Genomic DNA, 57,671 nt, shown 5'->3' with positions numbered 1-57,671 from the left:
TGGGCGGTCGCCGCCGCGATCGCGTGCCGGTTGCCTGGACGCTTGCATCGGGCGACACGGCAAAGGACATCGCCGAAGCCGAACATATGCTCGAAGTGCGCCGCCACAACGTCTTCAAGCTGAAGATTGGCGCGAAGCCGCTTGAAACCGATATCAAACACGTGGCCGAAATCAAGAAGGCCGTGGGCGATCGCGCTGCCGTGCGCGTCGACGTGAATATGGCGTGGAGCGAAACGCAGGCCGCGTGGGCGATTCCCGCACTGGCCGATGCGGGCTGCGAACTGGTCGAGCAACCGGTGGCCTCCGCCGCGGCGCTGGCGCGTTTGATGCGCCGCTTCCCGGTCGCGCTGATGGCCGACGAAATCCTGCAGGGCCCGGAAAGCGCATTCGACATTGCAAAGAACAATGGCGCCGATGTCTTTGCCATCAAGATCGAGCAGAGCGGCGGCCTGTTTGCCGCGCAACGCGTGGCCGCAATTGCTGACGCCGCGGGCATCGAACTCTATGGCGGCACGATGCTGGAAGGCGCATTCAGCACGGTGGCTTCGGCGCATCTGTTTGCGAGTTTCGCCAATCTGCAATGGGGCACCGAATTGTTCGGTCCGCTGCTGATCACCGAAGAGATTCTGACGAAGCCGCTCGATTACAGCGATTTTGCGCTGACCGTGCCTTCCGGCCCGGGTCTGGGGATCGAGCTCGATGAAGCGAAAGTCGAGCGCTTTACCCGCAACGGACTCATCAAAACTACCCGCTAATTTCAGGTTATTAGAAGGACGGAGACGATGCTTTTCCAGGTACGTATGGATGTGAACATCCCGGCCGATCTGCCCGCCGAGGTCGCCAATGAAATCAAGGCACGTGAAAAGGCCTATTCGCAGGAACTGCAACGCAGCGGCAAGTGGCGCCATATCTGGCGCGTGGTCGGCGAGTACGCGAATTACAGCATTTTCGATGTGGAAAGCAACGCGGAACTGCACGACATTCTCACGGCTTTGCCGCTGTTCCCGTATATGAAGATTTCGGTGACGCCGCTGTGTCGCCACCCGTCGTCGATCCGCGACGACGACGCCTGATTCCAGCAGAGTCATTCAGGCCGCTGTTCCCCAAAATACAAGTGTGGAGACACTAATCATGAGCGTCAAAGTATTCGATACGCAGGAAGTGCAGGATCTGCTGAAAGCCGCTGCGAATCTCAACGGCAATACCGGCAACGCGCGTTTCCAGCAAATCATTCATCGTCTGCTGGGCGACCTATTCAAGGCCATCGACGATCTCGACATTACGCCCGATGAAGTCTGGGCCGGTGTGAACTATCTGAACAAGCTGGGTCAGGACGGCGAAGCGGCGCTGCTTGCAGCAGGTCTCGGTCTGGAAAAATACCTCGACGTGCGCATGGATGCGGAAGACAAGGCAACCGGTCTGGACGGCGGCACGCCGCGCACGATCGAAGGTCCGCTCTATGTGGCCGGCGCGCCGGTGCGTGACGGCGTGGCGAAGATCGACTTCGACGAAGACGCGAACGCCGGCCCGCTGATCATTCGCGGCACGGTCAAAGGCACGGACGGCAAGCCTATCGCCAACGCCGTAGTCGAATGCTGGCACGCCAATTCCAATGGCTTCTATTCGCACTTCGACCCGACCGGCGCGCAAACCGATTTCAATCTGCGCGGCGCAGTGAAAACGGGCGCAGACGGCGTGTATGAATTCCGCACGCTCATGCCGGTGGGTTATGGCTGCCCGCCGCACGGCGCCACGCAGCAGTTGCTCGACGGCCTGGGCCGCCACGGCAACCGCCCGGCACACGTGCACTTCTTTATCTCGAGCGGCGATCACCGCAAGCTCACCACGCAATTCAATATCGAAGGCGATCCGCTGATCTGGGATGACTTCGCCTATGCCACGCGCGAAGAACTCATTCCGCACGTCGTCGAGAAAACCGGCGGCGCCGCATTGGGCCTGAAAGCCGACGCGTACAAACACATCGAATTCGATGTCGTTCTGACGCCGCTGCTGCAAGGCCGCGACAACCAGATCGTCCAGCGCCCGCGCGCTGCGGCAAGCGCCACCGTAGAAGCCTAAGCGTCCAGTAAGGCGGCAGCCGCACCGCGCTGCCGCCCACCGATTCCCCCGCGAGAACCCATTCGCCACCGATGCATGCTTCCCGTGCAGGGATCGGTGTACGCATAGGGAGAGGAAATATGTCCGCCATCATCGACCAATCCAACGACCTCGATAACCTGCTGGCTACCGCCGTGCAGGACGACAGGCAAGCCGGTATTTTCCGTTGCCGTCGCGATATCTTCACCAATACCGAATTGTTCGATCTCGAGATGAAACACATCTTCGAGAGCAATTGGGTTTATCTGGCTCACGAAAGCCAGATTCCGAATAACAACGATTACTACACCACGTGGATTGGTCGTCAGCCCATCGTCATTACGCGTGACAAGACTGGCGAACTGAATGCCGTCATCAATGCCTGCGCGCACAAAGGTGCAATGCTCTGTCGCCGCAAGCACGGCAATAAAGGCAGTTTTACGTGCCCGTTCCACGGTTGGACTTTCTCGAACACCGGCAAGCTGCTCAAGGTGAAGGACGAGAAGACCACTGAATATCCGGTGCAGTTCAATACGCACGGCTCGCACGATCTGAAGAAAGTCGCGCGTTTCCAGAACTATCGCGGCTTTCTGTTCGGCAGCCTGAATGCGGATGTCATGCCGCTCGAAGAATATCTGGGCGAAGCGCGCGTGATTATCGACCAGATCGTCGATCAGGCGCCCGGCGGCCTCGAAGTGTTGCGCGGCAATTCCTCGTATGTGTACGAGGGCAACTGGAAAATGCAGATGGAAAACGGTTGCGACGGCTATCACGTCAGCACCGTGCACTGGAATTACGCCGCCACGATGGGCCGCCGCAAGGAAGAGGGCACCAAGGCCGTTGACGCGAATAGCTGGAGCAAGTCGGTGGCGGGCGTTTATGGCTTCGAACACGGCCATATTCTGCTCTGGACCCAGACCATGAACCCGGAAGTGCGCCCCGTCTATCAGCAGCGCGACGAAATCAAGGCGCGCGTGGGCGAGGTGGCCGCCGACTTCATCGTGAACCAGACGCGCAACCTGTGCGTGTACCCGAACGTCTTCCTGATGGACCAGTTCAGCACGCAGATTCGCGTGGTGCGTCCGATCAGCGTCGATAAAACCGAAGTGTCGATTTTCTGCTTCGCGCCGAAGGGCGAGAGCGCAACCGATCGCGCCACGCGCATTCGCCAGTACGAAGACTTCTTCAACGTCTCGGGCATGGGCACGGCCGACGATCTGGAAGAATTCCGCGCTTGCCAGAACGGTTACGCCGGTATTACGGCGATGTGGAACGACCTCTCGCGCGGCGCGCCGCTGTGGGTCGAAGGCGCCGATGACAACGCGAAGAAGATGGGCCTGAAGCCGCTGATTTCGGGCGAGCGCAGCGAAGACGAAGGCCTGTTCGTGTGCCAGCACGAATACTGGGTGGAAGTCATGCGCGACGCACTGAAGAAAGAACGTAAGGAGTCCGTGGCATGAGCTTCGATTACCAAACCCTTTGCGCGGTGCTTTATCGCGAGGCGCGTCTGCTCGACGATCGGCAGTGGGACGAATGGCTCACCTGCTATGCGGAAGACGTCACCTACTGGATGCCGGCCTGGGACGACGACGATCAGATCACCGACGACCACGAAAGCCAGATCTCGCTGATGTATTACCCCGATCGCGGCGGCCTGGAAGACCGGGTGTTCCGCATCAAGACCGAACGCAGCGGCGCTTCCACGCCGGAGCCGCGCACGAGCCACAACGTCAACAACGTCGAAGTGCTGGCCGAGCGTGATAACGAAGTCGATCTGCGCTACAACTTCCAGACGCTCAACCATCGTTACCGTACGACCGACTTCTTCTACGGCACGATGTTCGTCACGCTGCGTCTGGTCGAAGGTCAGTGGTTGATTGCCTATAAGAAGATCGTGCTGAAGAACGACTATATCCGGCAGGTACTCGACGTTTATCACGTGTAAGGCGTGCTGAAAGTCGAACGCATCAATATCAGGTAGTTGGAGGAGGTCCCCATGTCCAGTTTCAATATTGCGCTGAATTTCGAAGACGGCGTGACGCGCTTCATCGACTGCAAGGCCGGCGAGAAAGTTCTCGACGCGGCATTTCGCGCCCGCATCAATCTGCCGATGGATTGCTCCGACGGCGTGTGCGGAACCTGCAAATGCAAGGCCGAAAGCGGCAGCTATGACCTTGGCGACGACTATATCGAAGATGCGCTGAGCGACGACGAAAAAGAAGGCGGCCTCGTGCTCACGTGCCAGATGGTGCCGCAAAGCGATTGCGTGATTGCAGTGCCGGCATCGTCGGCGGTGTGCAAGACGGGGCAGAGCCAATGCGCCGCAACCGTGACGAAGATCGAATTGCATAACGATGCAGCCGTCGTGCTCGAACTGGATGTCGATGCGAATGCGCCGGTGTTTCTGCCTGGCCAGTATGTGAATATCAACGTGCCGGGCAGCGGTCAGCATCGCTCGTATTCGTTTTCTTCGGCACCGGGCGATTCGAAGCTCAGCTTCCTGATCAAGAAGATTCCCGGCGGCGTGATGAGCACGTGGCTCGAAGCCGCCAAAGCCGGCGACAAGCTCGAACTGATCGGGCCGCTCGGCAGCTTCTATCTGCGCGATGTGCAGCGTCCGCTGTTGTTCCTCGCGGGCGGCACGGGCCTCGCACCGTTCCTTTCGATGCTCGAAGTACTCGCGCGTGCGAATTCGCAGCAGAAGATTCATCTGATTTACGGCGTGACGCGCGATCTCGATCTCGTGCAGGTCGAAGCGATCGAAGTCTATACGTCGAAACTGGCGAATTTCAGTTTCAGTACCGTCGTAGCGGACGAAGCATCGAATCATCCGCGTAAAGGCTGGGTCACGCAGCATATTCCCGCCGATGCACTCAATGACGGCAACGTGGATGTCTATCTGTGCGGCCCGCCGCCGATGGTCGACGCAGTGCGCAAGCACTTCGACGATAACGGCGTGAAGCCCAATAGCTTCCACTACGAGAAGTTCACTCCCAACGTCCTTCCGAAGGCGGCATGAACATGCAACGTTTCTCAGGCAAGGTCGTGGTCGTGACGGGCGCGGCCCAGGGCATCGGGCGCGGCGTGGCGCTGCGCGCCGCCGCGGAGGGCGGCAAGGTGGTGTTCGTCGATCGCGCGGATTTCGTTGCTGAAGTCGCGGCGGAAGCCGGCGGTGATCACACGGCGGGTTTTGTCGCGGATCTCGAAACCTACGAAGGCGCGCGCGATACGATGGCTTTCGCGGCGGAAAAGTTCGGCGGCATCGATATTCTGATCAACGGCGTGGGCGGCGCGATCCGCATGCGTCCGTTCGCGGAATTCGAGCCCGCGCAGATCGATGCAGAAATTCGCCGCTCGCTCATGCCGACTCTCTATACCTGCCATGCCGTGTTGCCGTATTTGCTCAAGCGCGGCGGCGGTACGATCGTCAATATCTCGTCGAATGCCACGCGCGGCATTCGACGCGTGCCGTATTCGGCGGCAAAAGGCGGCGTGAACGCCATTACGCAGGCGCTGGCGATGGAATACGCGGACCAGAATATCCGCGTGGTGGCGACCGCGCCGGGCGGCACCAGCGCACCGCCGCGCCGCGTGCCGCGCAATGCCGCGGGCGATACCGATCAGGAAAAGGCGTGGATGAACGAGGCAGTTAATCAGGTTACCGAATCAACCTTTTTCAAGCGCTATGGCAGTATCGACGAACAGGTTGCGCCGATCCTGTTCCTCGCCTCCGATGAAGCGAGCTATATCACCGGATCGGTCTTGCCGGTCGCAGGCGGCGATACGGGTTGAATCGTCGGTTGAATCGCCCAATCAACCTTTATTTGCACGCGGTTCCCGATCGGTCGGCGTGAGATATTCCATGCCTTGCTCGTCGTAGAGGTCGTAAATCAGTTGCAGCATGCGCTGAAGATCCTCGGATTCGTCGAGCATGCGCATGCTCATGATGATCGGCGAAACCAGGTTGGCGTCGTCCAGATCCTTGTAGACCACATCGTCGCGTTTAAGGCCGTAGACGCTTTTCGGCACGATCGAAATGCCTTCGCCCGCGGCGACGAGCCCCAGCGCAACCTGCAATTCACGCGTTTCCAGCACGCGGGCGGGTTTGAGCGCGCGGTCGTGAAAGGCGGCCAGCACCTGGTCCGCGTAACTCGGGCGCGGCGACTTCGGGAAAATAATCAGCGTTTCATTGAGCAGATCGTGCAGCGACAGCACGGTTTTGCTATCGCCCAGCACGTGGCCTTGCGGCAGCGCCACGATCATGCGTTCCTCGCGCAGCACGACGCGGCGCACACTCGGATCGTCCAGCCGGATACGTCCGAAACCCACATCGATACGGCCTTCCTTGAGCGCCTTGATCTGGTCCATCGTGGACATTTCATTGAGGCTCAATTCGACTTCGGCATGCTGCTGGCGATAGCGGCGGATGATCTTGGGCAGCATGCCGTAAAGCGTCGAGCCCACAAAACCCACCGAAAGATTGCGCTCGATCTTGCCGACGCGGCGCGTCATCGATTCAAGCTCGGCGGTTTGCGCAAGCAGTTGCGAAGCGTGCTGATAGAAAAAACGCCCGGTATCGGTGAGCTTGAGCGGGCGCGAATTGCGCTCGAAAAGCTGCACGCCCAGAATCTCTTCGAGTTGCTGGATCTGCCGGCTCAAAGGCGGCTGCGCAATATGCAGGCGCTGCGCGGCGCGCGTGAAGCTGCGTTCTTCGGCGACCGCTACAAAATAGCGAAGATGGCGCAACTCCATGTTCCAACCTCTGGGATATCGATCTGTGGAGAAAGGGTGCCAAAACGGCATCTCATTATACTTGGCAGGCATGTTGCGCGCCGTGCCGACAACACCGCCATCCATCCCAATAATAGTTGAAATTTTCAACTAGTTGTCTATACTCCGATGCGTCGCCGGGTTCAGCACGCGTTGTGCATGACTGCCGCCCGGCATCACCGTCAGGAGTTTGCGCTTGGCTTCAGGTTCTCATCCAGGACGTCCCGGTTTTCTCACCTTCAGGCTCGATCTCGCGAGCGCGCTGCTCAGCGAGCGCGCCAACGCGATTTACCGCGAGCGCTGGAGCCTGGACGTGCGCGCGCTGCGCGTGTTGCGGCTCGTCTGCGCGGAAGCGGGCATTACGCCCAAAGCCGTTTCTCAGCGCGCGCTGATCGAAAAAACGTTACTGTCGAAAACGCTCGCCGAACTGGAATCGCGCGGCCTGATCGCCCGCGATACCCATGCCGATGACCGTCGCAGTATCGCCTTGAGCGGCACGCCGGAAGGCGTCGAGATCGCCCGGGCATCGGCGCGAGTTGGCGAAGCGCTGGAAGTCGAACTGGCCGCCGCGTTGAGCGCGAACGAACGCAAGACGCTCGACCGCCTGCTCGAAAAGCTTTCGGACAGCTTGCTCGATGGCGCTGCCTGACCTGAACGCACGACCTGAATCGCGCCTTCGCGCGTTCCCCCATTTTCCAGGAGTTATCGATGGCTAATCTGATCGAAACACTTGCGCCTTTTGTCGGCGCGCTGCTGCCCGAACTCGAAACGATCTATAAGGATCTGCACGAGCATCCCGAACTTTCGATGCAGGAATTCCGCACCGCGAAAATCGTCGCCGACTATATGGAAAAGCTCGGCTACGAAGTCACGCGAGAAGTGGGCGTGACCGGCGTGGTGGCGATCCTGCGCAATGGCGAAGGTCCGGTCGTGATGCTGCGCGCCGACATGGACGCGCTGCCGATGGCCGAAGCCACCGGCCTGCCGTATGCGAGCAAGGTTGTCGCGAAGGACGAGGACGGCGTGCAGGTGGGCGTCGCGCATAGCTGCGGCCACGATATGCACGTGACCTGGCTGCTGGGCGCCGCGCGTCTGATGGCCGAACATCGCGGCGCGTGGGGCGGCACGCTGATGGCCGTATTCCAGCCCGGCGAGGAAGTGGGGCGCGGCGCGCGCAGCATGGTCGACGACGGCATGATCACGCGCTTTCCGAAGCCGGACGTGATTCTCGGCCAGCACGTGATGGTGGGCGCGGCGGGCACGGTGGGCTATCGCAGCGGCACGATTCTTTCGGCCGGCGACAGCCTCAAGGTCAAGCTGTTCGGGCGCGGTTCGCACGGCTCGCAACCGCAGACCTCGATCGATCCGGTCATCATGGCGGCTTCCACGACGCTGCGTCTGCAGACCATCGTCTCGCGCGAGATTTCGCCGCGCGACAGCGCCGTGCTGACGATCGGCAGCCTGCAGGCGGGCACCAAGGAAAACATCATTCCCGACGATGCCACGCTCAAGCTCAACGTGCGAACCTACGACGAAGACGTGCGCGAATACATGCTCGGTGCGATCCGCCGCATCTGCTGCGCGGAATGCACGGCCTCCAACGCGCCGCGCGAACCGGAATTCACCACGCTTTCCAGCTATCCGCTGACCGTCAACGACGACGCCACCACGGAACGTCTGCGTGCCGCATTCGAAGCGCGCTTCGGCGACCAGGCCTATGAAACGCAGCCGGCCGCAGCCAGCGAAGATTTCAGCGTGTTCGGCCGCGAATGGGGCGTGCCGTACGCGTTCTGGTTTATTGGCGGGACGGAACGTGCCGTGTTTGAAAAAGCGCGCGCGGAAAAGAAAATCAATCAATTGCCGAGCAATCATTCGCCGCTGTTCGCGCCGGTTATCGACCCGACGTTGCGCACCGGTCTCGAAGCGATGCTCTGCGCCGCGGGCGCATGGCTGAGCCTCGGCGCGGCGCTCGACGAACCCATCAGCGAGGCAGCGTGAGCATGGCTTTGGGCGCGCACGTCAGCGCGCATATGAACGCCCATACGGCGTACACGGCGCTCGATCTGATCGGCACGTTTGCGTTTGCGATTTCGGGCGCAGTGGCGGCGCGGCAGCGTCGGCTGGACCTGTTCGGCATCCTCGTCGTCACGTTTATGGTGGCGTGCGGCGGCGGCATTCTGCGCGATGTTTCTATCGGCGCGATTCCGCCGGCGGGGCTGTCGAACTGGGCGTATATGGCCGTGACCGTGGTGGCGGCGGTGATGACGATCTTCGCTTATCCGCAGGTACGGCGGCTGCGTCATCCGGTGCTTTTCTTCGATGCGATCGGCCTCGGGCTATTCGCCGTGGCGGGCGCGCAGAAGGCGTGGATCTGGACCGATAGCGCGGAAACCGCCATCGTGCTCGGCATGGTGAGCGCGGTGGGCGGTGGCGTGCTGCGCGATATTCTGCTGTCGCGCGTGCCGGCTATTCTGGAGCGCGAGATTTATGCGTCGGCGGCGCTGCTGGGCGCGGCGCTGCAGGTTGGGCTGACCTACATGGACTGGTCGACGTTCTGGACGCCGTGGGTGGCGACGGTGGGGTGCGTGACGCTGCGGCTGGCTTCGCTGTATTTCGGCTGGCGTTTGCCAGTATTTCATACGCGCGAGAGTAAAAAGAACGCACGCGCGATGGAAGAGGCTGCGCGGGCCAGCCAGCAGGATGCGCGTCACGACGCGCGGTGAAGGGCGGTTGAGCGTGACTCGCGCAGCGGCAGCAGCGCGCCTGATCAGGCGCGCCAGTTGCATGCGAAAGTCAGTGCTTGTGCACCTTTTCCAATGCCTCGCCGCGATGGACGGCGTGGTCACCGCTTTTTTCACTTTCTACCTCGTAATGCGGGTCTTCCTTCGATGCGGCGACAGCATGACCGTCCAGTTCCGTATCGCGGATAATCCGGCGAACTACGGTGCCTGTCGTCATCCCTTGCGGGGTGTTCCATGTAACGCGGTCGCCTGTTTTGAGTCGATGAGACATGGTCATGCGCTCCGGTGGTTGAAACCCGCTTATTCGCGCATTTCGTGTTCCTGAGGCTTTGATTGGCGCCCCTTTTTTTGTCTGTGTTGCTCTCAGGCTGATCGGTTGCTGACGCAACATTCTTCTATTCCAGACCGCGTAAAAACCAGGCGCTTAAGCGCGACATAAGTTTCATGCCCTACATTGCCCGCCCATGCACAAATGCATTCGAGGGCACGGTAATTATGTCAATGCTTGAAGTAGGTCGGGAAATCCGCGCCCTGCGGAACCGGTTGGGTCGCACTCTGGGTGAAACGGCGCGCGCGGCCGGTATTTCCAGTGGATTTCTATCGAAGGTCGAGCGCGGATGCGCTTATCCATCGCTCGTGACCTTGGGGGATATTGCCTCAGTACTGGGCGTGTCGGTCGCGCACCTGCTGGAACTGTTCCGCAATCAGGAAGCCGGGACTGTGAGGCAACTCAGTCCCGTTTCGGCATCGAGCCGCGCGCGAACGGTGCGTTGAGCGGCGCGGTAACGCGTCATCACTCGCGGGCGTCGTTCGCCTTTTCCTGAAACAGCGCAAGTCCAATCAAACTCACCACCCCGCACCCCAGCACATACCAGGCAGGCGCATAGAAACTCCCGGTCGCGCGCCACAACGCGCCGACCGCAAGCTGCGCAAAGCCGCCAAACAACGTCACGCCAACGGCATAGATAATGCCGAGCGACGTCGCGCGCACTTCGGGGCGCAGCGCTTCGAGAATCATCAGGAAACCCGCGGGGCTTGTCAGCGTCATCAAGCCGATCAACACGATCGCCACGATCAGCACCGTGCCCACTGTCGGCCACGCGGCAATCGCTGCGAACGCAGGAAAGAGCAGGGCAAGCGACACCACGGAAGCCATCGCCAGCAACGGCTTGCGACGCGGCAAACGGTCCGCCAGCTTGCCCGCGAACGGCGAACCAATCAGCAGGACGAGCCCTGCAGCACAACCGCTTGCCGATGCAGCCGCAGTGGGCATATGCAGCGTAAGCGCGAGAAACGCCGGCAGAAAGAACACAATCGTGTACATCGTGCCCGTGCCGCCGATCACCAGCATCGTGCCCGCCACGATCAGGCGCAACGGCAACCTGCGTTGCACAGGCCCGGCGTGATGCGCGGCCTGAGCCGGTAAATGCGCAGGCAAGGTATCGTCCAGCCGCGCACGCAGGAAGAATCCCACCGGGCCGATGGCCAGGCCGATCAGAAACGGCACGCGCCAGCCCCACGAAACCAGTTGCTCGTGCGAAAGCGATTTCGACAGCAGCAACGCGATCAGCGCGCCCGCCAGCGCCGCGCCGCCCTGGCTCGCCATCTGCCAGCTCACCAGCGCGCCACGCTTGCCTTCGCGGCCCGCTTCCATCAGCAGCGTAGTGGCCGCGCCCACTTCGCCGCCCGCCGAAAACCCTTGCAGCAGACGCCCGAGCACGATCAACGCGGGCGCAATCATGCCGATCTGCGCATACGTAGGCGCAAGCCCGATCAAGCCGGTGCCCAGCGCCATCAGCAACACCGTGAGAATCAACGCGGGCTTGCGTCCCGCACGATCCGCATAAGCGCCGATCAGCACGCCGCCCAGCGGACGCACCACGAAGCCCACGCCGAAGGTCGCCAGCGACATCATCAGCGACGCAAGCGCATCGTGCGCCGGAAAGAACAACTGGCCGATCAGCGCCGAAAAGAAGCTATAAACGGTGAAGTCGAAGAACTCCAGACCGTTGCCGAGCGCGGCGGCCAGCACCATCGTGCGGCTCGTGCGTGCGAGCGGTGCGCCCTGTGCTGCTGCGCGTTCGTGTACGACGTTCATGCGGATACCCCGGTTTCCATAGAGCTTTTGATGCGCCCACGCGTGTGCAAGGCGGCGTGTACCGCCTTGCGTGCGCGACACAACACGGCGCAATGCAGACTTACTGACTGCCCTTGATGCCTTCATCGTCGCGAATCACGAGTTTGGCCGCGTTGACCGAGCGCACGCCGTTCACGCCTTGCGCGACCGACGTGGCCAGCTCGATCTGCTGCGCGCTGGCGACTACGCCCGCAAGCGTGACCACGCCGTCATGCGCGCGCACGCGAATAAAGCTCGATTTCAGGCCTTGTTTGCGCGCCGCCTTGAGCGCGTGGCGCACGTTGGCGGCCAGCGCGCGATCCGCGCCGGACGATGGCGCCACGGCGGGCGTGGCGTGTTGCGCGCCCGGCACGGCGCTGGCGTCGCTGCCGCCTTGCGCATGAGCGGCCGCGCCGCCAGCCACGCAAAACGCGGCAACCAGAAAGCGCAACGTTTTGGGCGAATTCACGGTGATCCTCATCCTGTTTCTCCTCGGTCTGTTGTTCAGAACTGGTCAGAACTTGTGGTACATGCCCACGAGCACGAGATGCGGCGACTGGTACATCTCGGTGCCGTTCGCGCCCGTATAGCTGTTGCTGATGCTGTCGACGGTCGGTTGCTGGGTCGGATAACGGCCATACGTGGGCGTCGTGCCCGTGTTGTGAATCAGCGCGCCGCGCACATAAAGAGCCGTGCGTTTCGAGAGGTTGTAGTCATAGCCGAGCGTCACGCCATACGAATGGCTGCCCGCGCCCGCCACGTCGCGATACGCGAGTTCCACGCGAAAATCGTTGCGCTGCTGATAGCGATAGAGCCCGCCCAGCGTGTAGAGCGAGGCCACGCGGTCGCCATCCAGGCGCGGCGCGAGAAAGCTGTAGCCCGCCGAAAGCACGTAATGTCCGGCGTCATAAAGCAGACCGGCGGCGAAGTTATCGGTGCGCACATACTGCGAGGTTGTCAGCGCATTGAGCCCGTAATTGCCGATATAACTGAGCGTGCCGAACAGATGGCCGTCGAAGTAATTCAGCGCGGCGGCGCGTGTGACGATGGTCGGCGCACTGGAACTGTTGTCGTGCAGCGCCAGCGCCACCTGCGCATTGAGCGGCCCGAACCACGGCGACGAATAGCTGATCGCATTCGACAGACGGCTCGCTTCGAAGCTCGCGCCCGGGCCGAGGTCGTAGGTCCACGCGGTCAGATACGCGACCGTCGATACCGTGCCCACCTGGCCGAACACGTCGATAAAGAGCGGCACGCCCACATCGTCCTGCAAGCCGAACTTCAGTTCGCCGGTTTTCTGCGAACCGATGCTCACCCACGCCTCGCGATTAAACATCGTATTCGACGTGCCCAATTGACCATTGGCCGCATTGAAGCCGTTTTCCAGGTCGAAGCGCACGCGATAGCCGCCGCCCAGATCTTCCACGCCGTACAGACCGATCTTCGACGTCCATTCCCCGCCGCTTTGCTGCACAAACGCCGTCTGCGCGCCCTTCGTGAAGCCGATCGACTGGTCGATCGCGCCATACAGACGCACGCCCGGCGAATACGCGCCGGTCGTCGCGTAAGGCACGCCCTGAAAATAGTCTTCGAGGAACAGATTCGACGTCTGCGCCTGCGCGCCGATCGAAGCGCCGCCCATGACGGTTGCGCACGCAACCAGACGCGCGGCTCGCGCAATAGTGTGAGGCGTGATGCTGCTTGCTGACATTTATAGACTCTTTAGGTTGGTCAGAAACTGCGGGGAGCGCGGCGCGCGAGGCGAGAAGTGGGCGCGCAGCGTGTGGATCAGCCCTGGCGGAGATAGCGCTCCACGAGTGCGACGAACCACGCCGCGCCATAAGGCAGCGCATCGTCGTTGAAGTCGTAGCCGGGGTTGTGGACGGAGCAGCCGCCCACGCTGCCCACGCCGTTGCCGAGCAGCACGTAGCAGCCGGGCAGCTTCTCGGTCATCCACGAGAAGTCTTCGCTGCCCATCACGGCGTCGGGCATCATCGTCAGTCCGCTTTTGCCGACCAGCGAGTGCATGACGTCGATGGCCAGATCGGTCGCCTTCTGTTCGTTGACGAGCGGGCGCGAAATCGCCTTGTAATCGACCGTGGCGCTCGCGCCGTACGACTGCGCCTGAAGTTCGGCGATGCTGCGAATACGCGCCTCCAGCAGATTGCGCGTTTCGCTGTCGAGCGCACGCACGGAAAGCTGCAGCGTGGAGCTTTCGGGAATCACGTTGCCGGCTTTGCCCGCGTTGATCGCACCGACCGTCACCACGGCGGCGCGCGTCGGCTCCACGTTGCGCGCGACGATGCTTTGCAGCGCCATCACGATGCTTGCGGACGCAACGACCGGGTCGCAGCCCAGTTGCGGCATCGCGCCGTGCGCGCCGCGTCCGGTCACGGTGATCGTCACCGTATCCGACGACGCCAGCATGCAGCCGTGGCGCACCGCGAAATGACCGACCGGCAGGCCCGGGGCGTTGTGCAGCGCGAACACCTGATCGCAGGGAAAGCGCTCGAACAGGCCTTCGGCGATCATGCGCGAGGCGCCGCCCAGACCTTCTTCGGCGGGCTGGAAGATCACGTTGAGCGTGCCGTCGAAATCGGCTTCGGTGGCGAGGTGATGCGCGGCGGCCAGCAGCGTCGCCGTGTGGCCGTCGTGGCCGCAGGCGTGCATGGTCTGCGCGACCGTGCTGGCGTAGGGCAGGCCGGTGCTTTCCTGGATCGGCAGCGCGTCCATGTCGGCACGCAGGCCGATGGCGAGCGCCGACGTCCCGCGCTTGATACGCCCGACCACGCCCGTGCCGCCCACGCCCGTCGTCACTTCATAGCCCCATTCGGCGAGCTTTTCGGCGACCAGCGTGGCAGTGCGCGTCTCGGCGAAACCCAGTTCGGGGTGGGCGTGGATGTCGTGGCGAATCTGCACAAAAGGCGCGCGCTGCTCGCGCAGGCGTTCGATGAGATCGGCGCGCGGGGCGTCCGTTGCGGGGGAAGGGCTGTGCGGAATGGCGTTGGCTTGCGTCATGTCTGGTTTCTCTTGACTGGCCGTGCGGGCGACGGCTTCTGGAGAAACAGACTAAGGACGATCGGTCAAAATAAAAAAGCAAAAATCCGTATGTCGATAACCGCTGGTAATATCTCCCGCATCATGAAAATCCATCAACTGCGCGCGCTGGTCGAAATCGCCGCGACCGGCAGCATCAACGGCGCGGCGCGGCGGCTGCACGTGACCCAGCCGGCCATCACCAAGGCGGTGCGCGATCTCGAGGACGAATGCGGCGTGCGCCTGCTTGAGCGTAATCCCTGGGGCGTCGTGCCGACCGCCGAGGGCGCCGCGCTGCTGCAGCGCGCCCGCACGGTGGTGCGCGAACTCGAACGCGCGGAAGAAGACCTCGCGCATCTCAAAGGCCAGCGCACCGGCAAACTGGTGATTGGCGTGACGCCGATCGCGGGCACGGCGGGGCTGGCTGAAGCCTTCAGCAATTTCCGCCGGCACTGGCCGCAGGTGACCGTCGAGTTTCGCGAACTGGGCTTTAACCAGTTGCGCGAAAACCTCAGTAACCGCACGCTCGATCTGGCGTTCGCGGCCTTTCCCACCAGTCCCGGCGACGACGCGGTCACGATCCGGCCGCTGTTCGCCTTCGATTCGGTGTTCGTCACGCGCGCCAATGGCGCGTTCGCCAGCGCGACATCGCTCGCGCAACTGCAGGACGCCGAGTGGATTCACACCGACGTCACCGACAGTTATCCCGCCAATATCCGCGCGATGTTTACGCAGGCAGGGCTGGAGCCGCCGCAGCGCATCACGCGCTGCACCTCGTATGGTCTGCTTTACGGGCTGGCGCTCAACAACGACGCCGTGTTCGCCTGGACGCGCCACACCCTGGAGGCGGCGGAACTGGGTCGCGCGTTCGTCGAATTGAAACTGCCGGTGCGGCCGCCTTCCTTGCAGCTCTATCTGTTCTCGCCGCCCGAAGCGCAGATCACCCGGCCGGCCGAATATTTCGTCGATTGCATCCTGGCGGTAGCCGCCGAGCGCGCCCGCAACGGTTTGGGCGGTACGGTCTTGATGGGCATTTGATCGCCGCGAAGGAAGTTGCCTGTCCGACTCGTGTCCCGCCTTATCGTTGCCGGTACAACTTGATCGATGCACCGGATTGATGCCGGAACGCGCGCCACGTCCCTCAGCACAGTGAAATATAAATAAGGTACGGAACGTGCTCGCCGCCGGTTCCGGCCGCTGAGGGAGGGCTGGAAATCGCGCCTAATAGCACGATCGAGTCACCTTATCTAGTGCCACTAATGTAATTCGGCTTTACCCCGTGCGGGTTTTGCCGGATTGCGCAAAGTTGGATGCAGATTTCGCTCCGGACTGCTATAGTCCGCCCCCGCTGCGACCAGTCAAAAAGCACCATTCCAGATGACGCGCTATATTTTTCAGGCGTCATGTGCTCGGCCGGTCCGCATCGAAGTATCGAAAAATGCGTTGCCGCCGGGCATAGCGCGGAGCATCCCCAGCGGAGCGGGATCATCGCCCCGTGAATTTGCTTTCGGCTCGGCTATTTTCGGGATGGCCCGACAGGACACCCGCAACTGGCCATCGACGGACTGCGCAGCGCTCTTGCGCGCGACGGGACCCGGCAAGGGGTCCCAGGCGGCCCGGCTGGCACGGACAACGAAAGAAAGAAATCCACCTGGGAGCTGACGTGAAAAATCAACTGGGCGCCATCGTCCTGCTCGCAGCCAGCACGGCTGCCTCGGCGCAATCGAGCGTGACACTGTACGGCCGCGTCGACGGCGGTATCGAATATCTGAATCACATTGCCAATGGCAACGGCGGCACGTCGAGCCGCTGGAGCGCGGAAGGCGGCGACTGGGGCACCAGCATGCTCGGCATGAAGGGCACCGAGGATCTGGGCGGCGGCACCACCGCGCTGTTCGACCTCGAAACCGCGCTGCAGATCATGAACGGCACGTCGGGCGGCGGCAAGCTGTTCTCGCGTCGCGCGTATGTCGGTTTGAAGAATGATACGTGGGGGCAAATCCAGGCCGGCCGCAATCTCTTCATCGACAGCGACGGCGTCTGGGAATTCGACCCGTTCGTGCAGCAGGCGGTGTCGTCGGCTTCGCTCGTGCGCGGCCGCAACTGGCAGCAGACCAGCAATAACGTCGAATACCACAGCCCCGTGTGGCACGGTTTCGACGTGCAAGGCCAGTACGCTTTCGGCAACCAGACGAGCGGCTTCAACAATGGCGCCGATGGCGACTTTGGCCGCTCGGACGGCGTCATGCTGACGTACCACTCGCAACTGTTCGACGTGCGCGGCATCTACGACGAACTGCGCGACTCCAACGGCCGTTTCTCGAACATCTTCAGCTCGTCGCGCGAATACTTCGTGGGTGGCAACCTGCGCATGGACAAGTGGAAGTTCCAGGCGGCCTACACGCACTACGCGGCACCGGATTCGCCGGTTGGCGTGGCCGACAGCGCCGATCACTACTGGATGGGCGCGACCTACCAGGCGACGCCGAAGTGGGCCGTCACCGCGGCGGGCTTCTACATCCACGTGGGCGAAGGCAGCGGCGACGCATCGCATGATCCGGGCAGCCACGCCATGCTCTACGCGCTCGGCACGACCTATAACATCAGCAAGCGCACCTTCCTGTACGGCACGGTCGCTTACGTAGACAACAGCAAGAACGGCAACTTCTCGGTGTTCGCGACGTCGCGTGACTCGAGCTCGCCGACCAGCCCGAATGTGGGCGAGTCGCAGACCGGCGCTTACGTCGGGATGATGCACGTCTTCTAAAAGCATCAGGCTTTTCGCGGAGCGTTTTCCGCACAGCCGGCCATTCCGGGCGTAGCGGAGTGGCTGGACGACTCGCCGGCGTTCGCGCTGGCGCGCCTCGCCGCAGGCATCGTGTGACAGGCGATGTTGGCGGCGTCCTCAAAAGAAGGTTGAGATCATCATGTCAAGATCCAGAGAATCAACATCGCCGGGGTTCATCGGCGTCATCACCTTACTATTTATCGCGCTCACCTCGCTCTATCTGCTGATAGGCGGTGCGTACCTGCTGTCGCTCGGCGGTTCGGCGTATTACGTCGTGACCGGCGTGCTGCTGCTGGCCGTGACGTGGCTGCTGTATCGCCGTCGTCCCACCGCGCTCGTGCTCTACGCGCTCGTGCTCGTGGGAACCGCGATCTGGTCGCTGTGGGAGTCGGGTCCCGACTTCTGGGCGCTCGCACCGCGCTCGGGCGTGCTGGTCGTGTTCGGCGTGTGGCTGCTGCTGCTCGTGAGCTGGCGCCTCGAAGCGCCGCGCAAGCTGGGCGTGCAGACGCTGGTTGGCGCGCTCGTGATCTGGGCCGGCGTGCTCGTGTACGCCTGCTTCAACGATCCGCAATCGGTCAACGGCACGCTCAATGCGTCGACGGGTTCGCTCGCGGCTAACCCGAATGGCGTCGATGCCTCGGACTGGCCCGCATACGGCCGTACCCAGGAAGGCACGCGCTACGCGCCGCTGCAGCAGATCACGCCGGACAACGTGAAGAACCTGCAGGTGGCCTGGACGTTCCGCACGGGCGACCTGAAAGGCCCGAACGATCCGGTCGAAATCACCAACGAAGTCACGCCGATCAAGATCGGCAATCTGCTCTACCTGTGCTCGCCGCACCAGAAACTCTTCGCGCTCGACGCGCAGAGCGGCACGCTCAAGTGGACCTTCGATCCGAAACTCAAGGCCGATCCGTCGTTCCAGCACGTGACCTGCCGCGGTGTGTCGTACGTCGATCTGTCGACGGCGGCTCCCGCTGCTGCGGCTGCGGCTAGCGATGCGGCAACGGCTGCTACGGCGGCGGCTTCGGACGCTGCCGCTTCGGCACCGCAAGCGGCTGCCAGCGATGCGGCCGCAAGCGCCGCAACGGCTGCTGCACCGGCCAGCGACGCGGCGACCGCCGCTGCCGCTCCGGTGACGGGCGCCTGCTCGCGCCGTATCTATCTGCCGGTCAACGACGGCCACCTGTACGCGCTCGACGCGCTGACGGGCGAGCGCTGCGCGGGCTTCGCCAACAACGGCGATCTCGATCTGCAGCACGCCATGCCGGTCACGACGGCGGGCATGTACGAGCCGACGTCGCCGCCGATCATCACCGACAAGGTGATCGTCGTCGCGGGCGCGGTGGAAGACAACTTCTCGAACCGCGAACCGTCGGGCGTGATCCGCGGTTTCGACGTGCGCACGGGCCAGCTCCTGTGGGCATTCGATCCGGGTGCGAAGGACCCGAACCACATCCCGGGCCCGGGCGAGCACTACACGTGGAACTCGCCGAACTCGTGGGCGCCTGCTGCCTACGACTCGAAGCTCGACATCGTCTATCTGCCGATGGGCGTGCGCACCCCGGACATCTGGGGCGGCGACCGTACGCCGGAGATGGAGCGCTTTGCTAGCGGCCTGCTCGCACTGCACGCCTCGACGGGCAAGCTGGCCTGGTTCTACCAGACCGCTCACCATGACCTCTGGGACATGGATATGCCGTCGCAGCCGACGCTCGCCGACATCACGACCAAGGACGGCAAGACCGTGCCGGTCGTGTACGCACCGGCGAAGACCGGCAACCTGTTCGTGCTCGACCGCCGCACCGGCGAAACCGTCGTGCCCGCACCGGAACTGCCGGTTCCGCAAGGCGCGGCGCCGGGCGACCGCACCTCGCCGACGCAGCCGTTCTCGGAACTGACGTTCCGTCCGAAGAACCTGCTGACCGACAAGGACATGTGGGGCGCGACGATGTACGACCAGCTGGTCTGCCGCGTGATGTTCCACAAGCTGCGTTATGAAGGCACTTTCACGCCGCCGTCGCTGCAAGGCACGCTGGTGTTCCCGGGCAACCTGGGCATGTTCGAGTGGGGCGGTATTGCGCTCGACACCGATCGTCAGATCGCCATCGCCAACCCGATCGCACTGCCGTTCGTTTCGCGTCTGATCCCGCGTGGTCCTGGCAATCCGCAGGAACCGGAAGCCGGCGCCAAGGGCAGCGGTACGGAATCGGGCATCCAGCCGCAGTACGGCGTGCCGTTCGGTGTGACGCTGAACCCGTTCCTCTCGCCGTTCGGCCTGCCGTGCAAGCAGCCGGCGTGGGGCTACATCTCGGCGGTCGACCTGAAGACCAACGAAATCGTCTGGAAGAAGCGTATCGGTACGGTGCGTGACAGCTCGCCGATCCCGCTGCCGTTCAAGATGGGTATGCCGATGCTCGGCGGCCCGATGGTGACGGCTGGCGGCGTGGCGTTCATCGGCGCAACGGCGGACAACTATATCCGCGCGTTCGACGTGAACAACGGCAAGCAGCTCTGGGAAGCCCGCCTGCCGGCAGGCGGCCAGGCCACGCCGATGAGCTACTCGGTCAACGGCAAGCAGTACGTCGTGATCGCAGCGGGTGGCCACGGTTCGTTCGGCACCAAGCTGGGCGACTACGTGATCGCTTACGCGCTGCCGAACTAAGGCGCGCAAAGATCTGCGCGGCGAGGGCGGTTCGACCTCCCGCGCGGATCGGGACACCGGAAGCGGCATGCGTGACATGCCGCTTTTTTTTGCCCGGCTATCTTGTAGCCGGACGGTTTTTTTCGCGGCCTGCAGCGTTCGATGCTGGACGGCCGCTTTCCTGTTTTCGACATGAGCCAACTTTCCACCGCACGCGGCGTCTCGCGCCGGCTCGGCGCCCGCATCCGTCAGGCCCGCGCCGCTTCGCGCGCACCTGGCCGCGCGGCCTCGCGCGTGGCGCTGACCGCGCTGGCGGCCCATGCCATCGGCGCCCATGCGCAAAGCTCGGTCACGCTCTATGGCGCGCTCGACACGAGTATCGAAATCACCAATCCCGGTTCGGGCTATGTCGCGCGGATGGACTCGGGCGCGTATCGCGGTTCGCGCATGGGTCTGCGCGGCGCCGAGGATATCGGCAATGGCCTCAAGATTCTCTTCGACCTGGAGAATGGCTTCAGTTCGGGCAACGGCACGATGGCCGTGAGCAACACGATTTTCAATCGGCAGGCGTGGATCGGTCTGGGTACGCCTTATGGCACGCTGCGCATGGGCCGCCAGTATTCGCCCATCTATATTCCGTTCAAGGGCGGGCTGGATGCATTCGGCGCGGGCACGATCGCTTCGGGCCTCGACAATCTGTCGAAAATCACGCCCTATGAAAGCAATGCGATTACGTATCTTTCGCCCGAATTCCACGGCTTTTCGACCACGCTGATGACCTCGCTGCGCGACGCGAGCGATGGCGACGGCAACGGTCTCGCCGGCAATATCGAAACCTTCGCGTATCACAACGGGCCGTTCCGTATTTCGTACGCGCATCAGCAGACGCATGGCGATGGCGCCTTGCGCGCGAATCTCGGCGGCGTGTCGTATGTGTATGGTCCGGTCACCGGCTTTCTGTCGTTTTTCAACGGCGATGGCGGCACGCCGCGTTATCACAACGATGGCGTATCGGTGTCGGCGCGTTATGCGGTGAATGCGCGTTTTCGTGCATCGCTGGGCTATACGTATCTGCGCGACCGCTCGGGCGGCGATAACAACGCGGATCAATTCAGCGCCGCCTGCGAATACGACCTCAGCAAACGCGTGCTGCTGTATGCGAGCGCGGGTTGGCTGCGCAATCGCGGCGAAGGCGAATTCACGCTCAAGGGCGTCAACGTGACGGGCCTCACGCCGTCGTGGCCGGGCGCGAGCGTGCGCGGCGTGCAGTTCGGCATGATCGACCGGTTCTGATCCGCGCGTTTTTCAGACGCAGGTGCAGGTGCGGATGCAGGGAATGCCTTAAGCGAAGCGCCGGACGCGCTTTGCTACACTGATTTGCACGATCAGCCGCTGCGGGCATGCCGCCACGACGGCGAAGGGGAAACCGCGTGACGCCCAGCAACGCCACCCGACCGCAGCCCGTCCCGCCACGCACGCGCGGAGTGCGCCAATGAAGCTGCGCGCGCTGCCGGATTTTTCACCGCTGCGCGTGTTCTTCTTTACGGTCGCGCTGGGCGGCGCTACCGGCGTGGACTTCGTCGCATCGTCGATGATGGGCATTGCCGGCACGCATATTCGCGGCGGCGTCCATGCTTCCCCGGAAGATTTCCTCTGGAGCATGACCTCGTACGCCGCCATGGCGACGCTTGCCAATCTCATGCTCCGGCGCATCGCGCAGCACACCAGTTATCGCTCTTATACGGTGGTCGGGTTGATCGTCGCGGCGATCGGCTCGTTGTTGTGCGCGTTGTGCGAAACGCCTTTGCAACTGACCTTTGCGCGTGCCGTGCAAGGCTTTGGCGCGGGCGGCCTGTTCGCGGCGTCGCGCATTCTGATTCAGCTCGTATCGGCGCGCGACGAACGTGCGCCGCTCTTTATCGGCTTCAATATCGGCTCGTTCGGGCTGTCGGCGGGCACGCCCTGGCTCGCGGCCGTGCTGGTGGAAAGCGCCGCCTGGCAGATGGTTTTCGCGATTCAGGTGGTGCTGGCGCTGGCCGTGCTGGTGCTGGTCGTGCTCACGTATCCCAGCCGCGTGAAGCCCGCCGGCGATCTCTGGGAAATCGACATCGATCCCATGGACTGGTGGGTCGTGATTCTGTTTGGTCTGGGCGCGATGGTGCTCATGCACGGCCTGGGCGACCTGCGTTTCTACGAACTCGCCAGTTCGCCTTCAGTCGCGCTCACGCCGCTCGTGGGATTTCTGCTGATCGCCGCCGCCTTCCTGCGCCTGCGTCGCGAGCCGCAACTCTGGCTCGATCCGCGTGCGCTGCTGGGGCGTACGTATCTGGTTGGCCTGCTGTTCTATGCGATCTACTACTTCCTCAACGGCCTGTGGAATTACCTGATTCCAACCCTGCTGCAAAGCGGTTTTGGCTTCGGCTTCCAGGTCACGGGCGAGGTGCTCACGTGGGCGTCCGTGCTGAGTCTGCTGGCGATGATGTGCTTTTCCGTGGTGGCGCCCAAGGTGTTCGGGCGCCGCCGTTATATCGCGCTCGGCTATGTGATGTTCGCGGCGGCTTTATTGATGCTGTCACTGCGCACGCTCACGGGGGTGTCGATGGATGTGATCCTGCCCGCGCTCTTTCTGCAAGGGCTGACCGTGCCGTTCGTGATGGCGCAGGTCGCGGGGATGACCTTCGTCGATTTCACGGAAGACGATTTTCAGCATGCCTACGCATTCAAGAATATCGTGCGCCAGATCGCGACGGCGGCGGGCACGGGCGCGGCCAGTCTCTGGCTGCAATACGGCGAAGCGATCGCGCGCTCGCGGCTGGTCGATCGCATCACCGTATTCGATCTGGGCGGCATGCCGCCGCTGCCGGAGATGATGGCCATGGCGAGCACGCTGGAAACGCAGGCGACCCTTGTAGCAAGCGCTAATCTGCTTTCCTGGCTGGCGATTTTCTGCGCGGTGGTGGCAGTATTAGCGCTTGTGATCCGTTGGCGAGCCGCAGCCTAGAACGTTGCGTTCTCAACGAAGCGCACGCTTTCTGCATGGCCCGGTAGAGTCGCGCACCACAAGTTCCGGCGGCGGCCCAATCGCCATCGACGGTTCCTGAACCGGAGCATCGATCAATTCAATCAGGCTGCGAATCGATAACTCCGCCACAGCAGCGGTTTGAATCGCCACGGTGGTGAGCGCAGGGCGCACCTGATGCGCGAGCGCGATATCGGTAATGCCGATCACCGAAACGTCGTTCGGCACCGAGCGCCCCGTGCCGATCAAGGCCTGAATCGCGCCAATCGCCAGCAGGTCGTTCGAGCCGAAAATGGCTGTAATTTCAGGGTGATTCTGCATCAGCGCGATGCAGGCCTCGTGACCCGCATCGATCGAATCGCGCACCTGCATTTCCGCTGTCGCCGCTGCCACGCCGCCTTCGGCGAGCGCCGCGCGAAAGCCATCCGAGCGCGCATCCTGCAAGCCGCCACAACCATCGCCGATCAACATGCCAATCCTGCGATGCCCCAGTTCCAGGAGATGCTTCGCGGCGAGCGCGCCCGCGGTGGCGAAATCCACTGCAACGCAGGGCAGTGCGGGCGGCTTTTCGGGGTGTTCCCACATCGCCAGCAGGATCGGCCCGTTGTGCATCGCGGAGATGCAGAGCTCGTTCATGGCGATGTCGGTGTTCATCACCAGCACGCCGTCCGCGAACGTTCCCGCGATCTGGTTGAGGTAGGCGCGGCCGATCTGCGCGTCGTCGTCGGTGTTGCAGACCATGAGGAAATGGCCGGATTTGCGCGCCGCGCGCTCGGCCGCCAGCACGAACTCGGGATAGAACGGGTTGGCGATGTTCGAGAGCATCAGCGCGAGCGTGGACGAACGCCCCTGCGCCAGTGCGCGCGCGTTCAGATTGGGCCGATAGCCCAGTTCGGCTATCGCCTGGAGCACGCGTTCCGCCGTCTCCGGGCGGACTTTTTCGCGGTTGCGCAACACGTTCGAAACGGTCGCGGCGGTGACGCGGGCATGCCGCGCGACTTCTGACAAGGTGACCATGTCCTGCCTTTTTTAGCGCTTTTTAGGCGTTTACCCGGGGGATTAACGGGCTTTTCGTGACTTTTCCCACATTCAGGGAAAGCGATTCAAATGTTGCAAAGCCTGGCGGGGATTTGATAATTTTCACCCACACCAAGCCGGGAAGCGATTTGCACGCGGTTGTGCCGCCCAGAAATTTAAGCGGTTAAATCGCCGTTGCACAAGCCCCTCGGCTAAATTTATCGCGTAGAATTTAAGCGCTTAAATCTGAAGAATCCGGAAAAACGGAGGAGACACATCCATGGCAACGATCCAGTTGTCGAACGTCGGCAAGCAGTACGGCGATCATCCGCCCGTGATCCGGCGCGTCGATCTCGACATCGGCCATCACGAATTCTGCGTGTTCCTGGGCCCGTCGGGCTGCGGGAAGTCCACGCTGCTGCGCATGATCGCGGGTCTCGAAGAACTCAGCGACGGCGAGCTGCGCATCGGCAATCGCCTCGTCAACGACGTGCCCGCGGCCGAGCGCGGCGTGGCGATGGTGTTTCAGAGCTACGCGCTGTTCCCGCACATGACCGTGTTCGAGAACATGGCGTTCGGCCTGAAGATCGCCAAAGTGCCCAAGGCCGAAGTGGAGCGCCGTGTGCGCGATGCCGCGCGCAGCCTGCAACTGGAGGCGCTGCTCGATCGTCATCCCAAGGCGCTTTCGGGCGGCCAGCGCCAGCGCGTCGCCATTGGCCGCGCGATCGTGCGCGAGCCAGGCGTGTTTCTGTTCGACGAACCGCTGTCCAATCTCGATGCCGCGCTGCGTAGTCATACGCGGGTGGAGATCGCACGCCTGCATCAACGCTTCGAAAACGCGAGCGTGGTGTATGTCACGCACGATCAGGTCGAAGCGATGACGCTGGCCGATCGCATCGTACTGCTGCACGCCGGCGCCGAAATGGAAAAGCACGGCAGCGTGGCGCAAAGCGGTGCGCCGCTGGAGCTTTATCACCATCCCAAGTCGCTGTTTGTGGCGGGTTTTATCGGCTCGCCGCGCATGAATCTTATCGACGCGCAGGTGGATGCTGTGGAAGAGGGCGGCGTGCGCGTGACGCTCACTGGCGGCGAAACGCTGCTGGCCGGCGTCGATGGGCGCGGCCTGCAACGCGGCCAGCGCGTGACGCTGGGCGTGCGGCCGGAACATCTGCGGCTGGACGGCGACGATCAATCGGTTGCGTGCACAACTGTCCTGGCTGAGCGTCTGGGCGAGCACAGCTATCTGCACGCCGATCACGCGTCCGGCACGCTGGTGGCGAAAGCGCCCGGCGATACGCCCGTGGGCGTTGGCGAGCGCCTGCGTGTGCGCGTGCCCGCCGATGCCTGCCATCTGTTCGACGAAGCAGGCGTGGCGCGCCGCCGCCTTGCGTCGCCCGCGCTCGCAGCAAAACCGGCCCTCGCTTCCGTGGCGCTGGCCTGAGGTATCGGGTAGCAACTCGCCTAGCAACCGATCAGCCATACCCCGCCGCCAGAGCGGGTCATTCACCTTGCAAGACAAACCAAGGAGACACCAGATGTTCGCTCAACGCTTCCGCCGTTCCGGCACGCTCGGAACATTGGCTCGCGCCACTGCCGCCGTGGCGCTTGTGGCCGCCACACTCGCGAGCGGCGCGGCCGATGCCGGCACGCTCACTGTCAACGTTTCGGCGCGCGGTAATCAGCGCGCGACCTGGCAGGATGCCTTCGACAAGTTCAAGAAAGCCAACCCGGATGTCGATCTTAAGGTTTCCTATGTAACTGAAGAAGCCTACAAGGTGCAGATGAGCGGCTGGCTGGCGACCGATCCGCCCGATGTGGTGTCGTGGCACGACGGCGAACGCATGGCCTACTATGCGCAGCGCGGCTTGCTGGAAGACCTGTCTGGCGATTGGGCCAGGAACGGCTGGAACGAGCAGTATGCATCGGTAAAAGAAGCGTCCACTTATAAGGGCAAGCAGTACGCTGCGCCGCTGGGCTATGACGCTTACGGCTTTTTCTATCGCAAGGATCTGTTCCAGAAGGCGGGCGTGAAAGCCGAGCCGAAAACCTGGGACGAATTCCTCGACGCCTGCAAGAAGCTCAAGGCCAGCGGCGTGCAGCCGATCGCCGTGGCCGCGCGCGATAGCTGGACGCTGGCCGCGTGGTTCGACTATCTCGACCTGCGCATCAACGGCAACGCTTTCCACCAGCAATTGATGGCCGGCGAAATTCCGTATACCGACCCGCGCGTGAAAAAGGTATTCACGGCCTGGAAAACGCTGATCGACAACCATTACTTCATGGACAACGCGCTGTCCTATGACGTCGATTCGATTGCGCCGGTGCTCGTCAACGGCAAGGCCGCGATGATGCTGATGGGCACGTTCTTCTCGGCCAGCTTCCCGGCGACGATGAAGCAGGACGTGGGCTTCTTCCGCTTCCCGGTGATCGACGCCAATGTGCCGACCGCCGAAGACGGTCCCGTCAACGTGCTGCTGATCCCTGCCAAGGCGAAGAACAAGACCGACGCGCGCCGCCTGCTGGCCTTCATGGAAACGCCACAGATCAATGCCGATCTCGCACACGGCTGGGGCCAGTTGCCGTCTAATAACAAGGCCGCCGAACCCGAAGACGCCATCTCGAAGGTGGGCTTCCAGACGCTCGCCAATACGCGCGGCGGCATTGCGCAGTTCTACGACCGCGACATGCAGAAGGAAATGGCCGACGAAGGCATGAAGGCGATGCAGCAGTTCTATAGCGATCCGTCGCAGATCGACGCCTTGCTCGCGCGTCTGGAAACGACGCGTCAGCGCATCTATCACAAGTAAAGCGCGCATGTTGTGAGGGCCGGTGGCGCAGCGCCGCCGGCCCATGAAGTACGGCAAGCGTTTCATGTAATTCGTCATCCGAAATATCAGGCGAGGCCTCACCATGTCCGATACCGTCGCGCGTCCGCTTGGCACGGCGCGCACGCAGCGCACTTCAACGGTGCGCCGGCAGCAAAACCGCGCGGCGCTCTGGTTTCTGCTGCCCGGCTGCGCGCTGTTCACGCTCTGCGTGCTTTATCCGATCGTCAATAGCATTGCATTGAGCTTTTATAACTGGGACGGCATGACCGAGAAGACGTTTGTCGGTCTCGCGAATTATGTCGAACTGTTCCAGACCGATACGTTTTATACGGCGCTCAAGAACAACCTGCTGTGGCTCGTGCTGTTTCTGCTGGCGCCGCCGGTCGGCCTGATGTTCGCGCTTTATCTGAATCAGCGCGTGGGCGGCATTCGCATCGTCAAGTCCTTGTTTTTCGCGCCGTTCGTGTTGTCGGGCGTGGTGGTGGGGCTGGTGTTCTCGTGGTTTTACGATCCCACCTTCGGCCTGCTGCGGCTGATTCTGGGTCATGGCGTGCCCGTGCTGGGTGACCCCAAACTCGTCACGTTCGGCATTATCTTCGCCGCACTCTGGCCGCAGACGCCGTTCTGCATGGTGCTGTACCTCACCGGTCTCACGTCGATCAACGCGGAAATCGTCGAAGCCGCGCGCATGGAAGGCGCAAAGGGCATCAAGCTTTTCTGGCACGTGATCCTGCCGCAACTGCGCCCCGTGACGTTTATGGCGATCGTGCTGACGGTGATTGGCGCGCTGCGCAGCTTCGACCTGATCGCCGTGATGAGTGGCGGCGGCCCGTTCGATAGCTCCACCGTGCTCGCGTACTACATGTACGACCAGGCGATCAAGTATTACCGCGAAGGCTATTCCGCTTCGATTGCCGTGGTGCTGTTCGCCATCATGCTCGTCTATATCGTGTTCCATCTGCGCCGCATGCTGCGCGAAGAACGCTGAAAACAAGGGAGTTTCCGCATGTATCCGCTTCCCGTCGACCGCTGGAAACCCGCGAATCGCACGCTCTACAAGATCTCGTTGCCGATTGCACTCTTCATCTGGCTGCTGCCGATGCTCGCTGTGCTGATCACCTCGATCCGTTCGACCGAAGAATTGCAGCAAGGCGATTACTGGGGCTGGCCGAAGCATTTCGCGCTGCTGGACAACTATGGCGCGGCGCTTACGCAGACGCCCATGCTGCATTACTTCGCCAATAGCGTGCTGATCACCGTGCCTTCGGTCATTGGTGCGATCGCGCTGGCTTCGATGGCGGGTTTCGCTTTATCGACGTATCGCTTTCGCGGCAATACCGCGGTGCTGTTCGCATTCGTCGCCGGTAATTTCGTGCCGATCCAGATCCTCATGATTCCGGTACGCGATATGGCGCTGCGCGTGGGACTCTACAACACCGTCTGGGCGCTGATTATCTTTCACGTCTCGTTTCAGACCGGCTTTTGCACGCTGTTTCTGCGCAATTTCATCAAGCAGTTGCCGTTCGAATTGATCGAAGCCGCGCGTGTGGAAGGCGCGAGCGAATGGACGATTTACTGGCGCATCGTCATGCCGCTCGTGCGACCGGCGCTTGCGGCGCTGGGCATTCTCGTCTTTACGTTTGTCTGGAACGACTATTTCTGGGCGCTCTGCCTCACGCAGGGCGACGATGCGGCGCCCATCACCGTAGGCGTGGCCGCCCTCAAAGGGCAGTGGACCACGGCGTGGAATCTGGTGGCAGCGGGCTCGGTGCTCGCGGCGCTGCCTTCCGTGCTGATGTTCTTCGCCATGCAAAAACACTTTGTCGCGGGACTGACCTTCGGCGCCAGCAAGGGCTGATTTCCTGTCCGGCATTGCGAATGCCGAAGGTCCTTTTTCCTCTCTACCGTTTATTCGAACCGGGTTTTCACTCATGCAAATCGGTGTCTGCTATTACCCCGAACAATGGCCGCGAACGATGTGGGCCGACGACGCGCGCCGCATGGCCGAACTGGGCATCTCGCACGTGCGTATCGCCGAGTTCGCATGGAGCCGCATGGAACCGCGCGCCGGCGAATTTGACTGGGCATGGCTCGACGATGCGATCGCCACGCTGGCCGCGCAAGGACTGAAGGTCGTGCTGGGCACGCCTACGGCGTCGCCGCCAAAATGGCTGGTCGAGCGCGATCCGGACATGCTGCCGGTGCGCGCCGACGGCACACGCTGGAATTACGGCTCGCGCCGCCACTACGATATTGCCAGTGAGTCTTATCGTCAGGAATGCGTACGAATTACCGAAGTCATGGCGCAGCGCTACGGCAAGCATCCGGCTGTCGTCGCCTGGCAGACCGATAACGAACTCGGCTGTCACGATACCGTGCCCAGCTATTCGGCGGCCGCGCAGATCCGCTTTCAGGAATGGCTGCAACAGCGCTATCAAACCGTCGACGCGCTCAATGACGCGTGGGGCAATGTGTTCTGGAGCATGGAGTATCCGTCGTTCGAATCGATCGGCCTGCCCATGCTCACGCCTACCGACGCAAATCCCTCGCATCTGCTGGACTTCCGCCGCTATATGTCCGACGAAGTGGCGAGCTTTCACCGTGAGCAGGCCGATGTGCTGCGCCGTTACGCGCCCGGCGTGGACGTGCTGCACAACTTCATGGGCTTCTTCACGACTTTCGATCATTACCGCTTCGCTGCGGATAAAGCCATCGACGTCGCGACGTGGGACAGCTATCCGATCGCGCGTACGGAAGTGATCGGTCTGCCCGAAGCCGATAAAGCCCGTTACGCACGCACCGCGCATCCCGATGTTTCGGCGTTCGATCACGACCGTTATCGCGCCATCGGCGCGGGACGTTTCTGGGTCATGGAGCAGCAGGCCGGGCCGGTGAACTGGGCGCCGTGGAATCCGGTGCCCGCGCCCGGCATGGTGCGTTTGTGGGCCTTTGAGGCCTTTGCACACGGCGCGGAACTCGTTTCGTACTTCCGTTGGCGCCAATGCCCGTATGCGCAGGAGCAGATGCATTCGGGTTTGAATCTGCCGAACAACGAGCTTTCGCCGGGCGGCAAGGAAGTCGCGCGCGCGGCGCAGGAGATCGCGCAGAGCGAGGCGTTGCGCACGCTTGCGGCGCCCGCGCGGGCGAGCGTCGCGCTGGTCTTCGATTACGAAACGCAATGGATGTTCGAAATCCAGCGACACGGCACGGGATTCGATTATCAGACGCTTGCATTCGACTACTACCGTGCGTTGCGCGAGCAGGGTGTCGATGTCGATATCGTATCGCGGCATGCGGATCTCTCCGCGTATCGGCTTGTCGTGGTGCCGTCGCTGGCTGTGATCGACGATGCGTTTATCGCGAAGATCGAGCATAGCGACGCGCAATGGGTGTTCGGCCCGCGCAGCGGTTCCAAGACCGATAACTTCGCGATTCCCGGCGCGCTCCCGCCTGGCCTGCTGCAGCGCGTGTTGCCGCTTCAGGTGCTGGAAGTCGAGTCGCTGCGCCCGACGCTTGCCCCGGCACTGAGCGTGGGCGATGCGCATGGCACGGCGTTGCACTGGCGCGAGCACGTGCGTGCGAACGACGACACGCGCATCGAAGCCGAATTCGCCGATGGCTGGCCCGCATTGCTCACGCACGGGCGCGTCCGATATCTGGCGGCGTGGCTGACGCACGATCTGCATCGCACAGTCCTCGGCGACGCGGCACGCGCAGCGGGCGTGACGTTGCAAACGCTGCCGGAAGGCGTGCGCCTCGCGAAACGCGGCGGCCTGACTTTCGCATTTAATTTCGGCGATACACGCGCACTGGCGCCTGCGCCCGCCAATGCGCAATTCGTGCTGGGAGAGGCATCGCTGGGAACCGGCGACGTATGTGCCTGGCGCGATCCGCAATAAGCCGATTAAAAGCTATAAGCGTTGCGGGCCGCGTCAAAGCGGTCCGCCGATTACCATGGAGGAGCACAGATGAAAAGAAGAGAGATGCTGTCCTGGCTGGCCTGCACTGCGCTTGCATCAGGTGCGGCCCCATCGTTTGCGGCTTCGGCGCTAACGGGCGAAACGCGCGGCAACGATCAACGCCTGACAATGGGCGCGGATTTATCGACTCTGCTGGAACTGGAGGCGAACGGCGCACGCTTTTACGATCACGGTAAAGCCGAAGACTGCCTGCGCATTTTCCGGCATCACGGGTTGGACGCGATTCGCATTAAAGTCTGGAATGACCCTGGCAATCCTGACTATTTCCCGGCGAATCAAAGCCCCGCTACAGGCTACAACAATGCGAAGCATGTGCGCGTACTCGCGCGCCGTGCCGCGGAATTAGGCCTGCGCGTGCTGATCGACTTCCACTACAGTGACTGGTGGGCCGATCCCGGCAAGCAGTATCCGCCGCATGCATGGGCGGGAAAAGACCTCGCACAGACCTGCGCCTTGCTCTCCGACTACACCACGAGTGTATTGCACATGCTGCGCGAAGAGGGCGTGCGTCCCGAATGGGTGCAGACGGGCAACGAGATTACGGGTGGCATGCTCTGGCCGCTCGGCAAATACGACCAGTGGGACAATCTCGCGACGCTGCTCAAGACCGCGCACGATGCGGTCAAATCCGTCGATCCGAAGATCCAGCACATGCTGCATATCGATAGCGGCGGCGACAATGCCAAAAGCCGCTGGTGGTTCGACAGCGCGGTGCAGCGCGGCGTGAATTTCGATCTGATCGGGCTTTCGTATTATCCGCAGTGGCAGGGCTCGCTCGACGACCTGCAGAACAACGCCAACGATCTGGCCACGCGCTACGGCAAGGATATTTTCGTTGTCGAGACCGCGTATCCGTGGACCACGAGCGACGGCGATTCCGAACCCAACGCAATGACCAATACCGGCACGCTCGGTTATCCGCCCACGCCCGAAGGTCAGGCGCAGTTCTTCGCCGCGCTCACGAACGTGGTGAAGAGTATTCCCAACGGGCGCGGCAAAGGCGTGTTCTGGTGGGAACCCGAATGGATTCCCACGCCGAATGTGGGCTGGAAAGTAGGCGTCGGCGATCAGTGGGACAACAACACGCTATTCGATTTCCACGGTCACGCGTTGTCGTCCATCGACGTGTTCAAGAAGCGCTAAAAGTGCTTTAGAAGCGATAGGTCAGGGCGACCTGCGCCACCGGATACCAGTGGTAGCGGGTCACCTTGTCGGTGAACTTCTGCTCTTCGTCCTGGATGTCCTGATTCGTGACATACGGGTCGTAGACCGACGGCACGTTATAGTCCACGCGCGGGCGGCCATAAGCCACACCCAGATCGAACGACACGCCCAGACCCAATGCGGGCTTCTTGTGGCCGTAACCAATGCCGATATACGGCATGACGTGCGGCAGCGTCACTTTTGCGGTGGGCGAAGGACCGAGCGCCGGCACGGTTTGCCCGCCAATCACGTAGTTGCCCTGCGCATTCGGCGCAAGGTTCGCGCTCAAGGAATCGCCGTTGAACAGCGCGCCGGCCGTGAGGCGGAAGCCGCTGGAGGCGAACGGAAAGACATCCAGATACGTGCCGCCCTGGGCGAGCGTCAAGTGGCCGTCGTAGCGGTTATCGTCCACCGTGACGGTGTGGCTCAGACCAAAACCTTCGGCATCGGCGTGAACGCCAAAGTGCGGGCTCAGATTAAGCGCGCCGCCTAAGCCCGCGCCCAGCGTACCGCCCGTGACATACACTTCCTGCGCGTGTACTTGCGCCATCGCCGCGCTCGCCAGTACGGCAACCAGCCCAACATAGATCGGATGACTAAATGATTTCACTGCTCTCTCCCTGAAATCAGAAAGCGCTCGCTATGGGCCTCCTGACGTCTGTGACTTTACGTGGGGTGAGAGCAAGTCAATTGAGCGAGATGCAGGCATTTCGCACGGCAAATCGAAATCTTTATGTAATGGCGGTGCGACCCTTTCAACACGCGCATAGAGCCGATATTCGTCAGTGGAATGTTGCGCAGAGCCGGTCGATCGGCACAACGATCAACAGACACGATGAAAAGGCGAGGCCGACCGTAAAAGCGACGGCAGCCGTCGCGCCACACCAGGCAATGAAGCGCGCGGGATTGCGCTTGCCCGGCACCTGCGAAGCGATCAGCCGCCAGGCGCGCGAAGCCGCAATCGCGATGATGACCGCAGCGATCATCGAAACGGCGGACGCGCCGGCCACGATCCGCTCGACCAGTGGCCAGGGCAGGGCGCCGCTGTGCTGGAAGTCGTCGCAGGCGTTGGAAATGAGCGTCACGCAAAGTGCAAGGTGCGCGAGCCAGATGCCTGGCACGCCGGCCAACCCAAGCCAGATCGCGGTGCGGCCGGTTTTTGGCAGCTCGAGATCCTCTTCCATCCCAGGTTTCCTTTCGTTTTGCCTGACGATTTCGATGGGCGTTTGATTTGTCATAGCATGCCCACCGCATATTGCATACCTGGGGCATGCCGCTTCATGCCAATTCATACCGATCGGGCCGTCGCGCATATGCGACACCACGCAACACCGTTTGGCCGCCGTTTTTGCCGACCGACTGGACGGTTACGCCATACAAGGCGATGCACAACCCTCAATTTCGTCCCGTCACCCGCCTGAGCGACCGGTTCCGCCACACAAACATGAAGCTGAGCGCCCGGTTTGACCACATCAGATAGTCATAACGTTAGCGTTACCGCAACTTCCGACTGGAAACAACGTTAGAAGCGGGCCGCATTTTCCCTGGCGCGGATCGTCGTCCTGCATGCGCCGCTCGTTCTTATAATCGGCTCCCGAAGTGCCCGCTGGCATTTCAGGTTGCTGCGCCGGCAAGCCCCACCAAGCCGGGACGTGGTTTGGAGACAGACGAAAAAATATAGGATACCTGATGAAAAGGACGCTTATTGGCCTCGCCGTGCTGGCCACGGCCTCATCCGCCGCCCACGCGCAAAGCCAGGTCACGTTGTACGGCCGCATCGACAACGGCATCCAGTATGAAACCGGCCTGCCGGGCAACAAGCATCTGGTCAGCGCGGAAAGCGGCGATTGGGGTTGCTCGTGGTTCGGGCTCGAAGGCTCGGAAGATCTGGGCGCCGGCACCAAGGCCATCTTCAAGCTGGAAGGGCAATTGAATACGCAGACGGGCCAGTCGGCCGGCGCATTGTTCGGCCGTCACGCGATCGTGGGTTTCGACAACGACCGCTACGGTACCTTCAAGATGGGTAATCTGGGCGCGGGCGAAATCTCGCAGGATAGCTGGGGCGCCGACCCGCAACTGATGCAGCGCTACGCCATCGCCACGCTCGTGCGCGGCCGCAACTGGGCCAGCGCCGCGAACGGCTTCGAATACCAGACGCCAAGCTGGAACGGCTTCCAGATGCGCGGCCAGTACGCGCTGACCAACAACACCAAATGGAATGCGGCTTCCACGCCCACGGGCCAGGGCCGCACCGACGGCATCGAAGCCGTGTACTCGTACAGCCTCGGCGACTTCCGCGTGATCTACGACGAAGTGCGCGGCGCGGACGGCACCTTCAACGACGTGTACCAGCATTCGCGCTCGATCCTCGCGGGCGGCACGCTCGTATTCGGGCCAGTCAAGTTCTACGCGGGCTACCAGCACCTGAGCGCGCCGAACGCCACCAACGCGAGCGTGGGCGTCACCGACGCCTCGCAGCCGGACGGCGTTTCCGCACCCACCGCCGTCGATCACGAATGGATCGGTGCGGCCTGGCAGATCAACGCCGCGGCGGCGATCACGGCAGCAGTCTTCCACGCCAACGCGAACCACGGCAACGGCAATGCCACGCTTTACACGCTGGGCAGCACGTACAACCTGTCGAAGCGCACCTTCCTTTACACGGAAGCGGGTTACGTCCACAACAGCTCGACGTCGAATATCAATCTGGGCAACGGCTCGTACGGCAATAACGATTACGACCCGGCGACCGGCTCTTCGGCGAACGGCAATCCCAACTACGGTCAGGGGCAATTCGGCGTGTTCGCAGGCGTCATGCATCTGTTCTGATTCGGGCAGGACAGATGGCATCGCCAGAAGATGCCTCGCAACAAGCTGACAGTCCCCATGGACAGGCGCGGCCGAAACGCAATGCAATGCGATTGGTCCGCGCCGCGCCGGCGTGGTCTTTCTCCTCCACCCTGACACGCCGGCGTCCCTTTTTTTCTCGCGCCTTTGGCATCGGGAATACCCAGGTCCGGGCGCTATTGAAGCGCAACGCTTTCGCATGCTATCTTGAGAACGTTAGCGATAACGTTCAAGGCGCGCGACGGATCGTGCTGACCTCGCATAAAACCATAATTAAGCGCGCCGGCAAGGTGGAGAGCCTTCAATGGAAAAGCGTGTGTCCAAAGCGATGTTCAAGGCCAAGGCCTGCGAACTGTTCCGTCAGGTCGAGTTGCTGGGCGAGAGCGTGGTCGTGACCGACCGCGGCCAGCCGACCATCGAAATCCGGCCTTATCGGGCGAAACGCAAAAGTCCGCTCGATTCGCTGCGTGCATCTATCGTGTATTGCGATATCGAAGGCACGGGCGATGAAGCCGTCGTTGCCAGCCACAAATAGCACGCGAAGATGGTTGCCCTGGACACTTGTGCGCTGGTCTACTGGCTGCGCGGCGATCAAGCGCTGAGCGAGCCCGCGCGCGCCGCCATAGAAAGTGCGCTCGAAGAATCGGAAGTGCTGATTTCGGCCATCAGCCTGCTGGAAGTCGCGCAATTCGTGGAGAGCGGGCGGCTTGCGCTGTCGATGGATACGCGGCGCTGGCTGGCCACGCTGGCTTCGCTCGAAGGCGTGCGGATGGTGCCGGTGGATACGGCGATTGCCGTGCGCGCGACGACGATGTCCGCGCAATTACCGATGCCGCAGCGTCTTGTTGTCGCCACGGCGCGCACGCTGGGCGTGCCGCTCGTCACACCCGACGCCAGCGTCCGCGCGCTCACGCATATCGATACGATCTGGTAATTTGCCCGCCAGAAAATTACTTCGTTATCCTTTTCAAGCTTTGACGCGGGCGCGGCTGCTTTTGCGTGCGGGTGCCTCGTTCGCACGCTGCGGTGCTGGCGCCGTGCTGTGCCGCACGACCAGTTCCGCAGGAAAAGTCGTGCGCTGCGCCACCGCATCATTCCCGGCGATCTGCGCGAGCAGGGCATTCACCGCGGAACTCGACATCTGCTGAAACGGCTGGCGAACGGTCGTCAGCGCGGGATGAAACTGCGCGGACATGGGAATATCGTCGAAGCCCACCACGGAGATATCGTCGGGAACGCGCAGGCCTGCTTCGCGCACCGCGGCAATCGCTCCGAATGCGCTCTGATCATTGGCCGCGAAAATCGCGCTGGGCGGATCGGGCAGTTTGAGCAAGCCCGAAGCGGCTTCGAACACCGTCGTCTTCGAAGGATCGCTACTCACGGCCAGCGCCGCGTCGCGTGCGAGGCCATGGCGCGCGAGCGTGTCGTGATAGCCGCGTTGGCGGTCGCGTAGCCCTTCGATCGACTCGTCGCCGCCCAGAAACGCAATGCGCGTGTGACCGAGCGCGATCAGATGCTCGACGGCCATACAGGCGCCGCCGTAGTTATCGACCGATACCGACGGAAAACGATTGAGCGTACCGCGTTGATCGATGACGACTACGGGCACGTGAGCGGCGGCGAGAGCATCGAGCCCCAGCGTTTCGCGCGGCAGGATCACCAGCAGACCGTCCGAGAATTGCCGCACGAGCTTGATGAGTTCCTGGTGCGAGTGCGTGTCGTCCGAGACGGTGTACACCAGCACTTCGCAACCGGCCGCGCGCGCTGCGCGACTCGCGCCCAGAATGAGTTCGTTGGAGAACTCGGTATCGAGCGCGGGCGTCATGATGCCGATAATGCCGTTGCGCCCGCCCGAAAGCTTTTGCGCCGTGCGATTGACGACATAGCCGATATCGGCGGCGATACGCATCACTTCATCGCGGGTTTCGCGCGAGACGCCGGGGCGTCCGTTGAGCGCGCGCGAAGCGGTCATCTGCGAGACGCCGGCCCGTTGCGCAACATCCGCCAGCGTGGGATTTTGCTTGGTCATGCGACGAACTTGTTTTGAAGTAGTGTGCAGCGCGACCAGAGCGGCTATTGGTAACGCTATCGTTACAGTTCGATCGATTCTAGCAGAAGGCTTTGCGCGAGCCCGCTGCTGATGCAACCGCGTTGTGCGGATGCCGCATGGCGTGTTGGGTTTTAGGGGGATTTGAGGCGGAATTGCGGCGAATTTGAGGGTTAACACTGTTCGAGAGAGCGCGGCTTCTACTGATCGTTAAGCGTAACGTTCGGAGGAATTGCGGGACCCGTATTGACATGCCCAGAGGTCCGTCCCGCGTCTGACGATCCTCGCTCTGAGAGGCAAATCGTCCTCGGGTAATGCAATACGCGGTTGCTAGTGCCTTTTGAACTCGTCACAGCATTACGGTAAAGTAGCGGCGTTTCAAACCGTGATTGCAGATATTCGAAACGAAAATCCTGATGAGCTCGAACGTATATTCATACGGCATACACCGAAATATCAGCGCTGGCGAACTATTTTTTTACATCGCACTTGATAAAACCCGTGAAGAATTGGGTTTGGACGATCTAGGCGCTGCAGCAGCGATCCTCCTGGGACAAAACGACGTTCCGGTTGCTGGCAAGCTTGCCGGTTCTGTCGCCGGTACATCGGTCGTCTCTATGGCCGCGCGCAAGTTCCTGCCGTTTAAAGTCGCAATCCGGCTACCGACTATTGTGAAAGCAGGCGCAGGAGGGCTGCGAATCTCAATGACCCGCAGCCTGGGCGCATTCGTGGGTCGTTCAATTCCCCTTGTCGGGACGGTGATGCTTGGCTGTGACGCATTTCTGATCATGCGGAATACGATTTTTGCGTACAACCGCATGGCGAAGCCAGAAGACCGGGTTCTTTAATATGACAGACCAGACTTGGGAAGCGCTTGAGGCTTTTGCGCGTGAAGAACTCGGACGACCGCTTTTCGGACGCCTTGAAATAAAACCAGAATCACGGATTGAAGAGGATTTGCGGCTTACCGGCGTGGATGCCGTTGAGTTCATAGATAAATGGGCGGAGAAGTTCAACATTCACGCGCCAAATGGTTTTCCGTATGACCGATATTTCGGCGCCGATTCGCTGGACATCATTCGCGCAGTCGCGGGGATTTTCTCCAGAAAATTCCGCGACGCGCCGCTTGTTCCAATTACTTTGGGGATGCTGGCTGAAGCAATGCGGCGCGGAGAATGGGATACCGCAGAAATTGAAGCCGCGAGTCGGCGTAATTGATTGTGCGAATTGATTCGCGCTAATTCACGCACCAGACGATCCGAACGTATACACCAAGCGCGGCGCAAAGAGCGCTATTTGTTCACAAACATCCATAGCTGATTTCAGCTTTTACAGCGGCCAGCCTAACGAACAGGCACAACCCGCGCTCTACGCTAGCGCGCGCGGCGTGCTCGCTGGCCTGAGCTTCGCCCGACAACTCGAAAACATGTTGGACTCCAGTTCCGGGCGTCTATGCTAAGGTAAATTCTCCAGAGACTTTCCAGATCTTTGCTGGAGAACACCGGAGAACCCCGGGGAACCAGATGCGGGGAAAGCCTGTGTTGACAGGCACTTCCGGATAATTCAGTAGAACACCGGAGACCCGTCATGGTTCAAGCGAGGAACGAGGATTTCGTCGCCCATCTGCTCTCCGATCTCGTGGAATTCGCGCGTGCGCGTTTGCCCGAATCGACCTTCCAGATCGTCGAGCCTTTCCTGCGGCACTATTACGATTTCGTCGATGCCGAGGACCTGCGCAGCCGCTCGATCGCCGATCTCTACGGCGCCGCCATGGCGCACTGGCAGACCGCTCAGCGCTTCGTGCCGGGCACCGAGCGAATGCGGGTCTATAACCCGATCCTCGAACAGCACGGCTGGCATTCGGACCACACCGTCATCGAGATCGTCAACGACGACATGCCGTTTCTCGTCGATTCGGTATCGATGGCGGTCAATAAACTCGGACTCGCGCTGCATTCGGCGATGCATCCGGTGTTTCGCATCTGGCGCGGCCAGGACGGCGGCATTGCGCGCGTGGACGTCGGCGGTGCCGGCGCGGACGACGCGCAATCGCAACTCGCCTCGTTCATCCACTTCGAAGTCGATCGATGCGGCGACGCAGCAAAGCTCGACGAATTGCGCCGCGATATCGCCAAGGTGCTAGGCGACGTGCGCGCGTCCGTCGAAGACTGGCCGAAGATTGTCGAAGTCGCGCACGAAACCATCAAGACGATGAAGGCGCGTGAAAGCAGCGCCGAAGATATCGAATCCCGCGCCTTCCTCGAATGGATGGTGGCCGATCATTTCACCTTCCTCGGCCAGCGCGACTATGCGCTGGTCGCGCACGACGGCGGCTTCGGTTTGCGCGGCGTGGAAGGTTCGGGGCTGGGCATTCTGCGCGAAGCTTTGCGCGCGCCTGGCGTGCCCGATGTCACGCCGCTGCCGCCTGCCGCGAGCGAAGTCGTCTCGGGCGCCTGGCCGATCTTTCTCACCAAGGCGAATTCGCGCGCAACGGTGCATCGGCCCGGTTATCTCGACTACGTGGGCATCAAACTGGTTGGCCCGGACGGACAGGTGTGCGGCGAGCGCCGCTTCGTCGGCCTTTACACTTCGACCGTCTACATGGACTCGATCAACGAGATCCCGATCGTACGCCGCAAATGCGCAAACATCGTGAGGCGCGCGGGGTTTCTGCCCAAAGGCCATCTGGGTAAATCGCTGGTCACGGTGCTGGAAACCTGGCCGCGCGACGAACTCTTTCAGGCTGACGAAGACGAACTCTATGACATCGCGCTAGGCGTGCTGCGTTTGCAGGAACATCAGCGCACACGCCTGTTCGTGCGGCGCGACCGCTTTGGCCGTTTCGTCTCCTGTCTCGTGTACGTGGCGCGCGACAAGTACAACACCGACTTGCGCCAGCGTATCGCCCAGTTGCTGAAAGCGGCATTCAACGGCGAATCGGTCGAATTCACACCGTTGCTTTCGGAGTCGACGCTCGCTCGCATTCATTTCGTCGTCCATATCAAATCGGGCGCAATGCCGGAGGTGGACACGCGCGAACTGGAAGCGCGGCTCGTGCAGGTGACGCGGCGCTGGCAGGACGATCTCGCCGATGCCTTGCTCGACGCGTTTGGCGAAGAGCAGGGCACGCGCCTGCTGCACCGTTACGCCGACTCTTTCCCCGCAGGCTATCGCGACGATTATCCCGCCCGCACGGCGGTGCGCGATATCGAACTGATCGAGCGTGTGCAGGGCACGCGCCGCATTGCGATGAATCTGTATCGACCGATCGAGGCGGGGCCGCGCGCATTCCGCTTCAAGGTCTACTGCGCGGGCGATGCCATCGCGCTTTCGCGCAGTCTGCCGATGCTCGAACATCTGGGCGTGCGCGTGGACGAAGAACGTCCTTATGTGATTCAGGTGCCGGGTTGCCAGCCCGCCTGGGTCCATGATTTCGGCCTTGAACTGGCCGACGATACCGAATTCGATATCGAGCGCGTCAAAGATCTTTTCGAAGATGCATTCGAAGCGGTCTGGACCGCGCGCATCGAGAACGATGATTTCAACCGACTCGTGCTGCGCGCGTATCTGAATGCGCGCGAAGTCACGATTCTGCGTGCGTATGCGAAGTATCTGCGCCAGGTGGGATCGACGTTCAGCGACGCTTATATCGAGCGCGCGCTCACGGGTAATCCGGCGATCGCGCGTCAACTCGTCGAGCTATTTTTGATTCGATTCGATCCGCGCGCGGGTGATGGAACCGTGGTCACGGACGCCCGCACGGCGCGCATGGAACAGGCGCTCAAGGCCATCGACGCCGCGCTGGACCAGGTCCCCAATCTCGACGAAGACCGCATCCTGCGCCAGTTCCTCGGCGTTATCAAGGCGACGCAGCGCACCAACTATTTCCGCCGCGATGCCGAAGGCGTGCCGCTGCCGTCGCTCTCGTTCAAGTTCGATCCGTCGAAGGTGCCGGGCCTGCCCGAACCCAAGCCGATGTTCGAGATCTGGGTGTATTCGCCGCGCGTGGAAGGCGTGCATTTGCGCGGTGGACGCGTGGCCCGCGGTGGCTTGCGCTGGTCCGACCGGCGCGAAGATTTTCGCACCGAAGTGCTCGGCCTGATGAAAGCGCAGATGGTGAAAAACGTCGTCATCGTGCCGGTGGGATCGAAGGGCGGTTTTGTCGTGAAGAACCCACCGCCGATAACCGACCGCGAAGCGTGGATGCGCGAAGGCATCGGCTGTTATCAGACCTTTCTGCGCGGTCTGCTCGATCTGACCGATAACCTCGTCAATAACGCCATCGTGCCGCCGCCCGATGTGGTGCGGCACGATCCCGACGATCCTTATCTGGTCGTCGCAGCAGATAAAGGCACGGCAACGTTTTCGGATTACGCAAACGCCATTTCGCAGGAATATGGTTTCTGGCTCGACGATGCCTTTGCTTCGGGCGGCTCGGTAGGCTATGACCACAAGAAAATGGCCATCACCGCGCGTGGCGCGTGGGAGTCGGTCAAGCGCCATTTCCGCGAAATGGGCGTGGATACGCAAGCCAGCGATTTCACCGTGGTGGGCGTGGGCGATATGTCCGGCGACGTATTCGGCAACGGCATGCTGCTCTCGCCGCATATCAAACTGGTGGCGGCGTTTGATCATCGGCATATTTTCCTCGATCCCAATCCCGATACAGCAGTGAGTTTTGCGGAGCGCAGCCGCCTGTTCGCGCTGGAGCGTTCGAGCTGGGCCGATTACGATCCGGCGACGATTTCGGCGGGCGGCGGCGTTTTCGCGCGTACCGTGAAGACCATTCCGCTATCGCAAGCCGTGCAGGCCGTGCTCGGTATCGATGCGGCGGCGCTCACGCCAAGCGAACTGATTCGCGCGATTTTGCAGGCGCCGGTCGATCTGCTTTATAACGGCGGCATTGGCACGTATATCAAGGCGGCGCACGAAACCAATGCACAGGTGGGCGATCGCGCGAACGATGCCGTGCGTGTGAATGGTGCGGATCTTCGCTGCAAGGTCGTGGGCGAGGGCGGCAATCTGGGCGTGACGCAGTTCGGCCGTATTGAATTCGCGCAGAATGGCGGCCGCATCAATACCGATGCGATCGACAATTCCGCAGGCGTGGATTGTTCGGATCACGAAGTAAATATCAAGATCCTTCTGGGTCTCGTGGTGGTCGATGGTGAAATGACTACGAAGCAGCGCAATACGCTGCTCGCGGAAATGACCGACGAAGTCGGCCTGCTGGTGTTGCGCGATAACTATTATCAGACGCAAGCCTTGTCGATTGCGGGACGCTATAGTGCCGAACTGCTCGACGCGGAAACCCGCCTGATGCGCTGGCTCGAACGCGCGGGGCGCCTGAATCGCGTGATCGAGTTCTTGCCGACCGACGAGGAAGTGGCCGAACGTCAGGCAGCGAAACTCGGCCTGACGTCGCCCGAACGCGCCGTGCTGCTGGCTTACAGCAAGATGTGGCTGTACGACGCATTGCTCGATTCGGATGTGCCCGAAGACCCGCTCGTGGCCGCCATGTTGATCGATTATTTTCCGCAGCCGCTGCAACAGCGCTTCAGTGCGCCGATGTTGCGTCATCCGTTGCGCCGCGAAATCCTCGCTACGCATTTGACGAATGCGCTTGTGAATCGCGTGGGCTGCGCGTTCGTGCATCGGCTGATGGAAGAAACCGATGCGCGTCCGGGCGAGATCGTACGCGCGTGCATCATGGCGCGCGACGTGTTCGATCTCGACCAGATCTGGCGCGATATCGACGCGCTCGACAATCGCGTGCCCGACGACGTGCAGGCGAGCATGTTCGTCGATGTCGCGCGCCTGCTCGAACGCGCGGCGCTCTGGTTCCTGCGGCATCTGCAGGCGGGCGCGGTGGACGAGGTGGGTGTCAACACGCTGCTCGCGCGCTGCCGCGACGCGGCGCAACGTCTCGCGCCGCAATTGCCGACGCTGCTGCCGGCTTGCGATCTGGAAGCGCTTTCGGCGCGTCAGGCCGCGTTGGTGAATGCGGGCGTGGAAAGCGCGCTGGCCGTGCGGGTGGCGAGCGGTGAATTGTCGGTCGCGCTGCTCGATATCGCCGATGTGGCGGCGGCTTGCGAGCGGCCGCTCGAATGGGTCGCCTCGGTGTATTTCGCGCTGGGCACGCGGCTGAATTACAGCTGGATCAGCGAGCGTGCCGCCGCGCTGCCGACGCCGACGCACTGGGACACCATGGCGCGCGCAGCCGCGCTTGCGGAAGTCGGCCGCCTCAAACGCGCGCTGACGATGAGCGTGCTGGCCGACGCGCCCGCCAATGCCGATGCGCAGGCGCTGGTGGACGCGTGGTGCGGCCAGCACGAGGCGGCGCTGGAGCGCTACGCGCATCTGCTCGCGGAATTGCGCGCCACGAGCGGCGTGAGTATTTCGGTGCTGCTGGTGATCGTGCGGGCGATGGCGTTGCTGGAGCGACCGTGAAGGGGTTCTGAAGCGGGGCGGGAGGCGAGCGCTTAAAATGCAGGCATTCCCGTTCCGTCCTATTTCCCATGAAAATCATCCGCAGCAAAACCTTCACTGCTGAGCGTGCCTGGGGCGCGCTCGACATCGCCAATATGAATGGCATCACCACGCGCCTGCATTGGACCGATCAGCCCTACAAATGGCACATCAACGATGGCGAAGAGGTTTTCGCCGTGCTTGATGGCCGCGTGGAAATGCGTTACCGCGAAGAAGGCGCCGAGCATTCGACGATGCTCGAAACGGGCGATGTGTTTTACGCGTCGATCGGCACCGAGCACGTCGCGCACCCGCTCGGTGAAGCGCGCATTCTCGTAATCGAAAAAGCGGGCAGCGTTTAAAGCGATTTTATGGCCGCCATCGAGAATCCCATTGCCAGCCGGGTCTTCGCGCCTTCGCAACTGTCGATTGGCCTGTCGCTGCCGATGCTGGCGCCGTCATCTCCCATCGCCGATTTTCGCGAGCAGGTTGCGCTCGCGCAGCATGCGGACGCGCGTGGTTTTCGCGCGCTCTGGGTGCGCGATGTACCGCTCAATAGCGCCGACTATCCCGATCCGGTTGGCCATCTCGATCCGTGGGTTTTGCTCGGCGCGCTCGCGACTCATACACAACGCGCGGCGCTGATCAGCGGCGCCATCGTGCTGACGCTGCGCCATCCGCTGCATATTGCCAAAGGCGCGGTATCGGTGAGTCACCTGTCCGATAAGCGCTTTATTCTGGGCCTCGGCTCCGGCGATCGACCTGCGGAATACGCGGCGTTTGGTGAAGAGGGCGAAGCGCGTCGCGAACTCTATCGGCGTCATTGGGACACGCTGGCCGCTGCGCTCGCGCTGGATTCGCGCATCGTGCCGGATCTCACATCAGCCGATGCACCCGAGTTTTTCCTGCTGCCACGCCCTGAATTGCCAGTGCCGATGCTGGCAGTGGGCTCGGGTGGGCAAAGCGTGGACTGGATTGCGCGTAACTCGATCGGCTGGATGACGTATCACCGCGAACCCGAAGCACAACGCGCGCGTTACGCGCTTTGGCGCGCCGCTGTGGCACGCGTTGCGCCCGATGCGTTTCGTGCCTTCGGCACCGCGATGCGCCTGCATTTGAGCGACGATGCGCATGAACCGGCAACACCGGTTTCGCTCGGTTATCGCACGGGTCGCGTGGCGCTGGTCGAGCTGCTCGAGGCCATGCGGGAAGCGGGCATGCATCACGTGACCTTCAATCTGGGTACGGAGCGGCCCGCGCGCGAAGTCATCGACGAACTCGCCGCCGACGTGTTGCCGCATTTCCACGCGGAGTGACGCCGCGCCTACTTCTTCATCATCGCTTCGACCAGGAAGTGAAACGGCAACGTGAGCAGCACCGTGGCGCCGAAACCTACGCACCAGAGGATGAACATCCACTTGAGGTTGTGCAGAAAACCCTTGCGTTGATCGGTGGGTTGTTGCGCCATGATGCAGCCTCCCCTGGCTTTTTTATCGAGCGCTACGCCGTCGCCAATCGTCAGACCAGCGATCATGCCAACCGGGCCGCCGACGACATCTCGTGGCTGCGGATTGGCTCATCAGAGAAAGATAGGCAATCCGGCAGGAGAGTGAAAAGAATTTTGCCGCGTTCCCGCCAATAGTTTTGATTCGCTATCGGCGATAAGGCGCGTTAGTGGCGGGCATGTAATGTGATTTTTCGCCCGCCACGGCGCGTATAAAGTGCGTTGAATGAATTGCGTTGAATGCCTTCGATCAGTCGAGCGATGCGTCGCAAGCGCAATCGAGACTGGCCGCCGCGCTTTGCCGTTGCGAAACGGCCAGACGTTGCAGCGTCACAAGGCCGAGCAGGGCGAGCGCGAGTCCCAGCAGAAAATCGGCGTGCACGCCCGCACGGTCGACAATCGTGCCGCCTACGGCCGAACCCAGCGCAATCGCCACCTGAATCACGCTCACGAACATGGCCGAACCGGCTTCGGGCAGATCGGTCGTATCGCGCTGAATCCAGACGCTGAAGCACAGCGGCAGGGCGCCGAAAGCGATGCCCCACAACAGCATGCCAACCGTCTCGCCGATGGGCGAATGTTCGAGCAACAGCATCGAAGACATGGCGGCCAGCAGCAACAAGACCATCGCCGCGACGGACTTCTTCAGATGATCTGAAATCACCGTCGACGTCAGTGCATTCGAGAAAAAGCCGATCAGACCGAAACCGAACAGCAGCAAGGTCATCGCGTTCAGCGAGAAATCGTGCTCGAGCAGCGGCGCGATATACGTATAAGTCGAAAAATGCGCGCCGAAGACCAGCGCGACCATCAGCATGCTCAGTCGCGTGTGCGGGCGGCGCAGCAAGGTACGGAAATCGGCGATACGCAATGCCGATGCCGACGGCAGCGACGGCACCAGAAACGCCTGCGCCAGCAACGCGAGCGCAACGAGACCGGCCGTGGCCGCAAAGGCGAAACGCCAGGACGAAAACGACGCGATAAAGGTGCCGAGCGGCACGCCGGCCACGGTGGCACAGGTCACGCCGGTGAGGATCGTCGCGGTGGCTTTGGCGGCGTCTTTGCCTTCGACAAGGCGCGGCGCGGCGGCGGTCGCGAGCGTCCAGAAACCGCCCAGCGCGGCGCCGAGCAGCGCGCGTCCCACCAGCATGATGGGCAGATTCGGCGCGATGGCGCACAGAATGTTCGCGACCAGCAGCACGGCAGTGAGCAAAAGGAACACGAAGCGGCGATCCATGCGGCCGGCGCTGACGATCAGCATTGGCGCGGAGATCGCGGCCAGCACGCCCGGCGTGGTGACCATCAAGCCAGCCATGCCCGTGGAGACGCCCAGATCGTGCGCGATCTGCGGCAACAAGCCGACGGGCAAAAACTCAGCGGTCACGAACGCGAACGCGCTCATGGCCACCGCAACGACAGATAGCCATTGACTCGCGGACGTCGATTTGTCATCCAGGCTTGCTGGAGTCGGACGGATATCTATTTGCATGACGGCCTTGATTGGGATTCAGGCGTCGTATTCTAGTCAGGGTTTCTCCCAGGAAAAAGCGGCGAATGCTGAAAAGACAAGATAGTGAGGCTGAACAATGCGGGGTCGGGATGTGCGGTCTGGATTTGTTATTTAACATAAGATAAATTAACGCACTTTTTTAGCGATAAAAAAACGCTCCAGATCTCCTCAATCTGGAGCGCGACCACACGCTATTTCAATCGATAAACCCGAATCAGCACGGCATCGCGGCCGGGCCGCAGGCTATCGAGCGTGCCCACGTACACGCTGTCGTTGACCCAGCCGTAAGTGCCTTGCGGCGCGATCAGATCGATATTCGAAAACACGGCTTCGCCGGGCGCGCGCTGTGCCGGCGCGAGCACATGATTCGACACGCTGATAATCGCGCCATCGTCGGTTTTCAACTCGTACGTCGCAGAAAGCTGCTTGAAGCCGTCACGACGCACCAGTTGCCGATCCGCGCCGCCAGGCAGCACGACGCCATGCAGCTTCGGCCCCGAGAACGTCCCGCCGACGATCGGCACCATGCGCCGCTCGCCGGTCGGCGATTCGCCCAGGGATAATGTCGGCGCAAGATCGCAGGTAATTTCCATCACGAGTTCGCCCGAAGGGATATGTGCCGGCGGCGCCTCGGCCGCGAACGCAGTGTGAGCCGCCGTGCCCGCGAGCATCAACGTCACGCCCAGGCGTCGGAATTGCCGCGCAAAAGAACTCCGCATGATCTGTCTCCTCATCATCAGTTAGCGGCGCACACGAAGCTCGACGCATCGTGCGGATCGCCCTTCGTATAGCGTGCGGTTTGCGGATACGGACACAGCGGACGCGTCAATCCCGCCGCGAGTTTCGAGCCCGATTTGCTGCCTGCATGGGCGGTGATGGCATCGGGCGCCTGGCCGTCTTCGACCCATTTCACCATCGCATCGAGCGAATCGAAACTGTCCAGCGCGTAGTCGCCGCCCGAGCAATGATTCATGCCCGGCACGATATAGAGCCGCGCAAAAGCGCCTGTCTGCGCGCCATAGGCCTGGTGCAGTTTCTGGTAATAATCGATCGTGTCCGTGACCGAGAAAACCGGATCGCTGCCGCCGTGATAAATCAGCAATTTACCGCCGCGCGCCTTGAATGCATTCAGATCGACTGAATCGGCGTCCATGAATTGCGTGGCCGATTGCGGATATTCAGGCGTGGTGTTGTCGATGCCTTGTGCGAGATCGCTCAGCGAAGCCGTATAGATATCGAAAGATTGACGCGGCGGCGTCGAGAAAACGTATTGCATGGAGCCTGCGCCCAGCGTTTCCGCCCGCGATGGATGCTGGTCGTCGCCCAGTTTCCACTCGCGCCAGTTCGCGCTGGCGATGCCCGTATCGTAGGGCCACGGCGTATAAAGCACGCGTCCATCCGGCGTTTTCGCACCATTAAAAACGGCATGCAGCGCGGCAACCTGTTTGGGCAACAGACATCGATCGGTCTTTGCGCCCTTGCATTGCAAAACCACGGGATCGAATCGGCAGCTATCGGGCCGGTAAATAAATCCGTCGTGCGCGCCATCCTGATTGCCGCATTGGCCGCGCACGGCATCCGCAATCAGATTGAGATCGCCCTGCGAAAATGCGCGGCCAAGCATGACGCGCCCGTCCGCGCTTTTGGGCGCGGCGCGGCTAAAGGCCTGTGTGTCCGCGACCTGCGCGATGGCGGCGTGAGGCAGCCGATAACCCGGATCGCCGGAAATAATGCCGTCGAATTCCGAGCCGTAGCGCTGCATCGCCTGCAGCGCTTCCTGGCCGCCCTTCGAACAGCCCGCGAAATACGAGTGTTTCGGCGCTTCGCCATAGAACGCCTGAATCACGCGTTTCGCGGCTTGCGTGACGGGGCCAATCGATCGATAGCCATAATCGAGGCGCGCGCGCGGATCGACGCCGAATCCCGCGTTCTGGTCTTCGCTATGGCCCGCGTCGGAGCTGACTACGGCAAAGCCGCGCGAAAGCGCCGATGGCCCGTCACGCCACGAAGGAATCACGCCGATGGCCGGCAGCACGATACCGTCGCTACCGCCTCCGCCTTGATAGAAGAAACGCCCTGTCCATTTCAACGGCAATCGCAACTGGAAATGCATGCCGTATTGCGCGTTTGTCGCCGCCCCGCCGGATTTATTCACCGGTGCGGGTACGCCCGTGCGCGGCTCCAGCACGCCTTCTACAAGGCAATACGCCGGTGCATTTGAAGCGCCCGTCACCCATTTCGCCGATGTCACCTTGCCATCGCCGAGCGCCAGCGTGGCGAGTTGCGTGCAGGCTGCCGCTTGCGGGGTATCGGCGGCAGCGCCTGGCGTTTGCGCGGTACTGCCAGACTGCACACAGCCCGCCAATGAAGCGGCGAAGGAAGCCGCAAGCGTCAGCGCGGCGACATACGCTGCCCGTTGCTTCGTCGATTCGATGCAATACGTCATATTCGAATGATCTCGTTGGTGTGAATCATGCGGCCTAGAAGCGATGCGAAATGCCCGCGCCTACGGCCACGGTGTTCTGCCCTGCCACGCCGCCCGTGAGCGAAGCCGTCATCAGATTAGTCAAGCCGTTCGCCTTGTTTTTCGCATTCATCAAACCGGCATACACATAAAGATCCGTCGATTTGGAAAGGAAATAATCCTGGCTCAACACGAACGTGCTCGTCGCGTTCTGCGTGTTCCGGCGGTCCTCCGCCCAGTAATAAGCGAACGTGAGTTTGTATGCGGGCGTAACGAACCAGTTCGCGCCCGCCTGAATCACGCGGATATCCGATGGCCCCGTCACGCCGAATTGCGAAATCGCATTACCCTGCGGCTGGTCGTAATCGGTCCACGCCGCCTTGAGCGTGACAGGCCCGACCTTGTAGCCGCCACCCAGCGACCACACACGCAGATCGCGCTCGCCATTCGTATCGTTCTTCTGCACGAAGGCCGCCTCGCCGATCAAATGCTCGTCCTCATACGCGGCGCCTACCGACACGGCGCGCCCTTGCGACAGGCTGCCAGCCTGATTGCCGAAGTGATAAAGCGCGCCCAGATAAAGCTTGTCGGTCTTATAACTGTATGAAACCGAATTCGATTCATACACGGTCGTGCCCGAGGTCGTGCTCTTGCCCTCCAGGAAATTCCAGAAACCCGCCGAACTGAAGGCCTGTTTTAATTCGCGCGGATCGACGCGGCCGAATGCGTAATACGCCGGATCGAGTTGCTGACCGGCCGTGAATTGACCATATGAAGACCGCAGAAAGACATTGGCGTAATGCCCGAAGATCGTATTGCTCGGCGACATGGCGCCCGTGCCAAGGCTGAATTGCCCTTCCAGTTGAAAGCCTGCCTTGACGCCGCCGCCCAGATCTTCCAGGCCAATCAATCCCCAGCGATTGCTGCTGTTGCCGCCGGAACTGAACAGAAAGTTGCTATGCGATGTGGGGCCGCCCGCGCCGGGACCGCCGTTCTTGTTCTGATACAGCAAACCGCCATCGACCACGCCGTAAAGCGTGACGCTATTCTGGGCGTGCGCCACGCCCGCTCCGATCAGACACGCGCCCAGGCAAAGTGCTTTCTTCATGCTATCTCCGAACCTCGTTAATTGGAATCGTCGCGCTTGTTGTCGCGATCGAATAATTATTTCGTCATGCTTATTACATCGAGGGTAAGTAGCCATTCATAACGCTTGCCACTTACCCTTCCCCGCCTTTAATGAACCGTAGTCCGACGCTGCGCACGCCACGCCGTCACTGCCGCGATTACAGCAACCGGCACGCTTGCGCCGATCACCGTTGCCGCGCTCGCGCCGCCTGCCAGCAATTGCCCCGCTGCGAGCGGCCCGACAATCGAGCCGATCCGCCCGACTGCCACGGCCGCGCCCACGCCGGTGCCGCGCATACGTGTGGCGTAACTCGCGGCAGCCAGCGCGTAGAGCATCGATTGCGCGCCCACCACGCCCATGCCGGCGAGCAGCACCGCAAACGCGATCCACGTAGCGTCATGCGCCACGGCCAGCATGAAAAGCGCCGCCACAATCGCGCCATAAATCGCCGCAACAACACGGCGCGGATTCGTGCGGTCCATCAACACGCCCACGGCCAGCACGCCCACTACGCTGCCCACATTGAAGAAAATCTGCGTGATGCCGGCCTGCGTGCGCGACAGTCCGCGGCTCACGATCAGCGAGGGCAGCCAGTTGAGCAGGAAATACAGCACGATCAGCGTGCAGAAGAAACTCAGCCAGATTTGCAGCGTGGCCGCGGCGCGCCCTTCGCCAAACAGCACCGTCAACGCAGGCGGCGGCCCGTCTGCTGCGCGCGTGCTCCGTTCTGCACGCTCCGCATACGCACGCGATTCGGGCAGCCAAGCGAGAATCAGCGGCGCAACCAGCAGCGGCGCCAGCCCGCCCGTGTAGAAGATGTGTCGCCACGCCGTATCGCCCACGCTCATCACGCCGATCAGCGCGGCCAGTGCGCCGCCCAAGGGCATGCCGCAATACATGATGCTGACCGCCGTATTGCGCCGCTGCGGCGAGACCGCTTCGGAAGACAGCGCGATCAGATTCGGCATCGCGCCGCCCAGCCCCAGGCCCGTGCACAGGCGCGCGACCAGCAGCATCGCAAAGGTGCTGACCTGCGCCGTGAGCAGCGAAAACAGCCCGAAAGCAATCATCGAAATCAGCAGTACGCGCTTGCGCCCGATGCGATCGGCGAGCCGTCCGCCGATCATCGCGCCCGGCAACAGGCCGACCATGCCCGCGCTGAACGCCATTCCCATCTGGCTCACGCTCAGGCCGAATTCGCGCGCCATGCGCGGCGCGGCCACGCCCGTCGATTGCAGGTCGATGCCTTCCAGCACCGCCACGGTAAAGCACAAACCCAGTACCCATGCCACGCTGGCGGCGCGGCGTGTGGCCAGCGTCGTCGTCGATGTCTCCACGTCTGTCTCCTTGCCTCGTTGTAATGTCGTTTGCAGATCGGTGGTGTTGCGCGGCCTAGATCGGATAGTGACGCGGCCCCGTTTGCACCGTGATCCAGCGCAGATCCGTGAATTCGGCAATCGACGCCTTGCTGCCGAAGCGTCCATAACCGCTCGCCTTCACTCCACCGAACGGCATTTGCGCTTCGTCGTGCACGGTCGGCCCATTGATATGGCAGATGCCCGATTCAATACGTTTTGCCAGTTGCATCGCGCGCGCAATATCGCGGCTGAAAATGGCCGCCGATAAACCAAACTCACTGTCGTTCGCCACCGCGAGCGCTTCTTCGTCGTTATCGACGCGCTGCACCGTCACGACCGGGCCGAATGATTCATCGGCATAGAGTTTCATTTCGCGCGTGACATTCTCGACAATCACGGGCTGCATGATGGCGCCATGCACTTCGCAGCCCAGCGGCAATGCAGCGCCCTTCTCGCGCGCGTCTTCCACCAGCGCGCGAACGCGCCGTGCGGAAGCCTCGCTTTCCAGCGTGCCGAGAATCGAGCCCGGCTGCGTGGGGTCGCCGGCCTTGAGCGTGCGCGCCTTCGCCACGAGTTTTTCCACAAAGGCATCGGCAATTTTTCGATCGACGATCACGCGCTCCGTCGACATGCAGATTTGCCCCTGGTTGAAAAACGCGCCGAAGGCAATGCCTTCGACCGCTGCGTCGAGATCGGCATCGTCGAGCACCAGCACGGGCGCCTTGCCGCCGAGTTCGAGCAGCGCCGGCTTCAGATGGCGCGCGGCGAGTTCCGCAACGATCTTGCCCACGCGCGTGGAGCCGGTGAAATTCACGCGTTTGACGGCGGGGTTCGCAATCAGGCGCTCGACGATCTGCGGCGCGTCCTCGGGCGCATGCGTGACGACGTTGACTACGCCAGCGCCCAGGCCTGCATCGTCGAGCACTTCGCCGATCAGCGCGTGCACGCCAGGGCAGCCTTCGGAGGCCTTGAGCACGACCGTGTTGCCGCAGGCGAGCGGCATGGCCAGCGCGCGCGTGGCGAGAATCACGGGCGCATTCCAGGGCGCCATGCCCAGCACCACGCCGCAGGGCTGGCGTACGGCCATCGCCAGGCTGCCCGGCACGTCCGACGGCAACACGGCGCCGTCGATCTGCGTGGTCATCGCTGCGGCCTCGCGCAGCATGTTGGCGGCGAGCATCACGTTGAAGCCGTACCAGTTCGCCATTGCGCCCGTTTCGGCGGCGCCGGTCGCGATGAACTCGGGCGCGCGCGCATCCATGCGATCGGCGGCGGCAAGCAGGCGCTTGCGGCGTTCGGTGGGCGTGAGCGCGGCCCATGCCGGGAAAGCGCTCGCTGCGGCCGCCACGGCGGCATCGGCATCTTCCACGGTCGCGGCGGCGGCGCGCGTGGCCACATCGCCCGTGGCCGGGTTGATCCGCGCGAAGGTCTCGCCGTTCGACGCCGCGCGCGTCTGGCCGCCAATCAGCAGGCTGGCTTCATGCATGGTCTTGTCTCCAAACCGTGTGTTTTCTGATGAGGTTGCCGCGATGTGCCCGGCAAATCTCCTGTGCCGGCATCCGCAGCGTGATCTCAATTTACTATCAGGCTTCCTGATATGTAAAGTAGAATGTGGCCCGACTGGTACAAACCCGAGATCGGTCTGCTGCGCCCACACCACAACAAAACCGGAGACACCCATGAACATCGATACGCTCGTCGCCATCGACACGCACGTGCACGCCGAAGTGTCGTGCTGCCAGCCGCCCGATCTGTTCGCCAAGGAGTTCGATGAAGCCGCCGACAAATACTTCGGCACCGTACTCAAGCAAGGCCGCCGCCCCACGATCCCCGAAACCATCGCGCACTATCGCGAACGCCAGATTGGTTTCGTGATGTTCACGGTCGATTGCGAGTCGAATATCGGGCGGCGAAGAATCAGTAATGAAGAAATTGCCGGGTTTGCGCAAGAAAACGCCGACATCATGATTGCGTTTGCGAGTATCGATCCGCACAAGGGCAAGTTCGGCGCGCGCGAAGCACGGCGGCTGATCGAGGAGCACGGCGTACGGGGTTTCAAGTTTCACCCCACCATGCAGGGCTTTTTCGCCAACGAACGCATGGCCTACCCGCTTTACGAAGTGATTGCCGAATACGGTCTGCCCGCCGTGTTTCATAGCGGTCATTCGGGCATGGGCTCGGGCATGCGCGGCGGCGGTGGCTTGCGCCTCAAATATTCGGAGCCGATTTATCTCGACGACGTCGCGGCCGATTTCCCCGATATGAAGATCGTGATCGCCCATCCGTCCTGGCCGTGGCAGGAGCAGGCGCTTTCGATCGCCTTGCACAAACCCAATGTCTATATCGATCTTTCCGGCTGGTCGCCGAAATACTTCTCGCCGGAACTCGTGAAGTACGCCAATTCGCTGTTGCGCGAACGCGTGCTGTTCGCGTCGGATTTTCCGCTGATCCGGCCCGACCGCTGGATCGCCGATTTCGATACGCTCGATATCAAACCCGAAGTCAGACCGCTGATTCTTAAGGAGAATGCGGTGCGCCTGCTCGGTCTTGGTGCGCAGGCATAAAGATGGGGTAATGAATCGCTCTCGCCCTAATTGATCGGATTGACGGCTCGCAAATGGCGAAGCAGACTCACCGTGGTTGGCATTGACACAAGTTTGTCAACAAAGCCCCCGGTAGCCTGCGGCCATTTGCGGAGTTCAAGCACGCAAATGCGCGTGGTAAGTTAGATTCGTCTGATCATTTAAATACTGAGAGACAGAATCGTGATTCGATCGCCAGAGAGACACGCGCACAACGCCACACTTGCGGCTGATGCGCACCGCAGAACCTACGCGATGAACCGACTCCACAAGGCCATGGGCAGGCTGATGAACGCGCGTTCCCCCGACGAACAGGGGCTCGCAACGCGCTGGGTCTACGCCTGGAGCGGCGCCATTGGAGAGCGCCGGATCGAAGAACTGATTGCCAGCCGCGAAAGCGACACGCTGTCCGCGCAGTAGAATTCCTCGCTCTACCAGGCTCATTTCTTTTTAGTTCTGAAATTCGGCGCCCAGTCCGTTGCCGCTCAACGATTGCGTTAGCAACAACTCCGATCCGGCGCCGACATGAATGGCGTGCATGCGCCCTCGCAACGCTGACGGCGGGAAATCTGTCTTTATCGAATCTGGCCGCCGTGGCCTTTCCGAACCGGCGCAAACCCGCAATCTGGAAACACACATCGAACTCGGACTCAACGCAGTTTCTGGCTTAGCTACCAAAGTAGATATTGCAGAACGAAACCGGGCCCACGCATTCATCTTTCTTTTCAACCGGCTTTTGCTGCTCGACGCGGCCGATTACCTGATTGGCCGAAGCATCCTGGCTGGCCACGACATTCTCGGCGGCCGACGGGTGGGCATGGTTGCCTTGGGCATAAGCGGTAGCGGCACAAAGCGACATTGCAACCACGAGGCAGTGCAGAACTTTCACGACTCTTCTCCTTGATTCGCGGCGTCAAAGTGCCGCGACAGGACGAACTATAGTTCGCCATTCCGGACCGATTAAGCGCGCCGAAAGCAAGGGTCCGTTCCACGTAATCCGATGGAATCGTTGCCCGGTTTGCGCGTAACTTGATGCCGGCGTGTAACGTGAAAAAGCGCCGTTGCGGCAATCTCAAGACACTATTGCGCCCCTGACAGCACTCATCTGTAGATTCGCAAACCCTTGATGAATAAGGCTTTGGCCGACATTCACAGATAACCCGCAAAGGTCCATTTCCAGACTGCGACTATATGTAGCAGGGTCAAAGCCTTAGCATTCTTCCCGTCTTTAAAGAACCCACATTGCGGATAAGCGACGGCGAATGACTATGCTGGAAAATGCACAGGACAAGGCAGGCAACGACCTGGAAAAGGTCGATATCCTCTTTATCGGCGGCGGCATCATGAGTGCGACGCTTGGCGTCCTGCTTCATGAACTCGAACCGGGCTGGTCGATGACGATGGTCGAACGGCTGGGCGAAGTCGCTGCGGAAAGCTCGAATGGCTGGAATAACGCAGGCACCGGCCACACAGCGCTCGCGGAGCTGAATTACACGCCGCAGACCTCGTCCGGCACGGTCGATATCGCCAAGGCTGTGCGCATCAATGAAGATTTTCAGATCTCGCGTCAATTCTGGGCGTGGGGCGTGAACCGCGGGATCTTGAAGCAGCCGCGTTCGTTCATCAACACGACACCGCATATGAGTTTCGTGTGGGGCGAAGAGAATGTGCGCTTCCTGAAGGCGCGCCATGACGCGCTGCGAAAGAATTCGCTATTTCAGAGCATGCAGTATTCGGAGTCGCACAAGGATATTGCCGAGTGGGTTCCACTCATGATGGAAGGTCGCGACGCGCGCCAGAAAGTGGCCGCAACGTGGTCCTCGATGGGCACCGACGTGAATTTCGGCGAAATCACCCATCAATTCGTGCGCCATCTGCAAACCCAGTCGAACTTCAATTTGTTGCTCAATAGCGATGTCCAGCAGATTGCACGCAACGACGACGGTTCGTGGCGCGTGACGCTGGGCGATACGCGCACGCATGCCAGGACGCGGCGCATCGATGCCCGCTTTGTCTTCGTGGGCGCAGGCGGCGGCTCGCTGCCCTTGCTGCAGGCATCCGGTATTCCTGAGGCGAAGGCCTACGGCGGATTTCCCGTAGGCGGCTCGTTCCTCGTGACCGAAGACACCGGCATCACCTGCCGTCACTTTGCGAAAGTCTATGGCAAGGCATCGGTCGGCTCGCCGCCCATGTCGGTTCCGCATCTGGATACACGTATTCTCGACGGTAAAAAAGCGCTGCTATTCGGGCCATTCGCCACGTTCTCGACCAAGTTTCTGAAGAACGGCTCGTATAGCGATCTGCTGGCGAGCACACGCATGAATAACATCGTGCCGATGGCACGCGTGGGCCTTTCCGAGTTTTCGCTGATCAAATATCTGGCGAGCCAATTAATGCTCTCCGATAGCGATCGCCTCCACGCATTGCAGGAATATCTGCCCGGCGCGCGCCAGCAGGACTGGCGCCTGTGGCAGGCCGGTCAACGCGTGCAGATTATCAAGCGCGACAAACTCAAGGGCGGCGTGCTCAAACTGGGCACGGAAATCGTCTGCGCGAAGGACGGCAGTATCGCCGGTCTGCTGGGCGCTTCGCCCGGCGCTTCCACGGCCGCGCCCATCATGCTCGGCCTGCTGGAAACGGCTTTCAGGGAACGTCTGCGCACGCCCGCGTGGCAAGAGAAAATCCGCAAGATCATTCCCGGATATGGCACGCAACTTTCGGCGAATCCGCGCAAGGCTTATGAATCGTTGAATGCGACCAGCGAAGTGCTGCAATTGAGCGCGCCGCCGAAATGGGAGCCCGCTGGCCGTGCCGTGGCCGATCTCGCCGTTGCGCAAGACTCATTTGCCTGATTGAAGACCGCAATGCCAATGAATAGTGCGAACCCCGCCGCCTACGTCATTCAAGGCGTGACCCGCAAAGGCAAGACTTTTCGGCCCAGCGACTGGTCCGAGCGGCTGGCCGGCGCGATGTCGAGTTTTGGGCCGCGGGCGCGCGGCGTCCGCAAAGCAGACCTGCATCTGCGTTACTCGCTTTACGTCAGCCCGATGATTATCGGCAATCTGAAATGCGTCGTGCTCGACGCCAGGCTGCGCGACATTGCGCCCTACGCTTTCGACTTCGTTCTGCGTTTCGCCAAAGACAATGACCTCGTGGTCGAAAGTCAAAGCCAGGCTGCGAAGTAACGGCAACCCACTCCCGCATTCAGCCCTCGTCAGGACGCGCCGCAATCCTGCTGTTTTCACTATTGAAGTCGATTTGTTTTTTTACGCTGCGAGAGGTTTTAGCATGGCAGAAGCCGCAAAAAAACCGAGGCCGGAATACCGGAACATCGGGCTTGGGCAGATATTGTTCGCATACCGCCTGCCGTTGGCCGGTCGCGTATCGATCGGTCACCGCGTGAGCGGTGCACTTCTATTCATTTTCCTGCCTTTCCTGTTGTTCCTGTTTGACCAGAGCCTCACTTCGGAACTCAGCTTCGAAGTCTTCCGGGGCTTCCTCTCCAACATCATCGTCAAGCTCG

The 57,671-nt window shown here is 61.7% G+C and carries 53 protein-coding genes (1 of these 53 running past the window's edge); 35 read left to right on the top strand and 18 right to left on the bottom strand.

From position 1 onward, the window contains the following. From G3N59_RS23690 to benD, 7 genes are all read left to right on the top strand, one after another. On the top strand, positions 1–755 hold the 3' portion of the coding sequence (locus G3N59_RS23690; RefSeq protein ID WP_205985301.1) for a muconate/chloromuconate family cycloisomerase. Its footprint begins 382 nt before the window's first position; 755 of the gene's 1,137 nt are visible here — the last part of the coding sequence; the start codon falls outside the window, past its left edge; the stop codon is at positions 753–755. A 27-nt stretch (positions 756–782) separates the two neighbouring features. Continuing rightward, positions 783–1,073 (top strand): muconolactone Delta-isomerase, encoded by a 291-nt coding sequence (gene catC, locus G3N59_RS23685; protein WP_205985227.1) that lies wholly within the window; start codon positions 783–785, stop codon positions 1,071–1,073. Positions 1,074–1,131: 58 nt separating this feature from the next. Beyond that, the gene (catA, locus tag G3N59_RS23680; protein WP_205985226.1) at positions 1,132–2,079 is read left to right on the top strand and encodes a catechol 1,2-dioxygenase; all 948 of its coding nucleotides are present in this window, start codon (positions 1,132–1,134) and stop codon (positions 2,077–2,079) included. Between the two features lie 119 nt (positions 2,080–2,198). After that, a complete protein-coding gene (locus G3N59_RS23675) occupies positions 2,199–3,557 on the top strand; it encodes a Rieske 2Fe-2S domain-containing protein (protein ID WP_205985225.1) in 1,359 nt (452 codons plus the stop codon). Further along, entirely contained in the window at positions 3,554–4,042 is a 489-nt protein-coding gene (benB, locus tag G3N59_RS23670; RefSeq protein WP_205985224.1) for a benzoate 1,2-dioxygenase small subunit, read from the top strand. The genes G3N59_RS23675 and benB overlap by 4 nt, the downstream gene beginning before the upstream one ends. A 51-nt stretch (positions 4,043–4,093) precedes the next feature. After that, the gene (gene benC, locus G3N59_RS23665) at positions 4,094–5,116 is read left to right on the top strand and encodes a benzoate 1,2-dioxygenase electron transfer component BenC (RefSeq protein WP_205985223.1); all 1,023 of its coding nucleotides are present in this window, start codon (positions 4,094–4,096) and stop codon (positions 5,114–5,116) included. Beyond that, on the top strand, positions 5,113–5,889 hold the full coding sequence (gene benD / locus G3N59_RS23660; protein WP_205985222.1) for a benzoate diol dehydrogenase BenD: 777 nt from the start codon (positions 5,113–5,115) through the stop codon (positions 5,887–5,889). The genes benC and benD overlap by 4 nt, the downstream gene beginning before the upstream one ends. A gap of 21 nt (positions 5,890–5,910) precedes the next feature. Here benD and G3N59_RS23655 read toward each other — a convergent pair whose 3' ends face one another. Continuing rightward, the gene (locus tag G3N59_RS23655) at positions 5,911–6,849 is read right to left on the bottom strand and encodes a LysR family transcriptional regulator (protein WP_205985221.1); all 939 of its coding nucleotides are present in this window, start codon (positions 6,847–6,849) and stop codon (positions 5,911–5,913) included. A gap of 214 nt (positions 6,850–7,063) precedes the next feature. On the opposite strand from G3N59_RS23655, the gene G3N59_RS23650 reads away from it, so the two are divergent. The 3 genes from G3N59_RS23650 to G3N59_RS23640 are packed head-to-tail and all read left to right on the top strand — an operon-like array spanning position 7,064 to position 9,590. Then, on the top strand, positions 7,064–7,516 hold the full coding sequence (locus G3N59_RS23650; RefSeq protein WP_205985220.1) for a MarR family transcriptional regulator: 453 nt from the start codon (positions 7,064–7,066) through the stop codon (positions 7,514–7,516). 59 nt (positions 7,517–7,575) lie between these two features. Next, positions 7,576–8,865, top strand: coding sequence for a M20 family metallopeptidase (locus G3N59_RS23645; protein ID WP_205985219.1), 1,290 nt, complete (start codon positions 7,576–7,578; stop codon positions 8,863–8,865). Between the two features lie 32 nt (positions 8,866–8,897). Then, positions 8,898–9,590 (top strand): trimeric intracellular cation channel family protein, encoded by a 693-nt coding sequence (locus G3N59_RS23640; RefSeq protein WP_205985297.1) that lies wholly within the window; start codon positions 8,898–8,900, stop codon positions 9,588–9,590. Positions 9,591–9,660: 70 nt separating this feature from the next. Here G3N59_RS23640 and G3N59_RS23635 read toward each other — a convergent pair whose 3' ends face one another. Further along, entirely contained in the window at positions 9,661–9,879 is a 219-nt protein-coding gene (locus G3N59_RS23635; RefSeq protein WP_205985218.1) for a DUF2945 domain-containing protein, read from the bottom strand. A 173-nt stretch (positions 9,880–10,052) separates the two neighbouring features. On the opposite strand from G3N59_RS23635, the gene G3N59_RS23630 reads away from it, so the two are divergent. Further along, positions 10,053–10,382, top strand: a complete 330-nt coding sequence (locus G3N59_RS23630) for a helix-turn-helix transcriptional regulator (protein WP_241023883.1) — start codon at positions 10,053–10,055, stop codon at positions 10,380–10,382. 19 nt (positions 10,383–10,401) lie between these two features. On the opposite strand, the gene G3N59_RS23625 is transcribed toward G3N59_RS23630, so the two are convergent. The 4 genes from G3N59_RS23625 to G3N59_RS23610 all read right to left on the bottom strand — a co-directional run bounded on the left by G3N59_RS23625 (position 10,402) and on the right by G3N59_RS23610 (position 14,742). After that, positions 10,402–11,706, bottom strand: a complete 1,305-nt coding sequence (locus tag G3N59_RS23625) for an MFS transporter (protein ID WP_205985217.1) — start codon at positions 11,704–11,706, stop codon at positions 10,402–10,404. Positions 11,707–11,806: 100 nt separating this feature from the next. Then, positions 11,807–12,193 (bottom strand): BON domain-containing protein, encoded by a 387-nt coding sequence (locus tag G3N59_RS23620; RefSeq protein ID WP_205985216.1) that lies wholly within the window; start codon positions 12,191–12,193, stop codon positions 11,807–11,809. Between the two features lie 45 nt (positions 12,194–12,238). Then, positions 12,239–13,435 carry a porin gene (locus G3N59_RS23615; RefSeq protein ID WP_205985215.1) on the bottom strand — a complete coding sequence of 399 codons (1,197 nt, stop codon included), beginning with the start codon at positions 13,433–13,435 and terminating at the stop codon, positions 12,239–12,241. 77 nt (positions 13,436–13,512) lie between these two features. After that, positions 13,513–14,742 carry a M20 aminoacylase family protein gene (locus G3N59_RS23610; RefSeq protein WP_205985214.1) on the bottom strand — a complete coding sequence of 410 codons (1,230 nt, stop codon included), beginning with the start codon at positions 14,740–14,742 and terminating at the stop codon, positions 13,513–13,515. 123 nt (positions 14,743–14,865) lie between these two features. Between G3N59_RS23610 and G3N59_RS23605 the strand changes: the two genes are divergently transcribed. From G3N59_RS23605 to G3N59_RS23585, 5 genes are all read left to right on the top strand, one after another. Next, on the top strand, positions 14,866–15,798 hold the full coding sequence (locus G3N59_RS23605) for a LysR family transcriptional regulator (protein WP_205985213.1): 933 nt from the start codon (positions 14,866–14,868) through the stop codon (positions 15,796–15,798). Positions 15,799–16,423: 625 nt separating this feature from the next. After that, a complete protein-coding gene (locus tag G3N59_RS23600; protein ID WP_321816924.1) occupies positions 16,424–17,527 on the top strand; it encodes a porin in 1,104 nt (367 codons plus the stop codon). Between the two features lie 160 nt (positions 17,528–17,687). After that, entirely contained in the window at positions 17,688–20,213 is a 2,526-nt protein-coding gene (locus tag G3N59_RS23595) for a glucose/quinate/shikimate family membrane-bound PQQ-dependent dehydrogenase (RefSeq protein WP_205985212.1), read from the top strand. Positions 20,214–20,384: 171 nt separating this feature from the next. After that, positions 20,385–21,485: a porin gene (locus G3N59_RS23590; RefSeq protein ID WP_205985211.1), complete on the top strand. Its 1,101-nt coding sequence runs from the start codon at positions 20,385–20,387 to the stop codon at positions 21,483–21,485. A gap of 199 nt (positions 21,486–21,684) precedes the next feature. Then, the gene (locus G3N59_RS23585) at positions 21,685–23,193 is read left to right on the top strand and encodes an MFS transporter (RefSeq protein WP_205985210.1); all 1,509 of its coding nucleotides are present in this window, start codon (positions 21,685–21,687) and stop codon (positions 23,191–23,193) included. Between the two features lie 12 nt (positions 23,194–23,205). Here the strand turns inward: G3N59_RS23585 and G3N59_RS23580 are convergent, their stop codons facing one another. Further along, positions 23,206–24,228: a LacI family DNA-binding transcriptional regulator gene (locus G3N59_RS23580; RefSeq protein WP_205985209.1), complete on the bottom strand. Its 1,023-nt coding sequence runs from the start codon at positions 24,226–24,228 to the stop codon at positions 23,206–23,208. 280 nt (positions 24,229–24,508) lie between these two features. Here G3N59_RS23580 and ugpC point away from each other — a divergent pair, with 280 nt between their 5' ends. The 6 genes from ugpC to G3N59_RS23550 all read left to right on the top strand — a co-directional run bounded on the left by ugpC (position 24,509) and on the right by G3N59_RS23550 (position 32,179). Beyond that, complete coding sequence (gene ugpC / locus G3N59_RS23575) at positions 24,509–25,669, top strand: sn-glycerol-3-phosphate ABC transporter ATP-binding protein UgpC (protein WP_205985208.1); 1,161 nt, start codon at positions 24,509–24,511, stop codon at positions 25,667–25,669. 94 nt (positions 25,670–25,763) lie between these two features. Continuing rightward, positions 25,764–27,035: an ABC transporter substrate-binding protein gene (locus G3N59_RS23570; RefSeq protein WP_205985207.1), complete on the top strand. Its 1,272-nt coding sequence runs from the start codon at positions 25,764–25,766 to the stop codon at positions 27,033–27,035. A 103-nt stretch (positions 27,036–27,138) separates the two neighbouring features. Then, positions 27,139–28,044: a sugar ABC transporter permease gene (locus tag G3N59_RS23565; protein WP_205985206.1), complete on the top strand. Its 906-nt coding sequence runs from the start codon at positions 27,139–27,141 to the stop codon at positions 28,042–28,044. An 18-nt stretch (positions 28,045–28,062) separates the two neighbouring features. After that, the gene (locus tag G3N59_RS23560; RefSeq protein WP_205985205.1) at positions 28,063–28,914 is read left to right on the top strand and encodes a carbohydrate ABC transporter permease; all 852 of its coding nucleotides are present in this window, start codon (positions 28,063–28,065) and stop codon (positions 28,912–28,914) included. Positions 28,915–28,987: 73 nt separating this feature from the next. Continuing rightward, entirely contained in the window at positions 28,988–30,955 is a 1,968-nt protein-coding gene (locus G3N59_RS23555) for a beta-galactosidase (RefSeq protein ID WP_205985204.1), read from the top strand. A gap of 69 nt (positions 30,956–31,024) precedes the next feature. Further along, complete coding sequence (locus G3N59_RS23550) at positions 31,025–32,179, top strand: arabinogalactan endo-1,4-beta-galactosidase (protein WP_205985203.1); 1,155 nt, start codon at positions 31,025–31,027, stop codon at positions 32,177–32,179. 7 nt (positions 32,180–32,186) lie between these two features. On the opposite strand, the gene G3N59_RS23545 is transcribed toward G3N59_RS23550, so the two are convergent. Beyond that, positions 32,187–32,849, bottom strand: a complete 663-nt coding sequence (locus G3N59_RS23545) for a hypothetical protein (RefSeq protein WP_205985202.1) — start codon at positions 32,847–32,849, stop codon at positions 32,187–32,189. Between the two features lie 172 nt (positions 32,850–33,021). Continuing rightward, the gene (locus tag G3N59_RS23540) at positions 33,022–33,552 is read right to left on the bottom strand and encodes a hypothetical protein (RefSeq protein ID WP_205985201.1); all 531 of its coding nucleotides are present in this window, start codon (positions 33,550–33,552) and stop codon (positions 33,022–33,024) included. 376 nt (positions 33,553–33,928) lie between these two features. On the opposite strand from G3N59_RS23540, the gene G3N59_RS23535 reads away from it, so the two are divergent. The 3 genes from G3N59_RS23535 to G3N59_RS23525 all read left to right on the top strand — a co-directional run bounded on the left by G3N59_RS23535 (position 33,929) and on the right by G3N59_RS23525 (position 36,020). Continuing rightward, entirely contained in the window at positions 33,929–35,068 is a 1,140-nt protein-coding gene (locus G3N59_RS23535; protein ID WP_205985200.1) for a porin, read from the top strand. Between the two features lie 322 nt (positions 35,069–35,390). Further along, positions 35,391–35,621 carry a type II toxin-antitoxin system Phd/YefM family antitoxin gene (locus tag G3N59_RS23530; RefSeq protein WP_205985199.1) on the top strand — a complete coding sequence of 77 codons (231 nt, stop codon included), beginning with the start codon at positions 35,391–35,393 and terminating at the stop codon, positions 35,619–35,621. A gap of 9 nt (positions 35,622–35,630) precedes the next feature. Next, positions 35,631–36,020 carry a type II toxin-antitoxin system VapC family toxin gene (locus G3N59_RS23525; RefSeq protein ID WP_205985198.1) on the top strand — a complete coding sequence of 130 codons (390 nt, stop codon included), beginning with the start codon at positions 35,631–35,633 and terminating at the stop codon, positions 36,018–36,020. A gap of 33 nt (positions 36,021–36,053) precedes the next feature. Here the strand turns inward: G3N59_RS23525 and G3N59_RS23520 are convergent, their stop codons facing one another. Further along, positions 36,054–37,115, bottom strand: coding sequence for a LacI family DNA-binding transcriptional regulator (locus G3N59_RS23520; protein WP_205985197.1), 1,062 nt, complete (start codon positions 37,113–37,115; stop codon positions 36,054–36,056). A 434-nt stretch (positions 37,116–37,549) separates the two neighbouring features. On the opposite strand from G3N59_RS23520, the gene G3N59_RS23515 reads away from it, so the two are divergent. The 5 genes from G3N59_RS23515 to G3N59_RS23495 all read left to right on the top strand — a co-directional run bounded on the left by G3N59_RS23515 (position 37,550) and on the right by G3N59_RS23495 (position 44,917). Continuing rightward, positions 37,550–37,981, top strand: a complete 432-nt coding sequence (locus G3N59_RS23515) for an STM2901 family protein (protein WP_205985196.1) — start codon at positions 37,550–37,552, stop codon at positions 37,979–37,981. 1 nt (position 37,982) lies between these two features. Further along, positions 37,983–38,351, top strand: coding sequence for a DUF1493 family protein (locus G3N59_RS23510; protein ID WP_205985195.1), 369 nt, complete (start codon positions 37,983–37,985; stop codon positions 38,349–38,351). 369 nt (positions 38,352–38,720) lie between these two features. Continuing rightward, entirely contained in the window at positions 38,721–43,583 is a 4,863-nt protein-coding gene (locus G3N59_RS23505; RefSeq protein WP_205985194.1) for an NAD-glutamate dehydrogenase, read from the top strand. A gap of 68 nt (positions 43,584–43,651) precedes the next feature. After that, positions 43,652–43,963 (top strand): cupin domain-containing protein, encoded by a 312-nt coding sequence (locus G3N59_RS23500; RefSeq protein ID WP_205985193.1) that lies wholly within the window; start codon positions 43,652–43,654, stop codon positions 43,961–43,963. A 9-nt stretch (positions 43,964–43,972) separates the two neighbouring features. Continuing rightward, complete coding sequence (locus tag G3N59_RS23495; protein WP_205985192.1) at positions 43,973–44,917, top strand: LLM class oxidoreductase; 945 nt, start codon at positions 43,973–43,975, stop codon at positions 44,915–44,917. A gap of 8 nt (positions 44,918–44,925) precedes the next feature. On the opposite strand, the gene G3N59_RS23490 is transcribed toward G3N59_RS23495, so the two are convergent. From G3N59_RS23490 to G3N59_RS23460, 7 genes are all read right to left on the bottom strand, one after another. After that, the gene (locus tag G3N59_RS23490) at positions 44,926–45,135 is read right to left on the bottom strand and encodes a hypothetical protein (protein WP_205985191.1); all 210 of its coding nucleotides are present in this window, start codon (positions 45,133–45,135) and stop codon (positions 44,926–44,928) included. 220 nt (positions 45,136–45,355) lie between these two features. Then, positions 45,356–46,594 carry an MFS transporter gene (locus G3N59_RS23485; RefSeq protein ID WP_205985190.1) on the bottom strand — a complete coding sequence of 413 codons (1,239 nt, stop codon included), beginning with the start codon at positions 46,592–46,594 and terminating at the stop codon, positions 45,356–45,358. Between the two features lie 212 nt (positions 46,595–46,806). Further along, positions 46,807–47,334, bottom strand: coding sequence for a DUF3237 domain-containing protein (locus G3N59_RS23480; protein ID WP_241023879.1), 528 nt, complete (start codon positions 47,332–47,334; stop codon positions 46,807–46,809). A gap of 17 nt (positions 47,335–47,351) precedes the next feature. After that, complete coding sequence (locus G3N59_RS23475) at positions 47,352–49,061, bottom strand: tannase/feruloyl esterase family alpha/beta hydrolase (RefSeq protein ID WP_205985188.1); 1,710 nt, start codon at positions 49,059–49,061, stop codon at positions 47,352–47,354. A 34-nt stretch (positions 49,062–49,095) separates the two neighbouring features. Next, entirely contained in the window at positions 49,096–50,187 is a 1,092-nt protein-coding gene (locus G3N59_RS23470) for a porin (RefSeq protein WP_205985187.1), read from the bottom strand. A gap of 128 nt (positions 50,188–50,315) precedes the next feature. Next, a complete protein-coding gene (mhpT, locus tag G3N59_RS23465; protein ID WP_346777922.1) occupies positions 50,316–51,545 on the bottom strand; it encodes a 3-(3-hydroxy-phenyl)propionate transporter MhpT in 1,230 nt (409 codons plus the stop codon). A 55-nt stretch (positions 51,546–51,600) separates the two neighbouring features. Then, positions 51,601–53,052 (bottom strand): aldehyde dehydrogenase, encoded by a 1,452-nt coding sequence (locus G3N59_RS23460; protein ID WP_205985185.1) that lies wholly within the window; start codon positions 53,050–53,052, stop codon positions 51,601–51,603. A 193-nt stretch (positions 53,053–53,245) separates the two neighbouring features. Here G3N59_RS23460 and G3N59_RS23455 point away from each other — a divergent pair, with 193 nt between their 5' ends. Continuing rightward, positions 53,246–54,130, top strand: a complete 885-nt coding sequence (locus G3N59_RS23455; protein WP_205985184.1) for an amidohydrolase family protein — start codon at positions 53,246–53,248, stop codon at positions 54,128–54,130. A 273-nt stretch (positions 54,131–54,403) separates the two neighbouring features. Beyond that, on the top strand, positions 54,404–54,568 hold the full coding sequence (locus G3N59_RS23450) for a hypothetical protein (RefSeq protein WP_205985183.1): 165 nt from the start codon (positions 54,404–54,406) through the stop codon (positions 54,566–54,568). Between the two features lie 247 nt (positions 54,569–54,815). On the opposite strand, the gene G3N59_RS23445 is transcribed toward G3N59_RS23450, so the two are convergent. Further along, complete coding sequence (locus tag G3N59_RS23445) at positions 54,816–55,037, bottom strand: hypothetical protein (RefSeq protein WP_205985182.1); 222 nt, start codon at positions 55,035–55,037, stop codon at positions 54,816–54,818. A 373-nt stretch (positions 55,038–55,410) separates the two neighbouring features. Between G3N59_RS23445 and mqo the strand changes: the two genes are divergently transcribed. The 3 genes from mqo to sdhC all read left to right on the top strand — a co-directional run. Continuing rightward, positions 55,411–57,000, top strand: a complete 1,590-nt coding sequence (gene mqo, locus G3N59_RS23440) for a malate dehydrogenase (quinone) (protein WP_205985181.1) — start codon at positions 55,411–55,413, stop codon at positions 56,998–57,000. 18 nt (positions 57,001–57,018) lie between these two features. Next, on the top strand, positions 57,019–57,333 hold the full coding sequence (locus tag G3N59_RS23435; RefSeq protein WP_205985294.1) for a DUF3579 domain-containing protein: 315 nt from the start codon (positions 57,019–57,021) through the stop codon (positions 57,331–57,333). 103 nt (positions 57,334–57,436) lie between these two features. Continuing rightward, positions 57,437–57,671, top strand: a 235-nt coding sequence (gene sdhC, locus G3N59_RS23430) for a succinate dehydrogenase, cytochrome b556 subunit (protein WP_205985180.1), incomplete at its 3' end; no start/stop codon positions are given.

Origin of the sequence: Paraburkholderia sp. Ac-20340, from assembly GCF_017104965.1 — a bacterium.
GTDB lineage: Bacteria > Pseudomonadota > Gammaproteobacteria > Burkholderiales > Burkholderiaceae > Paraburkholderia.
The sequence above is the reverse complement of the archived record's forward strand: the minus strand, read 5'-3'. Positions and strand labels throughout refer to the sequence as shown.

Excerpts from the sequence above, each read along its gene's own strand:
- catC (WP_205985227.1), top strand. The coding sequence starts at position 783 with ATGCTTTTCCAGGTACGTATGGATGTGAACATCCCGGCCGATCTGCCC.
- catA (WP_205985226.1), top strand. The coding sequence starts at position 1,132 with ATGAGCGTCAAAGTATTCGATACGCAGGAAGTGCAGGATCTGCTGAAA.
- G3N59_RS23675 (WP_205985225.1), top strand. The coding sequence starts at position 2,199 with ATGTCCGCCATCATCGACCAATCCAACGACCTCGATAACCTGCTGGCT.
- benB (WP_205985224.1), top strand. The coding sequence starts at position 3,554 with ATGAGCTTCGATTACCAAACCCTTTGCGCGGTGCTTTATCGCGAGGCG.
- benC (WP_205985223.1), top strand. The coding sequence starts at position 4,094 with ATGTCCAGTTTCAATATTGCGCTGAATTTCGAAGACGGCGTGACGCGC.
- benD (WP_205985222.1), top strand. The coding sequence starts at position 5,113 with ATGAACATGCAACGTTTCTCAGGCAAGGTCGTGGTCGTGACGGGCGCG.
- G3N59_RS23655 (WP_205985221.1), bottom strand. The coding sequence starts at position 6,849 with ATGGAGTTGCGCCATCTTCGCTATTTTGTAGCGGTCGCCGAAGAACGC.
- G3N59_RS23645 (WP_205985219.1), top strand. The coding sequence starts at position 7,576 with ATGGCTAATCTGATCGAAACACTTGCGCCTTTTGTCGGCGCGCTGCTG.
- G3N59_RS23640 (WP_205985297.1), top strand. The coding sequence starts at position 8,898 with ATGAACGCCCATACGGCGTACACGGCGCTCGATCTGATCGGCACGTTT.
- G3N59_RS23635 (WP_205985218.1), bottom strand. The coding sequence starts at position 9,879 with ATGTCTCATCGACTCAAAACAGGCGACCGCGTTACATGGAACACCCCG.
- G3N59_RS23630 (WP_241023883.1), top strand. The coding sequence starts at position 10,053 with ATGCCCTACATTGCCCGCCCATGCACAAATGCATTCGAGGGCACGGTA.
- G3N59_RS23625 (WP_205985217.1), bottom strand. The coding sequence starts at position 11,706 with ATGAACGTCGTACACGAACGCGCAGCAGCACAGGGCGCACCGCTCGCA.
- G3N59_RS23615 (WP_205985215.1), bottom strand. The coding sequence starts at position 13,435 with ATGTCAGCAAGCAGCATCACGCCTCACACTATTGCGCGAGCCGCGCGT.
- G3N59_RS23610 (WP_205985214.1), bottom strand. The coding sequence starts at position 14,742 with ATGACGCAAGCCAACGCCATTCCGCACAGCCCTTCCCCCGCAACGGAC.
- G3N59_RS23605 (WP_205985213.1), top strand. The coding sequence starts at position 14,866 with ATGAAAATCCATCAACTGCGCGCGCTGGTCGAAATCGCCGCGACCGGC.
- G3N59_RS23595 (WP_205985212.1), top strand. The coding sequence starts at position 17,688 with ATGTCAAGATCCAGAGAATCAACATCGCCGGGGTTCATCGGCGTCATC.
- G3N59_RS23590 (WP_205985211.1), top strand. The coding sequence starts at position 20,385 with ATGAGCCAACTTTCCACCGCACGCGGCGTCTCGCGCCGGCTCGGCGCC.
- G3N59_RS23585 (WP_205985210.1), top strand. The coding sequence starts at position 21,685 with ATGAAGCTGCGCGCGCTGCCGGATTTTTCACCGCTGCGCGTGTTCTTC.
- G3N59_RS23580 (WP_205985209.1), bottom strand. The coding sequence starts at position 24,228 with ATGGTCACCTTGTCAGAAGTCGCGCGGCATGCCCGCGTCACCGCCGCG.
- ugpC (WP_205985208.1), top strand. The coding sequence starts at position 24,509 with ATGGCAACGATCCAGTTGTCGAACGTCGGCAAGCAGTACGGCGATCAT.
- G3N59_RS23570 (WP_205985207.1), top strand. The coding sequence starts at position 25,764 with ATGTTCGCTCAACGCTTCCGCCGTTCCGGCACGCTCGGAACATTGGCT.
- G3N59_RS23565 (WP_205985206.1), top strand. The coding sequence starts at position 27,139 with ATGTCCGATACCGTCGCGCGTCCGCTTGGCACGGCGCGCACGCAGCGC.
- G3N59_RS23560 (WP_205985205.1), top strand. The coding sequence starts at position 28,063 with ATGTATCCGCTTCCCGTCGACCGCTGGAAACCCGCGAATCGCACGCTC.
- G3N59_RS23555 (WP_205985204.1), top strand. The coding sequence starts at position 28,988 with ATGCAAATCGGTGTCTGCTATTACCCCGAACAATGGCCGCGAACGATG.
- G3N59_RS23550 (WP_205985203.1), top strand. The coding sequence starts at position 31,025 with ATGAAAAGAAGAGAGATGCTGTCCTGGCTGGCCTGCACTGCGCTTGCA.
- G3N59_RS23540 (WP_205985201.1), bottom strand. The coding sequence starts at position 33,552 with ATGCGCGACGGCCCGATCGGTATGAATTGGCATGAAGCGGCATGCCCC.
- G3N59_RS23535 (WP_205985200.1), top strand. The coding sequence starts at position 33,929 with ATGAAAAGGACGCTTATTGGCCTCGCCGTGCTGGCCACGGCCTCATCC.
- G3N59_RS23530 (WP_205985199.1), top strand. The coding sequence starts at position 35,391 with ATGGAAAAGCGTGTGTCCAAAGCGATGTTCAAGGCCAAGGCCTGCGAA.
- G3N59_RS23525 (WP_205985198.1), top strand. The coding sequence starts at position 35,631 with ATGGTTGCCCTGGACACTTGTGCGCTGGTCTACTGGCTGCGCGGCGAT.
- G3N59_RS23520 (WP_205985197.1), bottom strand. The coding sequence starts at position 37,115 with ATGACCAAGCAAAATCCCACGCTGGCGGATGTTGCGCAACGGGCCGGC.
- G3N59_RS23515 (WP_205985196.1), top strand. The coding sequence starts at position 37,550 with ATGAGCTCGAACGTATATTCATACGGCATACACCGAAATATCAGCGCT.
- G3N59_RS23510 (WP_205985195.1), top strand. The coding sequence starts at position 37,983 with ATGACAGACCAGACTTGGGAAGCGCTTGAGGCTTTTGCGCGTGAAGAA.
- G3N59_RS23505 (WP_205985194.1), top strand. The coding sequence starts at position 38,721 with ATGGTTCAAGCGAGGAACGAGGATTTCGTCGCCCATCTGCTCTCCGAT.
- G3N59_RS23500 (WP_205985193.1), top strand. The coding sequence starts at position 43,652 with ATGAAAATCATCCGCAGCAAAACCTTCACTGCTGAGCGTGCCTGGGGC.
- G3N59_RS23495 (WP_205985192.1), top strand. The coding sequence starts at position 43,973 with ATGGCCGCCATCGAGAATCCCATTGCCAGCCGGGTCTTCGCGCCTTCG.
- G3N59_RS23490 (WP_205985191.1), bottom strand. The coding sequence starts at position 45,135 with ATGATCGCTGGTCTGACGATTGGCGACGGCGTAGCGCTCGATAAAAAA.
- G3N59_RS23485 (WP_205985190.1), bottom strand. The coding sequence starts at position 46,594 with ATGCAAATAGATATCCGTCCGACTCCAGCAAGCCTGGATGACAAATCG.
- G3N59_RS23480 (WP_241023879.1), bottom strand. The coding sequence starts at position 47,334 with ATGCGGAGTTCTTTTGCGCGGCAATTCCGACGCCTGGGCGTGACGTTG.
- G3N59_RS23475 (WP_205985188.1), bottom strand. The coding sequence starts at position 49,061 with ATGACGTATTGCATCGAATCGACGAAGCAACGGGCAGCGTATGTCGCC.
- G3N59_RS23470 (WP_205985187.1), bottom strand. The coding sequence starts at position 50,187 with ATGAAGAAAGCACTTTGCCTGGGCGCGTGTCTGATCGGAGCGGGCGTG.
- G3N59_RS23460 (WP_205985185.1), bottom strand. The coding sequence starts at position 53,052 with ATGCATGAAGCCAGCCTGCTGATTGGCGGCCAGACGCGCGCGGCGTCG.
- G3N59_RS23455 (WP_205985184.1), top strand. The coding sequence starts at position 53,246 with ATGAACATCGATACGCTCGTCGCCATCGACACGCACGTGCACGCCGAA.
- G3N59_RS23450 (WP_205985183.1), top strand. The coding sequence starts at position 54,404 with ATGAACCGACTCCACAAGGCCATGGGCAGGCTGATGAACGCGCGTTCC.
- mqo (WP_205985181.1), top strand. The coding sequence starts at position 55,411 with ATGACTATGCTGGAAAATGCACAGGACAAGGCAGGCAACGACCTGGAA.
- G3N59_RS23435 (WP_205985294.1), top strand. The coding sequence starts at position 57,019 with ATGAATAGTGCGAACCCCGCCGCCTACGTCATTCAAGGCGTGACCCGC.